This window comes from Kribbella hippodromi, assembly GCF_039531045.1.
In the GTDB taxonomy this organism is placed as follows: domain Bacteria; phylum Actinomycetota; class Actinomycetes; order Propionibacteriales; family Kribbellaceae; genus Kribbella; species Kribbella hippodromi.
In genome coordinates, this window is the sequence record NZ_BAAAPH010000007.1 from 55,970 (window position 1) to 111,589 (window position 55,620).

At 68.0% G+C, this 55,620-nt stretch carries 56 protein-coding genes, 2 tRNA genes and 1 pseudogene (2 of these 59 only partly in view); 28 read left to right on the plus strand and 31 right to left on the minus strand.

From position 1 onward, the window contains the following. From ABD260_RS12600 to rpmH, 5 genes and pseudogenes are all read right to left on the minus strand, one after another. Positions 1 to 511, minus strand: partial view of a Jag family protein gene (locus tag ABD260_RS12600; protein ID WP_425553333.1) — the 5' portion only. It extends 8 nt beyond the left edge of the window; 511 of the gene's 519 nt are visible here — the first part of the coding sequence; the start codon lies at positions 509 to 511; the stop codon falls past the left edge of the window. A gap of 312 nt (positions 512 to 823) precedes the next feature. Then, positions 824 to 1,807, minus strand: a pseudogene (gene yidC, locus ABD260_RS12605) (membrane protein insertase YidC); the annotation flags it as partial. A 9-nt stretch (positions 1,808 to 1,816) separates the two neighbouring features. Further along, entirely contained in the window at positions 1,817 to 2,122 is a 306-nt protein-coding gene (gene yidD, locus ABD260_RS12610; protein ID WP_425553334.1) for a membrane protein insertion efficiency factor YidD, read from the minus strand. Positions 2,123 to 2,127: 5 nt separating this feature from the next. After that, positions 2,128 to 2,478: a ribonuclease P protein component gene (rnpA, locus tag ABD260_RS12615; RefSeq protein WP_344233636.1), complete on the minus strand. Its 351-nt coding sequence runs from the start codon at positions 2,476 to 2,478 to the stop codon at positions 2,128 to 2,130. A 26-nt stretch (positions 2,479 to 2,504) separates the two neighbouring features. Further along, positions 2,505 to 2,642, minus strand: a complete 138-nt coding sequence (gene rpmH / locus ABD260_RS12620) for a 50S ribosomal protein L34 (protein ID WP_130386492.1) — start codon at positions 2,640 to 2,642, stop codon at positions 2,505 to 2,507. Positions 2,643 to 4,702: 2,060 nt separating this feature from the next. Here rpmH and dnaA point away from each other — a divergent pair. From dnaA to ABD260_RS12650, 6 genes are all read left to right on the plus strand, one after another. Beyond that, positions 4,703 to 7,348: a chromosomal replication initiator protein DnaA gene (gene dnaA / locus ABD260_RS37555; RefSeq protein ID WP_425553337.1), complete on the plus strand. Its 2,646-nt coding sequence runs from the start codon at positions 4,703 to 4,705 to the stop codon at positions 7,346 to 7,348. Positions 7,349 to 7,833: 485 nt separating this feature from the next. Beyond that, a complete protein-coding gene (gene dnaN / locus ABD260_RS12630; protein WP_344233638.1) occupies positions 7,834 to 8,979 on the plus strand; it encodes a DNA polymerase III subunit beta in 1,146 nt (381 codons plus the stop codon). 26 nt (positions 8,980 to 9,005) lie between these two features. Then, the gene (gene gnd / locus ABD260_RS12635; protein WP_344233639.1) at positions 9,006 to 9,923 is read left to right on the plus strand and encodes a phosphogluconate dehydrogenase (NAD(+)-dependent, decarboxylating); all 918 of its coding nucleotides are present in this window, start codon (positions 9,006 to 9,008) and stop codon (positions 9,921 to 9,923) included. Position 9,924: 1 nt separating this feature from the next. Continuing rightward, entirely contained in the window at positions 9,925 to 11,064 is a 1,140-nt protein-coding gene (recF, locus tag ABD260_RS12640; RefSeq protein WP_344233640.1) for a DNA replication/repair protein RecF, read from the plus strand. Continuing rightward, entirely contained in the window at positions 11,057 to 11,632 is a 576-nt protein-coding gene (locus tag ABD260_RS12645) for a DciA family protein (RefSeq protein ID WP_344233641.1), read from the plus strand. The genes recF and ABD260_RS12645 overlap by 8 nt, the downstream gene beginning before the upstream one ends. 53 nt (positions 11,633 to 11,685) lie before the next feature. Beyond that, positions 11,686 to 13,020: a hypothetical protein gene (locus tag ABD260_RS12650; protein WP_344233642.1), complete on the plus strand. Its 1,335-nt coding sequence runs from the start codon at positions 11,686 to 11,688 to the stop codon at positions 13,018 to 13,020. Between the two features lie 54 nt (positions 13,021 to 13,074). Here ABD260_RS12650 and ABD260_RS12655 read toward each other — a convergent pair whose 3' ends face one another. Genes ABD260_RS12655 through ABD260_RS12665 form a run of 3 tightly spaced genes read right to left on the minus strand, consistent with a single transcriptional unit; the run spans position 13,075 to position 14,863 of the window. Further along, a complete protein-coding gene (locus ABD260_RS12655) occupies positions 13,075 to 13,632 on the minus strand; it encodes a hypothetical protein (protein ID WP_344233643.1) in 558 nt (185 codons plus the stop codon). After that, entirely contained in the window at positions 13,629 to 14,234 is a 606-nt protein-coding gene (locus tag ABD260_RS12660; RefSeq protein WP_344233644.1) for a hypothetical protein, read from the minus strand. The genes ABD260_RS12655 and ABD260_RS12660 overlap by 4 nt, the downstream gene beginning before the upstream one ends. Continuing rightward, positions 14,231 to 14,863, minus strand: a complete 633-nt coding sequence (locus tag ABD260_RS12665; RefSeq protein ID WP_344233645.1) for a hypothetical protein — start codon at positions 14,861 to 14,863, stop codon at positions 14,231 to 14,233. Before ABD260_RS12665 ends, ABD260_RS12660 begins: the two co-directional genes overlap by 4 nt. A 462-nt stretch (positions 14,864 to 15,325) precedes the next feature. Between ABD260_RS12665 and gyrB the strand changes: the two genes are divergently transcribed. The 7 genes from gyrB to ABD260_RS12700 all read left to right on the plus strand — a co-directional run bounded on the left by gyrB (position 15,326) and on the right by ABD260_RS12700 (position 22,714). After that, positions 15,326 to 17,302, plus strand: a complete 1,977-nt coding sequence (gene gyrB / locus ABD260_RS12670; RefSeq protein WP_344233893.1) for a DNA topoisomerase (ATP-hydrolyzing) subunit B — start codon at positions 15,326 to 15,328, stop codon at positions 17,300 to 17,302. A 60-nt stretch (positions 17,303 to 17,362) separates the two neighbouring features. Beyond that, on the plus strand, positions 17,363 to 20,014 hold the full coding sequence (gene gyrA / locus ABD260_RS12675) for a DNA gyrase subunit A (RefSeq protein WP_344233646.1): 2,652 nt from the start codon (positions 17,363 to 17,365) through the stop codon (positions 20,012 to 20,014). Continuing rightward, positions 20,014 to 21,039 (plus strand): DUF3566 domain-containing protein, encoded by a 1,026-nt coding sequence (locus ABD260_RS12680; protein ID WP_344233647.1) that lies wholly within the window; start codon positions 20,014 to 20,016, stop codon positions 21,037 to 21,039. Before gyrA ends, ABD260_RS12680 begins: the two co-directional genes overlap by 1 nt. 120 nt (positions 21,040 to 21,159) lie before the next feature. Then, positions 21,160 to 21,233: transfer RNA gene (locus ABD260_RS12685), tRNA-Ile, on the plus strand. Positions 21,234 to 21,272: 39 nt separating this feature from the next. Then, on the plus strand, positions 21,273 to 21,404 hold the full coding sequence (locus ABD260_RS12690) for a DLW-39 family protein (RefSeq protein WP_408954195.1): 132 nt from the start codon (positions 21,273 to 21,275) through the stop codon (positions 21,402 to 21,404). 7 nt (positions 21,405 to 21,411) lie between these two features. Then, positions 21,412 to 21,487 (plus strand) — tRNA-Ala (locus ABD260_RS12695). A gap of 588 nt (positions 21,488 to 22,075) precedes the next feature. Beyond that, on the plus strand, positions 22,076 to 22,714 hold the full coding sequence (locus ABD260_RS12700; RefSeq protein WP_344233649.1) for a ribonuclease FAU-1 family protein: 639 nt from the start codon (positions 22,076 to 22,078) through the stop codon (positions 22,712 to 22,714). A gap of 26 nt (positions 22,715 to 22,740) precedes the next feature. On the opposite strand, the gene ABD260_RS12705 is transcribed toward ABD260_RS12700, so the two are convergent. Then, on the minus strand, positions 22,741 to 23,052 hold the full coding sequence (locus tag ABD260_RS12705) for an EthD family reductase (RefSeq protein ID WP_344233650.1): 312 nt from the start codon (positions 23,050 to 23,052) through the stop codon (positions 22,741 to 22,743). Between the two features lie 90 nt (positions 23,053 to 23,142). On the opposite strand from ABD260_RS12705, the gene ABD260_RS12710 reads away from it, so the two are divergent. Further along, positions 23,143 to 23,496 carry a winged helix-turn-helix transcriptional regulator gene (locus tag ABD260_RS12710; protein WP_344233651.1) on the plus strand — a complete coding sequence of 118 codons (354 nt, stop codon included), beginning with the start codon at positions 23,143 to 23,145 and terminating at the stop codon, positions 23,494 to 23,496. An 89-nt stretch (positions 23,497 to 23,585) separates the two neighbouring features. On the opposite strand, the gene ABD260_RS12715 is transcribed toward ABD260_RS12710, so the two are convergent. The 4 genes from ABD260_RS12715 to ABD260_RS12730 all read right to left on the minus strand — a co-directional run bounded on the left by ABD260_RS12715 (position 23,586) and on the right by ABD260_RS12730 (position 25,562). After that, entirely contained in the window at positions 23,586 to 24,248 is a 663-nt protein-coding gene (locus tag ABD260_RS12715; RefSeq protein WP_344233652.1) for a dihydrofolate reductase family protein, read from the minus strand. Between the two features lie 49 nt (positions 24,249 to 24,297). Further along, positions 24,298 to 24,444, minus strand: coding sequence for a hypothetical protein (locus ABD260_RS12720; RefSeq protein WP_344233653.1), 147 nt, complete (start codon positions 24,442 to 24,444; stop codon positions 24,298 to 24,300). Between the two features lie 48 nt (positions 24,445 to 24,492). Continuing rightward, the gene (locus ABD260_RS12725; RefSeq protein ID WP_344233654.1) at positions 24,493 to 25,017 is read right to left on the minus strand and encodes a DinB family protein; all 525 of its coding nucleotides are present in this window, start codon (positions 25,015 to 25,017) and stop codon (positions 24,493 to 24,495) included. A gap of 68 nt (positions 25,018 to 25,085) precedes the next feature. After that, positions 25,086 to 25,562, minus strand: a complete 477-nt coding sequence (locus ABD260_RS12730) for an NUDIX hydrolase (RefSeq protein ID WP_344233656.1) — start codon at positions 25,560 to 25,562, stop codon at positions 25,086 to 25,088. 144 nt (positions 25,563 to 25,706) lie between these two features. Here ABD260_RS12730 and ABD260_RS12735 point away from each other — a divergent pair, with 144 nt between their 5' ends. The 3 genes from ABD260_RS12735 to ABD260_RS12745 all read left to right on the plus strand — a co-directional run bounded on the left by ABD260_RS12735 (position 25,707) and on the right by ABD260_RS12745 (position 28,413). Further along, positions 25,707 to 26,357, plus strand: a complete 651-nt coding sequence (locus tag ABD260_RS12735) for a cutinase family protein (protein ID WP_344233657.1) — start codon at positions 25,707 to 25,709, stop codon at positions 26,355 to 26,357. A gap of 18 nt (positions 26,358 to 26,375) precedes the next feature. Further along, the gene (locus ABD260_RS12740) at positions 26,376 to 26,879 is read left to right on the plus strand and encodes a DinB family protein (protein ID WP_344233658.1); all 504 of its coding nucleotides are present in this window, start codon (positions 26,376 to 26,378) and stop codon (positions 26,877 to 26,879) included. 700 nt (positions 26,880 to 27,579) lie between these two features. Then, complete coding sequence (locus ABD260_RS12745; RefSeq protein ID WP_344233659.1) at positions 27,580 to 28,413, plus strand: LLM class flavin-dependent oxidoreductase; 834 nt, start codon at positions 27,580 to 27,582, stop codon at positions 28,411 to 28,413. 221 nt (positions 28,414 to 28,634) lie between these two features. On the opposite strand, the gene ABD260_RS12750 is transcribed toward ABD260_RS12745, so the two are convergent. Then, a complete protein-coding gene (locus ABD260_RS12750) occupies positions 28,635 to 29,087 on the minus strand; it encodes a hypothetical protein (protein ID WP_344233660.1) in 453 nt (150 codons plus the stop codon). A gap of 96 nt (positions 29,088 to 29,183) precedes the next feature. Between ABD260_RS12750 and ABD260_RS12755 the strand changes: the two genes are divergently transcribed. Both ABD260_RS12755 and ABD260_RS12760 read left to right on the plus strand, forming a co-directional pair. Next, entirely contained in the window at positions 29,184 to 30,071 is an 888-nt protein-coding gene (locus ABD260_RS12755) for a TetR/AcrR family transcriptional regulator (protein WP_344233661.1), read from the plus strand. Positions 30,072 to 30,096: 25 nt separating this feature from the next. Beyond that, complete coding sequence (locus tag ABD260_RS12760; protein WP_344233662.1) at positions 30,097 to 30,804, plus strand: FMN-binding negative transcriptional regulator; 708 nt, start codon at positions 30,097 to 30,099, stop codon at positions 30,802 to 30,804. On the opposite strand, the gene ABD260_RS12765 is transcribed toward ABD260_RS12760, so the two are convergent. From ABD260_RS12765 to ABD260_RS12790, 6 genes are all read right to left on the minus strand, one after another. Beyond that, positions 30,772 to 31,542: an ABC transporter ATP-binding protein gene (locus ABD260_RS12765; RefSeq protein WP_344233663.1), complete on the minus strand. Its 771-nt coding sequence runs from the start codon at positions 31,540 to 31,542 to the stop codon at positions 30,772 to 30,774. The two genes, ABD260_RS12760 and ABD260_RS12765, sit on opposite strands and share 33 nt — an antisense overlap. After that, entirely contained in the window at positions 31,526 to 32,509 is a 984-nt protein-coding gene (locus ABD260_RS12770) for an ABC transporter ATP-binding protein (protein ID WP_344233664.1), read from the minus strand. Before ABD260_RS12770 ends, ABD260_RS12765 begins: the two co-directional genes overlap by 17 nt. A gap of 68 nt (positions 32,510 to 32,577) precedes the next feature. Continuing rightward, complete coding sequence (locus ABD260_RS12775) at positions 32,578 to 34,089, minus strand: ABC transporter substrate-binding protein (protein WP_344233665.1); 1,512 nt, start codon at positions 34,087 to 34,089, stop codon at positions 32,578 to 32,580. 34 nt (positions 34,090 to 34,123) lie between these two features. Further along, positions 34,124 to 34,990, minus strand: coding sequence for an ABC transporter permease (locus ABD260_RS12780; protein WP_344233666.1), 867 nt, complete (start codon positions 34,988 to 34,990; stop codon positions 34,124 to 34,126). After that, entirely contained in the window at positions 34,990 to 35,916 is a 927-nt protein-coding gene (locus ABD260_RS12785; protein WP_344233667.1) for an ABC transporter permease, read from the minus strand. The genes ABD260_RS12780 and ABD260_RS12785 overlap by 1 nt, the downstream gene beginning before the upstream one ends. Continuing rightward, entirely contained in the window at positions 35,913 to 36,998 is a 1,086-nt protein-coding gene (locus tag ABD260_RS12790) for a LacI family DNA-binding transcriptional regulator (RefSeq protein ID WP_344233668.1), read from the minus strand. Before ABD260_RS12790 ends, ABD260_RS12785 begins: the two co-directional genes overlap by 4 nt. Before the next feature lie 273 nt (positions 36,999 to 37,271). On the opposite strand from ABD260_RS12790, the gene ABD260_RS12795 reads away from it, so the two are divergent. Next, complete coding sequence (locus tag ABD260_RS12795; RefSeq protein WP_344233669.1) at positions 37,272 to 39,893, plus strand: hypothetical protein; 2,622 nt, start codon at positions 37,272 to 37,274, stop codon at positions 39,891 to 39,893. On the opposite strand, the gene ABD260_RS12800 is transcribed toward ABD260_RS12795, so the two are convergent. From ABD260_RS12800 to ABD260_RS12810, 3 genes are read right to left on the minus strand one after another with little or no spacing between them, the layout of a single operon-like run. After that, positions 39,885 to 40,505 (minus strand): response regulator, encoded by a 621-nt coding sequence (locus ABD260_RS12800; RefSeq protein WP_344233670.1) that lies wholly within the window; start codon positions 40,503 to 40,505, stop codon positions 39,885 to 39,887. The genes ABD260_RS12795 and ABD260_RS12800 overlap by 9 nt on opposite strands. After that, entirely contained in the window at positions 40,502 to 41,722 is a 1,221-nt protein-coding gene (locus ABD260_RS12805; RefSeq protein WP_344233671.1) for a sensor histidine kinase, read from the minus strand. Before ABD260_RS12805 ends, ABD260_RS12800 begins: the two co-directional genes overlap by 4 nt. Continuing rightward, entirely contained in the window at positions 41,723 to 42,136 is a 414-nt protein-coding gene (locus ABD260_RS12810) for a hypothetical protein (protein WP_344233672.1), read from the minus strand. A gap of 317 nt (positions 42,137 to 42,453) precedes the next feature. Between ABD260_RS12810 and ABD260_RS12815 the strand changes: the two genes are divergently transcribed. Further along, positions 42,454 to 43,122, plus strand: coding sequence for a VanZ family protein (locus ABD260_RS12815; protein WP_344233673.1), 669 nt, complete (start codon positions 42,454 to 42,456; stop codon positions 43,120 to 43,122). Between the two features lie 62 nt (positions 43,123 to 43,184). Here the strand turns inward: ABD260_RS12815 and ABD260_RS12820 are convergent, their stop codons facing one another. After that, positions 43,185 to 43,790 carry a pentapeptide repeat-containing protein gene (locus ABD260_RS12820; RefSeq protein WP_344233674.1) on the minus strand — a complete coding sequence of 202 codons (606 nt, stop codon included), beginning with the start codon at positions 43,788 to 43,790 and terminating at the stop codon, positions 43,185 to 43,187. 124 nt (positions 43,791 to 43,914) lie between these two features. On the opposite strand from ABD260_RS12820, the gene ABD260_RS12825 reads away from it, so the two are divergent. Both ABD260_RS12825 and ABD260_RS12830 read left to right on the plus strand, forming a co-directional pair. After that, on the plus strand, positions 43,915 to 44,805 hold the full coding sequence (locus ABD260_RS12825; protein ID WP_344233675.1) for an NAD-dependent epimerase/dehydratase family protein: 891 nt from the start codon (positions 43,915 to 43,917) through the stop codon (positions 44,803 to 44,805). A gap of 69 nt (positions 44,806 to 44,874) precedes the next feature. Continuing rightward, a complete protein-coding gene (locus ABD260_RS12830; protein ID WP_344233676.1) occupies positions 44,875 to 45,627 on the plus strand; it encodes a protein phosphatase 2C domain-containing protein in 753 nt (250 codons plus the stop codon). Here ABD260_RS12830 and ABD260_RS12835 read toward each other — a convergent pair. The 3 genes from ABD260_RS12835 to ABD260_RS12845 all read right to left on the minus strand — a co-directional run bounded on the left by ABD260_RS12835 (position 45,615) and on the right by ABD260_RS12845 (position 48,779). Beyond that, entirely contained in the window at positions 45,615 to 46,547 is a 933-nt protein-coding gene (locus ABD260_RS12835) for a DUF4328 domain-containing protein (RefSeq protein WP_344233677.1), read from the minus strand. The genes ABD260_RS12830 and ABD260_RS12835 overlap by 13 nt on opposite strands. A gap of 73 nt (positions 46,548 to 46,620) precedes the next feature. Further along, positions 46,621 to 48,144: a glycerol-3-phosphate dehydrogenase/oxidase gene (locus tag ABD260_RS12840; RefSeq protein ID WP_344233678.1), complete on the minus strand. Its 1,524-nt coding sequence runs from the start codon at positions 48,142 to 48,144 to the stop codon at positions 46,621 to 46,623. Continuing rightward, the gene (locus ABD260_RS12845; RefSeq protein ID WP_344233679.1) at positions 48,141 to 48,779 is read right to left on the minus strand and encodes a TetR/AcrR family transcriptional regulator; all 639 of its coding nucleotides are present in this window, start codon (positions 48,777 to 48,779) and stop codon (positions 48,141 to 48,143) included. Before ABD260_RS12845 ends, ABD260_RS12840 begins: the two co-directional genes overlap by 4 nt. Positions 48,780 to 48,898: 119 nt before the next feature. On the opposite strand from ABD260_RS12845, the gene ABD260_RS12850 reads away from it, so the two are divergent. From ABD260_RS12850 to ABD260_RS12860, 3 genes are read left to right on the plus strand one after another with little or no spacing between them, the layout of a single operon-like run. Beyond that, positions 48,899 to 50,476, plus strand: coding sequence for an FAD-binding oxidoreductase (locus tag ABD260_RS12850; RefSeq protein ID WP_344233680.1), 1,578 nt, complete (start codon positions 48,899 to 48,901; stop codon positions 50,474 to 50,476). Positions 50,477 to 50,524: 48 nt separating this feature from the next. Continuing rightward, positions 50,525 to 51,244, plus strand: coding sequence for an SDR family NAD(P)-dependent oxidoreductase (locus ABD260_RS12855; protein ID WP_344233681.1), 720 nt, complete (start codon positions 50,525 to 50,527; stop codon positions 51,242 to 51,244). Then, positions 51,241 to 52,245: an S-adenosylmethionine:tRNA ribosyltransferase-isomerase gene (locus ABD260_RS12860; RefSeq protein WP_344233682.1), complete on the plus strand. Its 1,005-nt coding sequence runs from the start codon at positions 51,241 to 51,243 to the stop codon at positions 52,243 to 52,245. The genes ABD260_RS12855 and ABD260_RS12860 overlap by 4 nt, the downstream gene beginning before the upstream one ends. Here ABD260_RS12860 and ABD260_RS12865 read toward each other — a convergent pair. Next, positions 52,232 to 53,092 (minus strand): SDR family NAD(P)-dependent oxidoreductase, encoded by an 861-nt coding sequence (locus tag ABD260_RS12865; protein WP_344233683.1) that lies wholly within the window; start codon positions 53,090 to 53,092, stop codon positions 52,232 to 52,234. The two genes, ABD260_RS12860 and ABD260_RS12865, sit on opposite strands and share 14 nt — an antisense overlap. Positions 53,093 to 53,165: 73 nt before the next feature. Between ABD260_RS12865 and ABD260_RS12870 the strand changes: the two genes are divergently transcribed. Further along, complete coding sequence (locus tag ABD260_RS12870) at positions 53,166 to 53,723, plus strand: TetR/AcrR family transcriptional regulator (RefSeq protein ID WP_344233684.1); 558 nt, start codon at positions 53,166 to 53,168, stop codon at positions 53,721 to 53,723. A gap of 12 nt (positions 53,724 to 53,735) precedes the next feature. Here ABD260_RS12870 and ABD260_RS12875 read toward each other — a convergent pair whose 3' ends face one another. The 3 genes from ABD260_RS12875 to ABD260_RS12885 form a co-directional block, all read right to left on the minus strand. Beyond that, a complete protein-coding gene (locus ABD260_RS12875; protein WP_344233685.1) occupies positions 53,736 to 53,900 on the minus strand; it encodes a hypothetical protein in 165 nt (54 codons plus the stop codon). Between the two features lie 106 nt (positions 53,901 to 54,006). Continuing rightward, positions 54,007 to 54,750, minus strand: a complete 744-nt coding sequence (locus ABD260_RS12880) for a rhomboid family intramembrane serine protease (protein WP_344233686.1) — start codon at positions 54,748 to 54,750, stop codon at positions 54,007 to 54,009. 55 nt (positions 54,751 to 54,805) lie between these two features. After that, on the minus strand, positions 54,806 to 55,348 hold the full coding sequence (locus ABD260_RS12885) for a peptidylprolyl isomerase (RefSeq protein ID WP_425553336.1): 543 nt from the start codon (positions 55,346 to 55,348) through the stop codon (positions 54,806 to 54,808). A gap of 251 nt (positions 55,349 to 55,599) precedes the next feature. On the opposite strand from ABD260_RS12885, the gene ABD260_RS12890 reads away from it, so the two are divergent. Continuing rightward, positions 55,600 to 55,620 carry the 5' end (the start) of a hypothetical protein gene (locus tag ABD260_RS12890; protein WP_344233687.1) on the plus strand. 843 nt of this gene lie beyond the right edge of the window, so the window shows 21 of its 864 coding nt (coding positions 1-21); the start codon lies at positions 55,600 to 55,602; its stop codon lies off the right edge, out of view.

The window sequence follows — 55,620 nt, forward strand, 5'->3', positions numbered from 1 at the left end:
GTACCACCACGCGCCGACGGGGCTCCTCGCCCTCGGACTCGGACGTGAGCCCGGCCGCGGCGACGACGTCGTGGACGACCTTGCGCTCGAACGGCGTCATCGGGTCCAGCCGCACCGGCGTACCGGTCGCCTTCGCCTCGTCGACCGCCTTCCGGCCGACCTCTTCCAGCTCGGCCTTCCGGTTCGCCCGGTAGTTCGACACGTCCAGCATCAGCCGGGACCGCTCACCGGTCTCCCGGTACACGGCCAGCCGGGTCAGCTCCTGGAGCGCCTCCAGCACCTTGCCGTTCTCGCCGACCAAGTTGTTCAGCTCGGCACCGACGATCGAGACCGCGGCGCGGTCCCCGTCGATGTCCATGTCGATGTCACCGTCGAGATCGGCGATGTCGAGCAGCTCTTCCAAGTAGTCCGCCGCGATGTCGCTCTCCGCCTCGAGCGCCTTCAGGCGGTCGTCGGCACCGCCGTTGCTACCGGCGGACTGCTCCGCCTCGTTCTGCACGCCGTCGGTCACGGCCACTCCTTCACAATGTCGAGATCCGCCCCACGGGGACCAGGTTCGTCAAGCAAGAACAGGGAAGCGGTCAGCGCCTCAGCGCGAACCACCGGACCGCTTCTGCGCCGCCTTCTTCTGCGCGGCCGACTTCGCCGCGGGCTGGCGCTTCGCTCCGGAACCCTTCTTGCCGGCCGGCTGGCGCTTGGCGCCACCGGCCTGAGTCTTCTTGGGCGTGTCCTGACCCTGCGGCGCGTCCTGCGGAGCGCTCGCGGTGCTCTGCCCGTTGTCCGAGGCCGTCGAGCCGGAAGTGGCCGCCGAACCGCCACCACCGCGCCGGTCGCTGCGGGACTGCCGCTTCGGCTGCTGGCGCTGGGCCGGCCGGCGGTCGGTGTCGGTCATCGTGTCGGTGTCGGCGCCGGCCGTACCCGGCACGCCCTCGTCGGCGGGCTTGCCGTGGCGGACGTTGTGGTGCCGCTTCCGCTCCTGCATCGCGTCGTACGCGGGCGTACCCGGAGCCGGGTTGCGGCGGATCACGTAGAACTGCTGGCCCATCGTCCACAGGTTCGAGACGAACCAGTAGATGAGGACACCGATCGGGAAGTTGAAACCACCGATGAGGAAGAAGATCGGGAAGACGTACAGCATGATCTTCTGCATCTGCGCCGCCTGGCCGGTCAGCGCTTCCTTCGGCATGTTCTTCCGCATCAGCTGCAGCTGAGTGGTGAACATCGTCGCCGTCATCAGGATGATCAGCACGATCGCGACGACCTTGACGTTGCCGGAGCCGGCACCGCTGGCCTTCAGGAAGGTCTGCGAGATCTCCGCACCGAAGATCTTCGCGTGCTGCAGCGAGTTGACGTACGGCTTCATGATCTCGCTGTGCCACTGGCCCTTGGCCGCGTAGTCGAGCACCCGGAACAGCGCCAGGAAGATCGGCGACTGCAGCAGCAGCGGCAGGCACGAGGAGAACGGGTTGGTACCGGTCTCCTTGTACAGCTTCATCATTTCCTGACCGAGCTTCTCCCGGTCATGGCCGTACTTCTTCTGCAGCTCCTTCATCTTCGGCTGCAGCAGCTGCATGTTCCGGCTGGAGCGGATCTGCCGGACGAACAGCGGGATCAGGATAGTCCGGATCACGATCGTCAGGCCGGCGATCGACAACGCCCAGGCCCAGCCGCCGTTCGGGTCGAGCACCTGGCCGAGCAGCCAGTGCCACCCGACCAGCAGTGCCGACACGGCCCAGTACAGCGGCGTCATGACTGTGTTGAACAGGTCTACGATCCCGTCCCACACCGCGAGCCCGGGGATGGCCAGAAGAGTCACTCACACACCTCGCTGCACAGGCCCGGCGTCGGCTGACGATCCGGGCTGGTTGGCGGAGAGGGACTCTCCGCGCTGGTCGACATCTGTGGGTGGAACGGGGTCGTAGCCGCCGGGGTTCCACGGGTGGCAGCGGAGGAGTCGCCTCACCGCCAGCCAGCTACCGCGCACCGCACCGTGGCGTTCGACCGCTTCCAAGGCGTACGCCGAACAACTCGGGTAGAACCTGCACACCTGCCCGTACAGCGGGCTGATCAGCAGGCGGTACAGCTTGAGAAAACCGATGATCCCGCTCCGCACGGGATTCACGCGCATCATGATCGCTGCAACCGGCGGAGCGCACCGTCGACATCCGCCACCAGCTCGTCGTACGACGCCGAGGCGGACGACGGAAGGGCGCGGACAACGGTCAGGCTGCCGGCCGGCAGATCGGTGAGCCGCGATGCCAGCACGGCACGCAGGCGGCGGTGGACCCGGTTCCGCAGAACCGCGTTGCCCACCGCCTTGTTCACAACGAATCCGACGCGAGGGGGTGCGGCCGGGTCGCCCTGGCCGTCCGCCACCAGCAGGTGGAGAACCACCGCGCGCCGCGCCGCACGACGTCCGGACCGGACGGCGCGACGGAAGTCGTCGGACCGGCGCAGCCGGTTCGACGCGGGCAACACGAGGTGGTCACCGTCGAGGAGGTCGCTCAGGCCGCGAGGCGCTGACGACCCTTGCCACGGCGGGCGGCGATGATCGCCCGGCCCGCACGGGTGCGCATCCGAAGACGGAAGCCGTGCTTCTTGTGCCGACGACGGTTGTTCGGCTGGAACGTCCGCTTGCTCACTGGAATGACTCCGGTTACTCGAGATCACAAATTGTCGACAAGTCCACTGATTAGGACCTGCCCGGTGGTGCAGTCCTGCACACCGTCGGAGAACCAGTAAGGTCCCGCAGGGAGCGCAGCACGAAAGGGCCGGCTCAACACCGACCGATCCACGATAGGTGGCCTGCTGTGGACAGGTCAAACCAGGTATCCCCAGAGTTTTCCACAGGCTTGTGGACAGTGTAGTGGACAGCCGGTTGCCGCCGACGCCGGCCACCGGCCCCGTACGCTCTGGTTCGAATCGGGCACCGAGAGCGATTTCCAACCATGACTACGCTCCGGCGTCCACCCGACACGCCGGAGGTTGCCCCCAATTTGGTGTTCATAGCCTGTGGATGACGGCTTGAAGGTGCCTGGGCGGACTTGTTAGCGTCACTCCTTCACACCAGAGGTCCCACACCCCGCGATCGGTAACCAACCTGCTCCGGCGGTCGTTCACAACTGTGGACAACCGTGTGGACAAAGTCGGAGGCCGAGCGCGGCGGTAGCTACCGCGCTGAGCCGAACAACACTCCGACTCAACAGCCGCACGGTGTCGGGTCGAACGGTCGCGCCGGATGGGAGCTTTCCCGGACGGCGCCGGCCACCGCAGCGATGGATTCGGGGAGCAACGCGTGGTCGAGGACCATTCCGCCAATGCGGATTTCACACCCAGCCCATTCACCACCGGCCCTTTCACGACCGGCCCGGCCGAAGACCGGACGGCGCCCGCCGGCGACGGCAAACAGGACCTACGGCCCGAACCCGACGCCGGCCTCCGGCCCGAGCCGACCGCCAACTTCCGCACCGAGGTCCCGCCCGCGCCCGAACCGCGCCCGCGCACCGAGCAGCCCCGCCCGGAGCCACCGCGGACGGAGCGCTCACGGATAGATCAGGCCCAGCGGGAGCAGTCGCGGACCGACCAGGCGCGGGCAGAGCAGTCGCCGACGGACTACGCGCCGCGGGAGCAGGCGCGGATGGATCCGGGTGATTACCTGAGCCCGTCGCTGCCGATCCCGATGCCGCAGCAGCCGCCGGCGTCCGGGTACCGCCCCGCGCCGCCGCCCGGACCGTACGGCTACCGCTCCGACCTCGAGCGCGCCGCCACCGATCTCCCCGCCGTCGGAGCCACGTACTTCGGCAGCGCACCCGCCATCGGCGACATCCAACACGCCGGTACGGGCAACCAGTGGAGCGGATCCGCCGAATGGGGTACAGGCACCCGAGACACAACCGTCCCGGGACCGAACGAGGGTGATGCACCAGTGGACAACCCAGCCCCCAACCAGTGGACCCCCACCCCCGACTCGCACACCCCGGAACCGCTGTTCCCCGAGGCATCTGTCTCCAGCGGGGCGACCGCCGCAGCATCCGGCGATCAGCAGTCGAGCGACTCCCCCGACGATCAGCAACCCGTCATCCAGTCGAACGCGGACACCTCCGGCACGGATGAACCGACGACAGAGCCCGTTCCCAACCAGCAGTTCCAACTCGCGGAGCGGGACACCGCCGACCAGCGCGCCACCGGACCCGAGCAGCAGGTGTCCGGGCAGTCGGCGTTTCAGCAGCGCGGCTCTGAGGAGCAGGTGCCCACGGACGGGGTGAACCAGGAAGACCCTCGGCAGGAGCAGCCGCGGGAGGAGCTGCAGTCAGCACAGCAACTCCCCCAGGAACAGCCGGCACAAGAGCAGGTTGCTCGCGAACAGGGTTCATACGAACAGAACACGTACGCCCAGCAGGCGCACGAGCAGAACCCGCCTGAGCAGCAGGCACCTTCGCTGACGCAGGAGTCGTTCTCACCGCAGAGTCAGTCTGAAGAACAGATCCCTCAAGAGCAGTCGCAGGAGCAGCCTTCTCACGAGCGGTCGCCGGAGCAGCATTCTCAGGAGCCTGTGTCTCAGGAGGCTTCGCAGCAGCAGTCGTATCAGCAAGTTGGTGGGCAGGTACTGGGCCAACAGACTGACTCGCAGCAGGTAGCTGAGCAGGCGACTGCGCACTACGTGCCTCAGCAGGCCGCTCCTCAGCAAGCGCGGCAACCGCAGATGGCGCCGCAGCAACATCAGCTCCACCAGCCGACGCAGCAGCACGACCTGCAAGCGCAGCAAGTGCAGGGCCAGGGCCAGGATGACCAGCACGGACAGCACTTCGGGCAGCAGTACACCCAGCAACCGGGCGGGCAGCAGCACGGTGGGCAACAGCTCGGTGAGCAACAGCTCGGTGGACAGCAGTACGCGCAGCAGCACGCACAGCAGGCGGCCGGGCAGCAGGCGGTTGGGCAGCAGTCGGGTGGGGGCCAGCAGTTCGGCGGGCACCAGCAGGTGAGCGGACAGCAGTCACAGCAGGTGGGTGGGCAGCCGTCGCAGCAGGTGGGTGGGCAGCCGCAGCAAGTGGGTGGACCGCAGCAGGGTGGTGTGCAGCACCAGCAGCAGTCGGGGGGTGCGCCGGTGGGGGCCGCTACGGACCTGGGGGACGCCTGGGCGCGGGTGCTTGCTGGGTTGCCGCCGAATCAGCGGGCCTGGTTGACGAACTCGCGGCCGGTGACGTTGCACGAGAGTACGGCGATCGTCGCGGTGCCGGACGACTTCACCCGGGGGCAGTTGGAGACTCGGCTGCGGCCGGATCTTGAGCGGATTCTGACCGAGAGCTTCGGGCGGGACATCAGGATCGCGGTGACTGTCGACCCGTCGCTCGACCCGGAGATCCGGGAGCAGCAGGCGGCCTCGCAGCAGCAGTACTCACAACAGTCCGCGCAGCAACCGGGTCAGCGTCTCCAGCAGAATCCCTTGGGGCAGCAGTACGGACAGCAGCCACAGCTGCAGCAGCACGGCCAACAGCAGTCACACCAGCAGCCGGGGCAGTTCGGGCAGCCAGGCCAGCAAGGTGGGCTAGGGCAGGCGGGGCAGCGGAGTGGGCTGGGCGAGCAAGGTGGGTTTGGGCAGCCTGGGCAGTTCGGGCAGCACAGTCAGCTTGGGCAGTCGGGTCAGTTCGGGCAGCCTGGGCAGTTCGGTGAGAGCGGGCAGCCGGCGCACCAGCAGTCAGGTACGGCGGACCAGCACCAGCAGCAGGTTGAGCAATCCCAGCAGCAGGCGAATGGCTCGCACCGGGACGGCCAACTGCAGCAAGGACAGCAGCCGTTTGCTCAGCAGCACGGCCAGCAGGCAGACGGACAACCGCATGGGGCGCAGGGACCTGGCCACGGGCAGGAGCACGGGCAGCCGCAGTTCCAGGGGAACGGGCAGCAGGGAGAACTGCAGCACGGCCAGGACCAGGGACGGCAGGGGCAGCAGCACGGGCAGGGGCAAGGGGACGGGCCGCAGCAGGGGAACGGGCAAGCGCAGCAGTACAGCGGGCAACAGCCGGAGACCGGGCACCACGGACAGCAGTCAGGCGGCGGGCAGCAGGGGAACGGGCAGCAGGGTGGGGGTGGGCGGCCTCGGCCGCCGGCGGTGCGGGAGCCGTTGCGTACGGAGGGGGCGTACCAGCCCACGATCCAGTCCGCGCTGACTGATCCGGATCACGGCACGCAGTACGGGCAGCAGCAGGACGCCCAGCAGCACTACGGTCAGCCGCCGTTCGGGCAGCCGCTTGGTTCGGTCGCCCCGCGGCCGAGTGGCTCCGTACCGACGCAGCCGGCCACCGAGGCGCAGGGTGAGGCGCGGCTGAACCCGAAGTACACCTTCGAGACCTTCGTCATCGGCAGCTCCAACCGGTTCGCGCACGCGGCGGCCGTCGCGGTCGCGGAGGCGCCGGGCAAGGCGTACAACCCGCAGCTGATCTACGGCGACTCCGGTCTGGGCAAGACGCATCTGTTGCACGCGATCGGCCACTACGTCCGCAGCCTCTACACCGGGGCCCGCGTCCGGTACGTGTCGAGCGAAGAGTTCACCAACGACTTCATCAACGCGATCCGCGACGACAAGGCGTCCCAGTTCCAGCGCCGGTACCGCGATGTCGACGTACTGCTGATCGACGACATCCAGTTCCTCGAGGGCAAGATCCAGACGCAGGAAGAGTTCTTCCACACCTTCAACACGCTGCACAACGCGAACAAGCAGATCGTGATCAGCTCCGACCGCGCACCGAAGCGGCTGGAGGCGCTGGAGGACCGGCTGCGGAACCGGTTCGAGTGGGGCCTGATCACCGACATCCAGCCGCCGGACCTGGAGACCCGGATCGCGATCCTGCGGAAGAAGGCGGCGACCGAGCGGCTGACCGCGCCGCCGGAGGTGCTGGAGTTCATCGCGTCGAAGGTGCAGACCAACATCCGCGAGCTCGAGGGCGCGCTGATCAGGGTGACCGCGTTCGCCAGCCTGAACCGGCAGCCGGTCGATCTGAGCCTGGCCGAGATCGTGCTGAAGGACCTGATCCCCGAGGGCAGCAAGCCCGAGGTGACCGCGAGCATGATCATGGGCCAGACCGCCTCGTACTTCGGTCTGTCCATCGACGACCTGTGCGGGTCGAGCCGGAGCCGTGTACTGGTGACTGCCCGGCAGATCGCCATGTACCTGTGCCGCGAACTGACCGATCTGTCGCTGCCGAAGATCGGCCAGCAGTTCGGCGGCCGTGACCACACGACCGTGATGCACGCCGAGCGGAAGATCCGGCAGCTGATGTCCGAGCGGCGCTCGGTCTTCAATCAGGTCACCGAGCTGACCAACCGGATCAAGCATCAGGCCAAGCAGCAGTAGCCGGATCGAGTGCTTCCGAGAGCTGCACAGCCTGGGGACACAACTGTGGAAAACTGTGGGTATTGCCGTGGAAAGGTCAGTCGATCCTGTGGATCCGCTGTGGGGACAGATTTCTCCGTCCACCGTCGTCCGCAGACAAAGCGAGCGCCGTCCACACGCCGTCCACATGGCCATTTGCGGTCTGACCTGCGAAGACACCGCTTTTCCACACTATCCACCGGTGCGAAGAACACTATGGAATCTATAGAGGTCCCAAAGTCCACAAAACGAACGAGCGGCTCGATCTGGGGAAAACCCCGCACTCGCGCCGGCTTGAGCAACCTGTCAGGCTGTCCTCGACAGCAGTTGCAGAACAGCTGGCAGCAATACCGGTACGACGCCGACGCGACCCGCCCGAAGCGCCACGTCCGGCCCGAATGGCGCACAGCACACTTGTCCGTGGCAGGATCTGCCTGGCACCCAGCCGATACAGGAGGCACCCAGCGGTGAAGTTTCGCGTCGAGCGCGACGTACTGGCCGAGTCGGTGGCCTGGGCCGCGCGTAGTTTGCCCAGTCGTCCCAGCGTCCCGATCCTGGCCGGCCTTCTGGTCGAGGCCGCGGACGGGCAGATCACCCTGTCCGGCTTCGACTACGAAACGTCGGTCCGAGTCACCGTGCCCGCGCAGGTCGCGGACCCCGGTAAGTGCCTGATCTCCGGCCGGCTCGTCGCCGACATCTCCAAGAGCCTCCCGAACCAGCCGGTGGATGTCGCGGTGGACGGTGCGAAGGCTCAGGTCACCTGTGGCAGCTCGCGGTTCACTCTGCAGACGCTTCCCACCGAGGAATATCCGGCCCTTCCGGAGCTCCCGGCCGCGAGCGGCACGGTGAAGGCCGACGTCTTCACCCAGGCCGTCACCCAGGTCGTCACCGCGGCCGGCCGCGAGGACACGCTGCCGGTGCTGACCGGGGTCCGGGTCGAGATCGAGGGTTCGACGATCTCCCTGCTGGCCACCGACCGGTACCGGCTGGCGATCCGTGAGCTGGAGTGGAACCCGGAGTCCCCCGATGCGTCGGCGGCCGCGCTGATCCCGGCCCGGGTCCTGTCCGAGACCGCCAAGGCGATGACCGGCTCGGACGTGACCGTGTCGCTGGCCGCGCCGGGTACCGGTGATGGCATCGTCGGCTTCGAGGGGCAGGTGTCCGGCGGCAGCCGGCGCGCCACCACCCGGCTGCTGGACGGCGAGTTCCCGAAGGTCCGTGGCATCATCCCGACCGACGCGGCGATCGCGACCCGGGTCCGGATCGACACCGCGACCCTGGTCGAGGCGGTCAAGCGGGTCGCGCTGGTGGCCGAGCGGAACGCGCCGGTCCGGCTGACGTTCGAGGACGACACCGTGACGCTGGACGCCGGCAGCGGCGACGAGGCGCAGGCGTCCGAGTCGCTCGAGGCGCGGGTTTCCGGTGACCCGGTGACCGTGGGCTTCAACCCGACGTACCTGCTCGACGGCCTGGGCGCGATCGGTACTCCGGTCGCTCACCTGGCCTTCACCCAGGCGACGAAGCCGGCCGAGCTGACCGGCGTCCGGGACTTCGACGGCGACCCGATCAGCGAGTTCCGGTACGTGCTGATGCCGGTCCGCCTGAACAGCTGAAATCCAACAGAACAAGGGGATTCATGATGGAGCTCGGCCTTGTCGGTCTCGGCAAGATGGGCGGCAACATGCGCCAGCGGATCCGCGACGCGGGTCACACCGTGGTCGGTTTCGACTCGAACCAGGAGATCTCCGACGCCAAGGACCTGGCCGACATGGTCGGCAAGCTGACCGCGAGCGGGCAGCCGAAGGTGGTCTGGGTGATGGTCCCGGTGCAGGCGATCGACCCGGTCGTCACCGAGCTGGCCGAGCTGCTGTCGCCCGGTGACATCGTGATCGACGGCGGCAACAGCCGCTGGACCGACGACACCCGGCGGGCCGCGCAACTGGCCGAGAAGGACATCCGGTTCGTCGACTGCGGTGTCTCCGGCGGCGTCTGGGGCCTGGAGAACGGGTACGCGCTGATGTGCGGCGGCGACAAGGACACCGTCGACGTGGTGATGCCGATCTTCGAGGCGCTCAAGCCCGAGGGTGAGTTCGGTTTCGTGCACGCCGGCAAGGTCGGTGCCGGGCATTTCTCGAAGATGGTCCACAACGGCATCGAGTACGGCATCATGCAGGCGTACGCCGAGGGCTATGAGCTGCTCGAGGCCGCCGACATCGTCGACAACGTGCCGGAGGCGTTCCGGTCCTGGCGTGAAGGCACCGTGATCCGGTCCTGGCTGCTGGACCTGCTGGTGAACGCGCTCGAGGACGACAACCACCTGGCCAAGATCCAGGGCTATGCCGACGACTCCGGTGAGGGTCGCTGGACGGTCGAGGCGGCGATCGACAACGCCGTTCCGGTGCCGGCCATCGCGGCCGCGCTGTTCGCCCGGTTCTCGTCGCGGCAGGACGACTCGCCGGCGATGAAGGCGATCGCCGCGATGCGCAACCAGTTCGGCGGTCACGCGGTGAAGGGCGCCGAGGACCCCTCGTACGCGACGCCGCCGACCAAGCACTGAGGTGTACGTCACCGCCCTGGGTCTGATCGACTTCCGGTCCTATCAGCAGGCGGAGGTCGAGCTCGCCCCGGGCGTGACGGCTTTCGTCGGGCCGAACGGCCACGGCAAGACCAACCTGGTCGAAGCGATCCACTACACCGCCACGCTCGGTTCGCACCGGGTCGCGACCGATGCCCCGCTGGTGCGGGCCGGCGCCACCCGGGCGATCGTGCGGACCGAGATCCGCAGCCAGTACGACCGGGACGTGGTCGTCGAGCTGGAAATCAATCCTGGGAAGGCAAACCGGGCCCGGATCAACCGTTCGCCGGTGCCGCGGCCCCGGGAAGTACTCGGCCTGCTGCGGACGGTGCTGTTCGCGCCCGAGGATCTCGCCCTGGTGAAGGGTGATCCGTCCGAGCGGCGGCGCTTCCTGGACGAACTGCTGACGCTGCGATCGCCGCGGATGGCCGGCGTCCGGCAGGACTACGACCGGGTGCTGAAGCAACGGAACTCGTTGCTCCGGAGCGCTTCACAGGCACGTCGCCAGAACCGGACCGGTGCGGCCGAAGGACAGCTGCGTACGCTCGAAGTCTGGGACTCGCATCTTGCCCGGACCGGCTCCGACCTGCTGGCGACCCGGCTGGAACTGCTGGAATCCCTGCGCCCGTTGGTTTCCAGCGCGTACGATGCTGTTGCCCGCGGCAAGGGTGATGCGCGGCTCGAGTACAAGTCGTCGATCGTGCTCGAACCCGGGGTCGTCTCGCGAGAGCAACTGGCGGAGGTGCTGCTCGCGACCGTGCGGGAGAAGCGGCAGGACGAGCTGGACCGGGGCGTGTCGCTGGTCGGACCGCATCGCGACGACGTCGTACTCGGGCTCGGCGACTTGCCCGCGAAGGGGTACGCGAGTCACGGTGAGTCGTGGTCGTTCTCGCTGGCGTTGCGGCTGGCGTCGTACGAGTTGCTGCGCGCGGACGGAGGTGAACCGGTGCTGATCCTGGACGACGTGTTCGCCGAGCTCGACTCGCAGCGCCGGGACCGGCTGGCCGAGCTGGTCGCGCCGGCCGAGCAGGTGCTGGTGACCGCGGCGGTCGGCGCGGACGTGCCGGCTGAGCTCAGCGGGGTGCGCTTCGAGGTCGGGGACGGGACCGTCCGGCGTGCCTGAACCTCCGGATTCCGCTGCGAGCGACCCTAAAAGCGACCCTGAGAGCGACCCGGGGCCGGAGGCCGAACACGACAAGCAGGGTCTGGATCTGGCCAAGTCGCTGGCCGGCCGGCTCAAGCAGCAGGCGGCGAAGGGCGGCATCAAGCCGGTCAAGCGCCGCCGCCGGCCGCGGATCGACGGCGCCCAGATCAGCAGTGCCCGCCCCGACGACCGCGACCCGCAGCGGCTGACCAACACGCTCGGCCGGCTGATGCGCGACCAGGGCTGGGAGGTCGACGTCGCGGTCCACGGCGTGATGGCGCGCTGGCCGTCGATCGTCGGCCGCGAGATGGCCGAACATTGCAAACCGGAGTCGTACGAGGACACCGTGCTGACCGTCCGGACCTCATCGACCGCCTGGGCGACCCAGCTCAAGCTGCTGGCCCCCGACCTGGTCCGCCGCCTGAACAGCGAACTCGGCGAAGGCACCGTCACTCGCGTCAACGTCGAGGGCCCGCACACCCCCTCCTGGCGCAAAGGCCCCCGCACCATCCGCGGCGGCCGCGGCCCGCGGGACACCTACGGCTGACGGCTGGGCGCGGATTGCGGTAGCGACCCACCGCTCCCTTAGGATCGGGCCCGATGCGCACGCTCGTTGATGGCTTTCGCGAGATGGTCCACCTGATCCTGGACACGTTCCGGCTCTGGTGGAAGAACTTGCTGCCCATGACCACCTGGTGGGTGGCTGGGTATCTCGGCTTCTCGGTGTGCATGCAGGGTGCGATCTGGCTGGGCCGGCACTCGCACTCGAGCCTCGGTACGGGCCTGTTCGCGGTCGGCGTGCTACTGCAGATCACCGCGGCGGTCGGCATGATCCGGACCTGCGCGATGTCGCTGTACCGCTGGCGGGACGCGGCGAGCAACGAGGCCGAGGAAACCTCGGACCCGACGCAGCGCGGCCTGCTGGAGCTGCTGGCTGTCACGCTGCTGCCGCTGGTCGCGGTCTGGTCCGCCTGGGGCTTCTTCGACGATCAGGTCCAGCAACTCGCGGCCACCAACTTGGTGCAGAACGGTACGCAGTCCGGCTCCCAGTTCTTCAAGCTCGGTCCGACGAGTTGGCATCAGTACCTGCCGGCGCTTGTCATCCTGCTGGTGCTGCGCCGGGTGCTGCAGGGCGTCGACGACCGCTGGCCGAACCGGCCGGTGAAGTTCGCCCAGACCTGGGCCGAGGCCTTCTTCGTACTGCTGACGTTCGTGATCACGCCGTTCGCGATCCTCGAGGGCAAGGACTGGTTCAAGGACCGAACCTTCTGGTACTGGTCGGTGGACTGGTGGGACAGCGCGAAGGAGTTCTTCGCCGGTATCCACATCCCGATCCCGGCCGGGATCGAGTTCCTCTGGGGCTTCTTCTGGGAGTCCCTGTGGCCGCTGTTCAAGCTGGGTGTCGCCGAGCCGCTGACCTGGCTGGCGATCACCACGGTCGTCTTCGGGCACCGTGTGCTCTCCGGCGGTGCCGCGTTCCGGGGTACCCGGCTGGAGCGCAGCCTGGGGGTTCGCGCCGAGGCGGAGCCGGCGCAGCGCGGGCGCATTGTCGAGCTGACGTACAAGGCTCCGGACCTGCTGCTCGCCGGTGTACGGGAGAAGTTCTACCCGGCGATCAACGCGTTCCGGCTGCTGGTCCGGGTCGGGCCGGTGTTCCTCGGTGTGGTCTGCATGGTCTACACGTTCTGGCTGCTGGGCAGTGACTGGGCGTACGTCGGTATCCAGCGCCTGATCGGGAACCACGGTGACTACTGGGGCCTGATGAACATGGAGATCACCAGCCTGATCCGCGACATCATCTTCGAGCCGCTCCGGATAGCGCTGCTCGCGGCCGCGTTCGACCTGTGCATCTCGGTCGGTACGCAGCGCCGTACCGAAGCCGCTGCCGCCGCGGAGGCGAAGGAAACCGAAGCCAAGCAGCCGGTCACCGCCTGACGATCACCGCGGCACCAACCGGCGCGGCCTAGGCGGTCAGCGTGGTCAAGGCGGTCAGGGCGTGAGCATCGCGCGGCGGCGCTCGTCGAAGTCCTCGAAGACGATCCCGGTCAGATGCGGGACAGCCGTCTTCGGGACCACGTACACCTGCGCGACCTTGGCCGGCTTGTTCATCGTGAACGGGTGGTCGTCGTCACTGCAGTACGTCGGCAGCGGATAGCCGTACGCCTGCTGGTCTTCCCAGCTGTTGCCGCGGTCGTCCCGCAGCGTGCTGCCGCAGCTGAACCCGCGCTCCTTGAGGAACAACCCGTCCCGCGGCGTGGCCGTCAGGTTGGCGACCACCACGACCGCACCCGCCGGAGCCCCGAGGCTGATCGGCTTCCCCTCGTCGTCGACCAGGGTGGTGTACGCCTTGAGCGACTCGAGCTTCCACTCGACATGCCCGATCGTCACCGGCCCTTGACTGACCACCTGGTCGATCCGGCCCTGCTTGTAGATCTGTTCCTCGTCGGCGATGTACGGCCGCAGCATCACGACGACACCGACAGCCAGCAGCGACACCAGCAGTGAGATCTGCACGGTCAGCCGGGACGTCCGGCCGGAGAAATTCATGACGCCACCCGGGTGACCGACTTCTCCACGACGTACTCCGGCGCGGCGGTGTCGACCATCTTCTGCGCGATCGCCTCGGTCGGGATGCCGAGATCGACCTGGATGTTGGAGTTGTAGACGTTGAAGATCATCAGCGAGCGCAGTTTCAGCGTCAGGCCCTTCATGTCCGCCGGGTTCACCTCGAAGACGAGCGTGCCGGACTTCGCGAACCCGGCGTCCGGGAAGTCCATCCCGCTGCTGCTCACCCCCTGCACCGGCTCGTACACACTGCCTCCGTCGGCGATCAGCGTCGGGGTGATGCCGTCCGGTTTCTTCGCGCCGCGGACCGCGTCCCACTCGATCGCCAGGTAGATGCCGTTCGTCTCCAGCGGCTTGTCGTCGTCACTGGCGGTGCTGTCGATCACCGAGCGGGCGAACTTGATCCGGGTCACCTTCATCGTCGATCCGCTGCCGGCGTAGTCGAGCGCCTGCCCGATCGTGCCGCCGACCACCTTGATGTTCTGCTCGTCGTACACCTGGTCGGGCGTTGCCAGCCGGGTCAGGCCGCCGACCAGCACGAAGACGACGCCGACCAGGATCGTCGCGGGGCGGTAGAGCTTCATTTGCTGCCCTCGTCGGTCTTCTCGGTCGGAGTGAAGCGAACCACCGCGACCGGTGTCTCGTTCTGCCAGAACTTGGTGTCGTTCGCGCCGAACACGCCGCTGGTCGCTTCGTACGACTCGGCCTGGACGCCGATCTCGACCTCGTCGGCCTTGAAGTCCGGTGCCACCTTGAACTCCGTGTAGCAGTCCTCCGGCGGCAGTCCGTACACGAGCACCCAGTTGATCTCGCCGCGGCAGGTGACCCCGGACGAGTCGACCAGGTCCTCGCCGTGGCCCGGAACGAAGATCAGCAGGTTGCTGCGTGGGTTCTGGCTCTTGTGTTCCTCGGAGTCGATGTTCTTCGCCTTGAACGAGACCCGGATCCTGGACTCGGCGTCGCTGTACTCGGTCTTCGGCTTGCGCAGGATGACGGCGCCGGTGAAGTCGTACTCGTACCGGCCCGCGGTGACGCTGGCCGGGGCGGTCAGGGTCGGGACCGAGCGGCCCTTCCGTTCCTTCCAGCCGCCGGTCGCCAGGATCACGAGCGCCGCGACCACGACGAGGGCGATCACCACCAGCCAGATCCGCCGATGCCGGTGAATCACCCGGTCGGCGATCATCGCGTCGATGATCTCGTCGAGACTTTCCACGGCAGCGATCCTAAGGGGCGGTGGGTGCGCGGCCGGAACCCCGCGGCCCCGGCCGCCGGCCGGCCCGGATCCGGCGCCCTGGCAGCGGTCTGGACCGGTCGGTGGCCGAGTGGCCGAATCCGGGACATTCGAAAGCCGGCTGAGAGCCACTCAGTGCCCGTGAGCGCTTTCCGGCACCCCTCCCGCGAGAGGGGACATGGCGATGAGGGAGAAAAGACGCCCTGAGGTGAGTTTCAGGCGGCTGGTGGCAGGTTCTGCTTCGCTCGACGGGTACACTGGTGGACGCACCGCCGCCATCACCGTAGACGGCGGCTCTACTGTGCCGCGATGCCTCGCGAACGCGGGGTCCGAGGAGGACAACCACCGGTGACCGACGAGCCGATCGAGATCGACGCCAACCAGTCCGCCGACCCCATCGGCCGCAGTGATACCGACGCACCCGATGCCAGTGAGCTCCCCGAGATGCTCGACGCGATCCCGTCGAACGTGGTCGAGCGGGAGTACGACGCGAGCGCGATCCAGGTCCTGGAAGGGCTGGACGCGGTCCGGAAGCGCCCCGGGATGTACATCGGGTCCACCGGTGAGCGCGGTCTGCACCATCTTGTCACCGAGGTGGTCGACAACGCGGTCGACGAGGCAATGGCCGGGTACGGCGACCGGATCGTGGTGACGCTGCTCGGCGACGGCGGCGTCCGGGTCGAGGACAACGGCCGCGGCATCCCGGTCGGCATCGTCGAGTCCGAGGGCAAGCCGGCCGTCACGGTCGTGCTGACCGTGCTGCACGCCGGCGGCAAGTTCGGCGGCGGTGGCTACAAGGTGTCCGGCGGTCTGCACGGCGTCGGCGTCTCGGTTGTGAACGCGCTGTCCACCCGGCTCCAGGTCGACGTGAAGACCGGCGGCAAGCTGTACACACAGTCCTTCACCATGGGCAACCCGGACGAGGACCTGGCCGAGATCGGCACCTCGGACTCGAACGGTACGACGATCACCTTCTGGGCCAGCCCGGATGTCTTCGAGACGACCACCTACTCGTACGAGACGCTGGCCACCCGCTTCCGCGAGTACGCCTTCCTGAACAAGGGCCTCGAGCTGGTGATCCGGGACGAGCGCCCCGATCACATCGACGAGGACGGCAAGCCCCTGGAGCAGTCCTTCCGGTACGCGGACGGGCTGGTCGACTACGTGAAGTACCTGACCGGTATTCGCGAGACCGTGCACCGGGACGTGATCTCGTTCGAGGCGGCCACCGCCGACGACACCATGAGCCTCGAGGTCGCGCTGCAGTGGAGCGGATCGTTCCAGGAGTCGGTGCACACCTTCGCGAACGCGATCAACACGCACGAGGGCGGCACCCACGAAGAGGGCTTCCGGGCCGCGCTGACCTCGCTGGTGAACTCGTTCGGCGAGGACCAGGGGATGATCAAGAAGAAGGAGGACAGGCTCACCGGTGACGACATCCGGGAGGGTCTGACCGCGATCATCTCGGTCAAGCTGGCCGAGCCGCAGTTCGAGGGCCAGACCAAGACCAAGCTCGGCAACACCGAGGTCAAGGGTTTCGTCCAGCGGGTCGTGAACGACAAGCTCGGCGCCTGGTTCGAGCAGAACCCGGCCGAGGGCCGCGAGATCATCCGCAAGGCGAGCGCCGCGGCGAGCGCCCGGATCGCGGCCCGCAAGGCCCGCGACCTGGCCCGGAACCGCAAGGGCCTGCTCGGCGGCGGCGGACTGCCCGGCAAGCTGGCCGACTGCCAGTCGACCAACCCCGAGGAGTGCGAGGTCTACATCGTCGAGGGTGACTCGGCCGGTGGCTCCGCGAAGGGCGGCCGGGATCCGAAGTTCCAGGCCATCCTGCCGATCCGGGGCAAGATCCTGAACGTCGAGAAGGCCCGGATCGACAAGGTCCTGCAGAACAACGAGGTCCAGGCGATCATCTCCGCGCTCGGCACCGGTATCCACGAGGACTTCGACGAAGAGAAGCTCCGGTACCACAAGATCGTGATCATGGCCGACGCCGACGTCGACGGCCAGCACATCCGTACGCTGCTGCTGACGCTGCTGTTCCGGTTCATGCGGCCGCTGATCGAGCGTGGCCATGTGTACGCCGCGCAGCCGCCGCTGTACAAGATCCGCTGGAGCAACCAGCCGGACGAGCTGGCGTACACCGACCGCGAGCGGGACGGCCTGCTCGAGGCCGGCGCCGAAGCGGGCAAGAAGCTGCCCAAGGAGAACCCGATCCAGCGCTACAAGGGTCTGGGCGAGATGAACGCGAACGAGCTGTGGGAAACCACGATGGACCCGGCCAACCGGGTGCTGCTGCAGATCACCCTCGACGACGCGGTCCGCGCCGACGAGACGTTCCAGACGCTGATGGGCGACGACATCGAGGCACGGCGCAGCTTCATCCAGCGCAATGCCAAGGACGTCCGCTTCCTTGATATTTAGCGCCGTCTCGACATCCGATCTCGCTGCTCATCCGACGTACTCATCTGAACGGGACTTTTCATGACCGAGACGCCTACTGGCCACGACCGCGTCGAACCCCTCGACCTGCAGACCGAGATGCAGCAGTCGTACCTGGACTACGCGATGGCCGTCATCGTGGGCCGCGCGCTGCCCGAGGTCCGCGACGGCCTGAAGCCGGTGCACCGGCGCATCCTGTACGCGATGTACGACGGCGGCTACCGGCCGGACCGTGGTTTCAACAAGTGTTCCCGCGTCGTCGGTGACGTGATGGGTCAGTACCACCCGCACGGCGACTCGGCGATCTACGACACCCTGGTCCGGCTGGCGCAGCCGTGGGTGATGCGGGCGCCGCTGATCCAGGGCCAGGGCAACTTCGGTTCGCCGGGTAACGACCCGGCCGCCGCGATGCGGTACACCGAGTGCCGGATGGCGCCGCTGGCGATGGAGATGGTCCGCGACATCGACCAGGACACCGTCGACTTCCGGCCGAACTACGACGGCAAGTCGCAGGAGCCGGTGATCCTGCCGTCCCGCTTCCCGAACCTGCTGGTCAACGGCTCGTCCGGGATCGCGGTCGGGATGGCCACCCAGATCCCGCCGCACAACCTGCGCGAGGTCGCGGCCGCGGTGGACTGGGCGCTGGAGCACCCGGACGCCACCCCGGAGGAGCTGCTCGACGCCTGCCTGCAGCACATCAAGGGCCCGGACTTCCCGAACGGCGCGCTGATCGTCGGCTACAAGGGCATCGACGACGCGTACCGGACCGGGCGTGGTTCGGTCACCATGCGCGCCGTGGTGGACATCGAGGAGGACGCCAAGGGGCGGACCAGCCTGGTGGTCACCGAGCTGCCGTACATGGTGAACCCGGACAACCTGGCGCAGAAGATCGCCGAGCTGGTGAACACCGGCAAGGTGAACGGCATCGCGGACATCCGTGACGACAGCTCGTCGCGGACCGGTCAGCGGCTGGTGATCGTGCTCAAGCGGGACGCACAGCCGCGGGTCGTACTGAACAACCTCTACAAGCACACGCAGCTGCAGGACACGTTCGGCTGCAACATGCTGGCGCTGGTCGACGGCGTACCGCGGACGCTCAGCGTGAACCTGTTCATCAGCCACTGGATCGACCACCAGATCGAGGTCATCCAGCGGCGGACCCGGTTCCGGCTGCGCGAGGCGGAGAAGAACGCCCACATCTACCGCGGCTACGTGAAGGCGCTGGACGCCCTCGACGAGGTGATCGCGCTGATCCGGCGCAGCCCCGACGTGGACGAGGCACGCACCGGCCTGATCCAGCTGCTCGAGATCGACGAGATCCAGGCGCAGGCGATCCTGGACATGCAGCTGCGCCGGCTGGCCGCCCTGGAGCGGCAGAAGATCATCGAGCGGTTGCAGGAGCTCGAGGCGATCATCGCCGACCTCGAGGACATCCTGGCCAGCCCGGAGCGGCAGCGGACCATCGTCAAGGACGAGCTCGCGGAGATCGTCGAGAAGTACGGCAACGAGCGCCGGACCGAGATCATCGCGGCCGACGGCGACCTGTCCGTGCAGGACCTGGTCCCGGACGAGGACGTGGTCGTCACGATCACCCGCGGCGGGTACGCGAAGCGCACCAAGACCGACCTGTACCGGACTCAGAACCGCGGCGGCAAGGGGGTCCGCGGCGCGGCGCTGCGGGCCGAGGACGAGATCAGCCACTTCTTCGCCACCACGAACCACCACTGGATGCTGTTCTTCACCACCAAGGGCCGGGTCTACCGGGCCAAGGTGTGGCAGCTGCCGGAGTCGGCCCGGGACGCGAAGGGCTCGCACGTGGCCGGCCTGCTGTCGTTCCAGCCGGACGAGGAAATCGCGCAGGTGCTCACGCTGCGTGACTACGAGCAGGCCGACTACCTGGTGCTCGCGACCAAGCGCGGCCTGGTCAAGAAGACCGCGCTGCGTGACTACGACTCGGCCCGGCAGAGCGGCATCATCGCGGTCAACTTCCGCGAGGAGGACGACGAGCTGATCGGTGCCGACCTGGCCACCGCCGAGGACGACCTGCTGCTGGTCTCCCGCAAGGGGCAGTCGATCCGCTTCACCGCGAACGACGACCAGCTGCGGCCGATGGGCCGGGCCACCTCGGGTGTCACCGGGATGAAGTTCCGGGCCGGCGACGAGCTGCTGTCGATGTCGGTGATCCGGGCCGGTTCGGAGGAGGACGTGCAGTTCGTCTTCACCGTGACCGACGCCGGGTACGCGAAGCGGTCGAAGGTGTCGGAGTACCGCCAGCAGGGCCGTGGCGGGCTCGGCATCAAGGCGGTCAAGCTGAACGACGAGCGTGGCTCGCTGGTCGGCGCGATCATCGTCGTGGACGAGGACCAGGTGCTGGCGATCAAGGCCAGCGGCCAGGTGGTCCGCAGCCGGGTCGACAGCGTGCCGGTCAAGGGCCGGGACACGATGGGCGTCCGGTTCGCCGGGGTCGGCGAGTCCGACGCGGTGGTCGCGATCGCCCGGAACACCGATCTGACCGTCGCACTCGACGAATCGGAAGCGGCCGAGGAGGGTACTGTCGAAGGCGGTGCCCAGAATGTGGACGGATCGACAACCGAATCCACCTCTGAGAGCGTCCAGAAGGATGAAGAACGTTCGACGGACGTGGACGGCCCGGCTACCGTCGAAAGCGACGACGCCGGCCAGGAGGGTGACTGATGACCAACCGCGCGAGGCCGACATGGCCTGAAGGTGCGGCCGACGGCTCCAAGTCCCAGCGCACCGCGCCGGGCGGGAAGCAGTCTGCCGCCCCGGCCAACCCGGCTTCCAACGGTCGTTCCAACGGGGCTCCGGGTGGCGCCGCGGGCGCTGCCGCGGGTGCCGCTCCGGGCGGTAACGGGCAGCAGCGGGGCGGGTCGAACGGGCAACAGCGCCCGTCGGCCGAGTACCGGCCGCAGGTCCGCCCGGGTACGCAGGGTGGCGCGCCTGGCCGTCCTGGTGCCGCCAAGCCTGGTGCTGGCGCTGGTACTCCTGCGCCCGGTCCGGGTGCTCCGGGTGCTGGTGCCGCGGGTGCCGGTGCCGCGGGTGTGGGCGGCGGTGCTGGTGCGGCTGGTCGGCCGGAGCCTTGGGCGGCCGGGGGTGCGGCTGGATCGAACGGTGTTTCCGGCTCGAACAGTGCCGCGTCGAACGGTGCCGCGTACGGCGGGAACGAGGCGAAGACCGAGTCCATCGGTGACCGGGTCACCGCGGCGCGCCAGGCCGTACTCGACAAGGCGGCCGCGGTGAAGGCGGCGAAGCCGGACAAGGCCGAGCGGGAAGAGGCCAAGCAGGCGCGTCTGGCCGAGAAGGACGCCAAGGCGTCGACCCGGCCGCAGACCCGCAAGGCCCGGCTCCGGATGTCCCGGATCGACCCGTGGTCGGTGATGAAGACGGCGTTCCTGCTGTCGATCGCGTTCGGCATCGTGACCTGGGTCGCGGTGTTCATCGTCTGGTCGGCGATCGGCGCGGCCGGCGTCTTCGACAACATCAACAGCACCGTGCAGGAAGTCCTGGGTACGCCGGCCGGCGAACCGTTCCGGGTGGAGAACTACATCAACACCGGCAAGGTGATGGGTTTCACCACCCTGCTCGCCTGCGCCGACGTACTGATCATCACCGCGCTCGCAACGCTCGGATCCTTCCTCTACAACATCGCCGCCACGCTCCTCGGCGGCCTCGAAGTCACGCTCGCCTCGGAGGACTGACCCGGGACTGACCCGGCGTCCGGCACCCCCGGCCGGGCCCGTCAAGGGCCTGGCCGGAACCGGTTTGGGAGTAGGGCACTTGGTGCGGTAATCTCTCCCGGGTTCGACACCGCAGTACGCGGGCCTATAGCTCAGACGGTTAGAGCGCTGCCCTGATAAGGCAGAGGTCACTGGTTCAAGTCCAGTTAGGCCCACCCACACGTGGTACCGAAGTCCGATCCAAGGAGTCTCCAGTGCTGAGAAAGATCCTGCTGGTACTGCTGGCCGGCATCGGCGGCTACTTCGCCTACAAGAAGACCCAGCAGTCCCGCGCCGACAAGGACCTCTGGTCCGAAGCCGTAGACTCAGTAACCCCAGGTCACTGACCACCCCGGGGGCGTAGCTCAACTGGCAGAGCACTGCCTTTGCAAGGCAGGGGTTAGGGGTTCAAGTCCCCTCGTCTCCACCACCCTCACCCGAGCGTGAATCCACGCTCCGAACACCTTCGGCATCGGCCCCTTCTGAGGCTCCGTGCCCTCCGCGTGCCCTAACACGTGGTCGCAGGTCTCGGCCGAGCCTCTAGAAGAGGTACGTTCGGTTTGTCCGCCGCCGCTCTATGCGAGCCATCGCTCCAACTGCTCAATCCTCGAACCGTGAGCGTCTTGCTGCTGCATCGGACGCCTAACCGATTGCCCCGGATCGCGAGCGTGACACCAACGGCGGCGAGCGCAGCCGCACCAAGGCGTTCCACATCAGCTGTCGCATCGAGCCACCACTCGACGCCGAACCCGATCAGCACAACGCCAGGCAGCATGCTCGCGCTCCGGGTGATCGGCAGCGGACGAAGCTCCACAGCTGCCATGGTGCCATTCGACCTCCCTTCCGTTGGCACCCTCGCTAGCGCACGGCTCCGCTGGCGCCGTACATCGCGCCGCTCCACCGCGTGTCAACAAGGGTGGATATCCACCCATGTTGTGGGTTCTCCACTCTCGTATCAGTGGAGAACCCTCGACAGCAGTGGATAACCCCTCGAGTGTCGGGGCATTACTCTGGCTCGGTGGGCTTTGCTGTTGGGCGGTCTATTGCGCGGCGGGATGTGCATCTCAACGGGATGATTGCGGCGGTGCAGACCGTGCGGGTCGTACGTGACGACGCGGAGGCGCTGTTCACCTGGACCGCGGCCGGGTCGGACTGCATGCTGCGCGGGACCCGGGACGGCGCGTTGATCCGGAAGATGTCGCTGGCGGAGCGCGACCGTACGCCGTCCATGCTCTGGCCGCGGAAGTGGGAAGGCCGGCACGTGCTGATCCGCACCGAACCCGCGGCGGATCATTCGGTGTGGTGGTTCTTCGACCTGGAGATGCGGTTCGAGGGCTGGTACGTGAATCTGGAGTCCCCGGTACACCGCTGGTCCGCCGGGATCGACATCCTCGATCACGCGCTCGACATCCTGGTCGCGCCCGATCGCAGCTGGTCGCTCAAAGACGAGGACGAGCTGGCCGAGCGTATCGATCACCCGGCGTACTGGACGGCAGCCGAGGCGGACCGTATCCGCGACGCCGGCGAGCGCATCATCGGCGACATCGAGGCCGGCCGATTCCCGTTCGACGGCCGGTACACGGATTTCCGCCCCGATCCGTCGTGGGAACCGGCCGACCTGCCCCCGTACTGGGACACCGAGGTCGCGTCCCACTGATCTGCGGATCCAGTAGTGGATCAGGCTCAGGTGGTGCCGTTCTGCATCGGGTAGTCGATGACCACCACGCCACCGGTGGCGTAGTTGGCGACATCGGCCGCCGTCTCCCGGCCTGCTGGGGATTCCCGCGCCGCGGCCAGTGCCGCGGCGTCGGCGAATTCGGCCTCGAAGACCGCGAAGTACGGTGACGGTTCCTGCGTCGCCGTCACCTCGAAGCTGTAGCGCCACTCGAGCAGTCCCGGCATGCGCGCGACCAGTGGGAGGTGCTTGCGCACGTAGTAGTCGCGGAAGTGATCGGGGTCGGTGGGCGCGGGATACAGGACCATCAGCTTGTGCATGCAAGTCTCCAAGGTGCTTCTGAAATCGAATCAACGGAGCGTACGATAGTGTGTCGGATATCGAAGCAGCAAGAGGGGACGGAACGACGGATGGCGGCACCCAGGCCAGGGCGGGCGGTCCGAGGGTCGAGCACCGGCCGGCCGCTGATGGCCGCCCTCGACCTGTTCGGCCGCCGGTGGAACCTGCGGATCGTCTGGGAGCTGAGCCAGGGGCCGGTCGGGTTCCGCGCGCTCCAGGAGCGCTGCGACAACATGTCCTCCAGCGTGCTCCGGCAACGGCTTACTGAGCTGGTCGAGGCGGCCCTCGTCGAGCAACATCCGGACACCACCTACGCCCTCACCGAGCTGGGCCACGGCGCCCACCGCGCCCTGCGCCCCCTCGCCCGCTGGTCCACAGACTGGGCCGCAACCCTCTCCCCCACCACCCCCGAAGACACCCACTAGCCCTCGCCCGCCCGAAGCCCTCCTCGACAAGCTTGTTGCAGGTTGTCCACGGGTGTGGGGAAAGGCTGTGGATAGATCGGGGTTTTCGGTTAGTGGAGTACGCGGTAGGTGATGAGGAGGTTGCCGGAGGGGGTGGTGGTGGCGGGGGTTGGTTGCAGGTGGGTGGGCGCGAGGGTGTCGAGCAGGCGTCGGCCGGTGCCGACGATGGTGGGGGCGATGACCAGTCTGAGTTCGTCGACGAGGTTGGCGGCGAGCAGGGACTGGGTGATCGAGATGCTGCCGTGGATGCCGATGTCGCCGCCTGGTTGGGTTTTCAGGGTGCGTACGAAGGTGGTCAGGTCGCCTTCGATCGGGTACGAGTTGGCCCAGCTGCCCGTGAGCGGGGTCGATGTCGCGACGTACTTGGGGGCCGCGTTCACGAAATCGGCGAACGGCTGGATGTCGCTCGTCGGCCAGAAGCCGGACCAGTCGTCGTACGTGCGGCGGCCGAGGATAACGGTGTCCTGAGTGGCGATCAGGTCGGCGCCGCTGGCATCCGTTTCGTCGTCCCAGCTGGTGAGGAACTTGTCCGGCGCCTCGGCCACACCGTCGAGCGAGAGAAAGTACGCGGCAACGACCTTGCGGGCCGGGGCAGTGCCGGCGGTACTGGAGTCGGCCTGGTGCGATGGCGATGATCCGGCGGTGCTGCTGGAGTCGGCCTGGTTCGACATGATGGAGATCTCCTCGGCGGGATGTGATCGGGTACTCACCATCACGTCGAACGTACGCCCCGCCCCTCGACACCACCCACCAAGAAACCTGTCACCCCGCCAGCCGGGCATCACCGAACACGACAGTGAAGACCCCGCGGTATTCGGCGTCGTACGGCAGGCAGATCGAGAAGTGCTTGCAGGGAAAGCCCGTGGGCGTACCCAGCTTGCCGTCGCCGTGATCAGCTTCCGCATCCACGCCCAACATCCTCGCACCACCAGAACCGAGGTTCAGGGGTTCTGTGGGTTATTCGCCGGTGGTGCCGTCGAGGGATTCTCGGAGGAGGTCGGCGTGGCCGAGGTGGCGGGCGTACTCCTCGATGACGTGTTCGAGGATGAAGCGGACGTTGGTGCGGCCGAATTCGGGGTTCGGTTCGATTCGGGCGGTGTTGTGGGCGGCTTGGGCGAAGAGGTCGCGGGAGGTCTGGCAGGCGGCCAGGTAGTCGGAGTAGACCTCGGTGGCAGGCGTTGGATCGGATTCGTCGAACCACTCGTCGCCCTCGGGCGTCACGGTCATCCGGTACGGAAAGAAGGTGGGTGACGTAGCGGCCAGCCGGCGCTGGAGCCAGTAGCGCTCGACGCCCTGCAGGTGGCGCATGAGCGAGAGCAGGGTCAGGTTCGACGACGGAATCGGGCGCTGCCGCAGCTGGGCGTCGGTGAGGCCCTCGCATTTCAACAGGAACGTGGCGCGGTGGTAGTCGAGGTTGGACCCGATGATGTCGAGCCAGCTGCCGGTACGGACGCGCTTGGGCCGGACGATGTTTTCGATCATGCTGTCTCGATGCTCGGCCACCGCGCGGATCGACAGGCACAGCCGGTTTCCACCAAGAAGATTTCCGCCTAGTACTCGATCAAGCCACCAGCCGGTACCGGCGCGACATGCCCACTACGCGGCCGGGTCAGCGCGAGGGCGATCCCGACATCCACCAAACCCGCGCGCCGGAGCGTCGGCACTTCCGCGAGCGGTGTCCACACCGGCTCCTCGGTGTCGCCGTTCGGCTCCGGCCGGGCGGTGCCTCCGGTGATCCGCGTCGAGTAGAAGATCCCGAGGTTCTGATGATCGCCTTCGCCCGCTGACCGCCGTACGCCGGCCGGAACGATCCGCGAGTCGACTCCAAGTAGTACGTCGACCGCGCATTCGTACCCGGTCTCCTCCAAAACCTCGCGGGAGACCGCGTCGTACGGGTCCTCGCCGGGCTCGACGCCTCCGCCGGGCAGCGTCCACCAACTGCCATCCCCCCACGGCGACATGTACCGCACCAGCAGCACCCGCTCCTCCACGACACACACCGCGTACGCAGCCACTCGCCGACTCATCCCCGGACCCTAGCCCCGGATTGGACGGTTGCGGTCATCGGTTGGCCTGTTGTTTGGGCTTGACGGGGATGTGATCGGGCGTGGGTAGCGTCGGCGATCGTGTGGTCGGGAGACTGCAGAGGGTTACTACTCGGGAGGAAAATGATGCGGAAACTTGCGGCGCTGCTCGCTGGGCTCATGGTCGCGGCGGGTGGCGTGTACGCGTTGGCGGGACCCGCGCAGGCGGACGACTGTGGTGGGACCTACACGATCGTCGTCGGCGGTACCGGGGACAACGACTCGAACGCGCCGTACTGGAGCGGCAACATCAGCCAGCGGGTCGGGTACCCGGCGCAGCCGATCGGGGTGAACGCGCGGCAGGGAGTCAACGAGCTGAACCGGCTGATCCGCGATCATCGCAACGCCTGCCCGGGGCAGCACGTGAAGGCAGTCGGGTTCTCGCTCGGTGCCGCCGTTGTCCACACCTGGGTGACGGAGAACTGGCAGACGTTCGACAACGTCAACGCGGTGCTGATCGCGGACCCGAAGCGCGCCGCCGGCCCGGGTAACGCCGGTGCGGCCGCGCACCCGCTGGTCGCTCCGGTGGTGGGTGCTCCGCTGGCCGGCGCCGACAACTTCTTCGGCAACGTGCCGGTGCTGACGCTGTGCACCAACGACATCATCTGCGACATCAACGCGAGCTCCGGCCTCCCCGGTTACCTGTGGGAAGGCAAGCACGGCAACTACAACTTCAACGTGGACGTGTACACCGACGACGCCCGCGGCCAGTGGTTCAACGGGGTCTACATCCCCTGACCCGTAGGCTTGCTCCTCGTGGATGCTGATCGAGTGCAGCCGAAGAGTCCGTCCGAGGTCTTGCTGGGCGACGATCGGGCCCAGCTCGACGCGTTCGTCGAGGACTATCGCGGCACGATCGAGGCGACGCTCGACGGCCTCACCGAGGAGCAGGCCCGCCGGCGGCTGGTGCCGTCGGCGACGACGTTGCTCGGGTTGCTGAAGCACGTCACCTGGATGCAGCGTGTGTGGTTCGAGGAGTGCGTCGGCGGGAAGTCGCGCCGGGAGCTCGGGCTGGTCCAGGGTCCGGATGCGTCCTTCAAGCTCGGCGCCGGCGACACGATTGCCTCGGTCACGGCCGCGTACCGCGAGGCCTGCGCCACGGCCCGGGCCGCGGTCGCGGACCTTCCGCTCGACGCCGTGGTGACCGGCCACCGCGGTGGTCCCCGCACGCTGCATTGGGTGTACCTGCAGGTGCTTCGAGAGCTTGCCCATCACAGCGGACACGCCGACATCCTGCGCGAACAGATCCTCGCCGACTGACCTCCGCGAAACAGAACGCCCTCCGGTCAACAAGCAGCTCCGGCGCCACCTGCCTAATCAACGCCAACGCTCCGAACACGGTTCGCTCCGCCGAACTGTGCCTCGCGCAACGAGCCTCGCTCCGCGGAACTGCCCCCCGCGAAACAAGGTTCGCTCCGCGGAACTGTGCTCCGCGAAATAGGGCGCACTTCGCGAAGCGGGGTGGGTGGGCTTGGTGCAGCGAGCTGTGCTCTGTGGAGGCGGGCCTGCGGGTGGAAGTGTGGTGGGGTGGGACGCGGCGGCGCTGCGTGGGCACCAGTTCACCGGCCGACTGCGCTTGACGGAACAGGGTGTCCCGCGGAGCGGAGCCGTCTGCGCTCCGCGGAAACAGACTGCGCTCGGCGGAAGCAGACTGCGCTCGGCGGAGGAAGAGACTGCGTTCCGCGGAAGAGATTGCGCTTGGCGGGAACAGATTGTGCTCGGCGGAAGCAGACTGCGCTCGGCGGAGGAAGAGACTGCGTTCCGCGGAAGCAGATTGTGCTCGGGGGAGGAAGAGATTGCGCTCGGCGGAAGAGACTGCGCTTGGCGGGAACAGATTGTGCTTGGCGGAGGCTGGTTGCGCTCCGCGGAGCAGACTGGCCTTGGCGGGACAGGTTGCGCTTGGCGGAAGTGGGTTGGGGTTTGCGGAATAGGGTGGTTGGGATTGGGGGTTGGGTCCGGTATGAGTCTTGAGATCGGAGTCATCCTGCCGACCTCGTCGCCCCAGCCGGGGCAGGCGATTCTTGGTGACGTACGTGAGAGTGCCCGGTACGCCGAGGGGCTTGGACTGGATTCGGTCTGGTCGACGGATCATCTGATCGCCAGCGCACCGATGCTCGACAGTTCAGTCGTACTCGCGACGGCCGCTGCCGTGACGGAGCGGATCACCGTTGGGTACAACGTGCTCTTGCTGGCTCTGCGTCCGGTCGCCTGGGCGGCGAAGCAGATCAACACGCTGCAACTCGTGTCGAACAACCGGCTGGTCGTCGGCGTGGGCACCGGCAACCCCGCGCACGGTGACATCGGCTGGCGCGCGGCCGGAGTGGAGTTCAGCGATCGCGGCCGGTTGACCGACGAGGCGTTGGCCGTACTGCCGAATCTGATCGCCGGGAAGCCGGCCGTGCTGCCGGAGCCGATCGCCGGGAAGCTGGGGGTGGAGCGACGCCTGTCCAGCGGGGAAGCTGACGCGCAACTCGAGGTGACCCTGTCCCCCGGCTCGCCGGTGCCGCCGATCTTCATCGCCGGGACGGGGGCGCGGGCGCACCGCCGGGCCGCGCGGTACGGCGACGGCTGGGCGACGATCGCGATGACGCCGGACGAGGTCCGCGCGAACCTGGCGAGCATCAACGAGCTCGCCGACGGAAAGACGCTCAAGGCAACAGTCATCGCCCCGCAGCTGGACGGGAACGCAGCCGAGCAACTGGCCGCGTACGAGGAGGCAGGCGCCGAGCGCATCATCCTCCCACCCACCGGCAACTGGCGCCACGACTACGAAACCGCCGCCACCCTCCGCTGACTCACCCTTCACCCACCCCACCGCTGAATCCGTCGTGCTCGGCGCGGAATCCGTCGTGCTTCGCTGAACCGCCGCCGCACCACCGCGCGTGACCTCGCCTTTGGGAAGCCGCCACGTACTTTCGGCGCCGAGTTTTACCTGGTGGCTTCTCAGAGCGCGGGTAGCGGAGGCGGGGCGACGGGCGGGTAGTGCGGCCGTCGTGTTGGAGGCGGGTCGTGGAGTTAGGCGGGGTGGGTCGGTGCTTGGCGGTTGATGTGGTTGGGGGAGTTGTTCTTCCAGAGGTAGAAGACGGCGGCCAGGCCGGCTAGGCACGGTGCGGCCTGGATTGTTGTGATGAAGAGCGGGTGCGGCTGCGTGAAGTCGTACAGCAGGACTGCACTCCCGGCGAGGAACGTGGCGGTCGCGGCGCCTGGTGCCCAGCGCTTGCCGCGCTTGCCGGCCCACGCGAGCACCAGCCAGGCGATCACGCCGATCACGCTGATCGTGAACAGGTACGTCAGGATGCTGGATTTCGCCACGTCCACCTGATCGGGGCGCCCGGCGTACGCCGCGAGCAGCCCGTGCCGCAGCCGATCACCGGTCGCGCCGTCGACGATCGGTGCCACCGCGCCGGCGACGGTCAGCCCCGCGCCCACGTACATCGCCACCACCGCTTTCCGGACTGAACCACTCATGGCAGATCTCCCTCACGAGCTAGAATCGTACTTGGTACTTGAAACATTATGTCCCAAAGAGGTTCAAGATCAATGCAGCCTGGTAGAACGGTCCCCATGACGGATGGTGGCGAGGCCCCGGCGGAAGTCGGCGGGGGTGTGCCCAGGTCAGGTCGAGCGGGCCTGCCGGGTGGGCCGGCGCGGCGGCGGCAGCGGATTTCCGATCAGGAGACCGCGCAGCGGATGCTCGACACCGCGGTCGCGATGGTCAACTCGACCGGGCTGACCGTGAGTTTGGAGCACCTCAGCGTCGAGGACGTGATTCGCGACTCCGGCGTCTCCCGGAGCGCGGCGTACCGGCGGTGGCCGTACAAGGATCTGTTCGTCGGCGATCTGCTCCGCGCCCTGGCGAAGGCCGTGGTTCCGGCGACGGTCGGAGCCGAGGGCGGCGCGGATGTCGTCCGCAGGGTCCTCGAAGAGCATCGCCAAGAACTGCACGATGCCGAAGGTCGGGCCCGGGTGTGGAGTGAGCTGCTGCGGCTCGGCGCCTGGCACGACTTCGACGCGATCCACCGATCGGTCGAGTGGCGTACGTACCTCGCCCTGCACGCCACCTTCGAGAGTCTTGCCGACGGTGAATTGCGGGACGAGATCCAGACCGCGCTCGAAGAATCGGAGCGTGGTTTCGTCGATCGCATCGCCGCCGCGTACCGAAGGGTGGCTGACCTGCTCGGCTACCGGCTCCGGCCGGGCTCCGAGGTCGGCTTCACGGCGGTCGCCCGGCTGGCCAACGCGACCATGCGCGGGATGGTGATCACCGCGCTGTCCACACCGGACACCGCCACCGTCCGGTACCGCGCCGATCCGCTCGGCACCGGCCGCCTCGCCGACTGGTCCCTGCCCGGGCTCGCGATCGCCGCGGTCGTGGCCGGTCAGTTCGAGGTCGACCCGACGGTCACCTGGAACCCCGAGCGAGTGCGCGACCTCCTGTCGGCAGCCGGCTGAAATGGACTGCCGAAGACAGACCTGAATGGATCTGCCGCAACCGAGCGATACCAGGCAGATTGTTGCTGATCGCAACAAGACGAGGATGTGGACGATGTACGTACCCGCGCACTTCGCCGCCGATGACGACGCGGTGCAGGAACTGCTGGCGAGTCACGGCGCGGCGGATCTGATCACGATGACGCCGGACGGCTTGCTGGCAACGATGTTGCCATTCATCCACGATCCGGAACGCAACGTCCTGCTCGGCCATCTCGCCCGCAACAACGAGCAATGGAAGCAGCCCGTGGTCGGTGACGCACTGGTGATCATGCGTGGACCGGACGCGTACATCTCCCCGGCCTGGTACGCATCCAAACGGGAACACGGCCGCGTGGTTCCGACCTGGAACTACATCACCGCACACGTGTACGGAACGCTGACCGTGCACGACGATCCCGCCTGGGTGGAGGACGTGGTACGCCGACTGTCCGATCGGCACGAGACCGGCCGGGAAGAACCGTGGTCGGTGGATGATGCGCCGGCCAAGTACATCAGCGGGCAACTCCGCGCGATCGTCGGCGTCGAACTCACGATCAAGCGGATCGAGGCCAAGTTCAAACTCAGCCAGAACCGGCCGGAGGCGGACATCGACGGCGTGATCGAAGGCCTGCACACGGCCGGCCAGGACGCGACCGCCGACGCGGTCGCGCAGGCACGACTAACTGTTGAGCTCAAGCGCCGCGGCGAGTAACGCCTGGGTGTACTCGTGCCGCGGCGCGCTCAGCACCTCCGTCGCCGGACCTTCTTCGACGAGGACGCCGCGGCGCATCACTGCGATCCGGTCCGCGATCTGATGCACCACACCCAGGTCGTGCGAGATGAACAGCATCGACAGGTGGTGCCGCCGGCGCAGATCATCGAGCAGTCGGAGGATCTGCGCCTGCACCGAAACATCCAGCGCGGACACAGCCTCATCGCAAACCAGCAGCCGAGGCTTGACCGCGAGCGCCCGCGCCAGGCTGACCCGCTGGCATTGCCCGCCGGACAACTGCCCAGCACGCTGAGCCGCGACGGATTCGTCCAGCCCGACATCGGCAAGGAGCTGATGCAGCGCGCCGATGCGATCCGTGCTGGGCGCCGCGGCCGGGTGGGTCCGCCACGCCTCGCCGATGATCGAGGCAACGGTCATGCGCGGATTGAGCGACGATCGCGGGTCCTGAAAGACCATCTGGATCGCGCGCTGCAGTTCGCCGGGGCGACGCGTACCAGGTGGAAGTGGCGTGCCGTCGTACCGGATGTCCCCAGCCTGTGGACGAACCAGCCCGACGATCGAGCGCGCGACGGTAGTCTTGCCAGACCCCGACTCCCCCACCAGGCCGACGGTTTCGTTGGCGCCGACCGTGACGCTGACCCCGTCGACCGCCACGAACGGCTTCCGCCGCGGGCCGAACGTGACCCGAAGATCGTTGACCTCAAGCAGGGCGCTCATCGAGTACCTCCTCGGCGAAGTGACAGGCGGTCCAGCGGTCCGGCCCGATGGAGCGCAGCACAGGTTGCTCCTCGCGACACCGATCCCGCGCCAGCGGGCACCGTGGATGGAATGCACAGCCCGCTGGACGCGCGGCGGGCGTGGCCGGCGTACCGGGTAGTGGATGTGCGAGCGCGGACTTGGTACGTACAGCCGGAACGCTCTGGACCAGCGCACGGGTGTACGGGTGGGCCGGCGTACGCAGGATCGCTGCTGTCGAACCACGTTCGGCGACCCGGCCGGCGTACATCACCACGACCTGGTGCGCGACATGCGCCATCACCCGGAGATCGTGACTGACCAGCAGCATCGACAACCCCGACTCCTCCTGGATCGTCCGGAGCAACCGCAGGATGCGCGCCTGAACCGTCACATCGAGCGCGGTCGTCGGTTCATCGGCGAGCAGCAGCGACGGCGAACCGGCCAGCGCCATCGCGATCACCGCGCGCTGCCGCATCCCGCCGGAGAATTCATGTGGATAACTCGCCAGTTTCGACGCGGGTTCGGGGATGCCGGCCCGGTCCAGCAACTCGATGACGCGGGTACGAACCGCGGCCCGGGACTGCCCCGAACGCCGCAGGATCTCGCCGACCTGACGCCCGATCGTCTGCGTCGGATTCAGCGCGGCCAACGGGTCCTGGAAGATCATCGCGATCTCGTCCCCGCGCAGCTCCCGCCGGCGCGAAGAAGTTGCCGTGAGCAACTCTTCGCCCCGCCAGCGCAGCGATCCCTGGACCGCCGCGCCGTCCGGCAACAGACCGATCAACGCGTTCGCGGTCATCGTCTTGCCGGAGCCGGACTCCCCGATCAGCCCCACGGTTGTGGCCGCCGGGATCGCAAAGGACACCTCGTCGACGATCCGGACCGCCGTGGAGCGTCCGGGCAGGTCGATGCTGAGCCCGGACACTTCCAGCAACAGTTCATCCACAGGTGCAGGGTTCCGGGACGCGGAGTTGTCCACAGGTTCCTGCACAGGTGTGGGTTGTTTGGCCGGGCTCAAGAGTTGACCTGCAGGTGTGCGAAGTCGGGCAGCCCGTTCGGGTCCGGGGTGAAGCCGCTCAGCCGCTTGTTCCACGCGTACGCGTACTTGACCGCCATCGGATACATGCCCACCGCGTCGTCCCAGATGATCTTCTCCGCCGCGCCGTACAGCTTGACCCGCTCCTGTTCGTCGGTGCTGCCCGCGGCCTGCGAGATCAGTTTGTCCAAGGCCGGATTGCAGTACCCGTTGCGCTTGGCGGCACACGGATACAGCCGGCCGACCGTGTTCACGGCGTCGAGCATCGGGTTGGAGAGCTGCTGGAAGTTGATGTCCCAGTTCAGCGCGAGCAGGTCCTTGGTGAAGACCGCCTGCTCCTTCTGCAGCAGGTCCACCTGGACGCCGATCTTCTGCAGATCGGAAACAACGGCCTGGTTGAACTGCTTGAATTCGTCATTCGCGAATTGCAACCGCAGCTTCGTACCGAAGTCGAAGCCGGCCGCGGTGAGCGCCGCCTTCGCCGCGGCCGGGTCGTACGTCACGGGCGTCTGCGCCACGTACCCAAGGGTCTGCTTCGACACCACCGAGTCGGACAGCGAACCGGTCTGTGGATAAAGCTTCTGGATGATCGTCGCGAAGTCGACGGCTTGCCACAGCGCCCGGCGTACGGCGGCGTCCTTCAGCGCGGGCGTCGACGAGTTGAACCACATCGTGTACACGGCCGAGCTCTGGATGACCTGTACGTTCAGCGTCGAGTCTTTCTGTACTTCGGGAAGCTGGTCGTCCGGGATGCCCCAGACCACATCGGCCTCACCGGTACGCAACGCGGTCAACCGTGCGGCCAGCTCGGGCATCTTCTTGATCGTCACCTTGGTGACCTTCGGAGCGCCCGCGTAGTACTGCGGGTTCGGTACCAGGACGATCTCGTTCGGGCTGAACTTGTCCAGTTTGAACGGGCCGGTACCGACCGGCTTGTCGAAGAACGCGGTGTCGTTCGCGCCGACGCCCGCGGGCAGTACGAAGAACACTGTCAGTTTGCGCGGGATCGCGGCATCCGGTTTCGACGCGGTGAGTACGACGGTGCCGTCCGCGGGCGAGGTCATCGTGTACCCGGGGAAGTTCGCCGCGTTCGTGCCCTTCAAATCCGTGAACCGTTTGAACGAGTCGACCACGTCGGCGGCCTTCAATTCCCTGCCGTCGCTGAACTTCACGCCTTTGCGCAGGGTGAACGTCCAGGTCTTGGCGGCCGGATCGGACTTCCAGGACGTCGCCAGGTCGCCCTCGACCGAACCGTCCGCCTTGGTCCGCACCAGCCGGCTGAAGATCTGCTGCTCGACCATCTGCGGTCCGGTGCCACCGCCCTGCGGTCCACCGGGGTCGATGCTGTCGACGGGGTAGGTGCCGGCGATCACTACCTCGCCACCACCGGAACCCGAGCCGCCGCCCTTGGTGGCGCCGGAACATGCGGTCAGGGCCAGGGTGGCGCCGACCGCAAGGGTCAGCGCGGCCCGACGGGTCAGAGGGATCATGGTGTTCTCCTGCCTTTCGCGGGAGGACGGCGCGTCACTTCAGGTGTCCGCGTCCGTAACGGGCGGTGAGCTGGTCACCGAGGATTCCGATGTTGACGATCAGCAGCGACAGGGCGATCCCCGGCAGCGCCGAGATCCACCAGGCACCGGCCAGGTATTGCTTGCCATTGGCAATGGTTTGTCCCCAGGACACCGCCGACGGCGGCAGCCCGATACCGAGAAAACTGAGGCCGGCCTCGGCGAGCACGACGAGGGCGAACTCGAGGGTGGCGAGCGCCACCACCGGACCGATCGTGAACGGCACCACGTGCCGGAGCAGGATCGCCGGGCGCCGGACTCCGAGCACCCGGGCGGCGTCCACCCAGGCCCGTTCGCGCAGCGACAGCGCGACACTGCGAGTGACCCGGGCGAACGAGATCCAGGCGGTCGCGGCCAGCGCGATCACCACCACCGGTACGCTCCGCTCGAACGCGCCGGCGATCACGATCGTCAGCAGGATGGCCGGGAACGCCATCAGGATGTCGATGCCGCGGGCCAGGAACGTGTCCAGCCAGCCGCGGAAGTACCCGGCGACCGTACCGATGGTGACACCAACGATGCAGGACACCACGACGGTGGCGAGGCCGATCAGGATCGATGTCCGTGCGCCGTACACGACCTGGGCCAGCACATCGCGGCCGAGACCGTCTGTCCCCAGCCAGGCGGTGCCGCCTGTGGACAAGTGCGCGCCGGGCTTGAGAAGCCGGTCGTCCAGCGACGTACGGATCGGGTTGTAGTCGATCACCAGCGGACCGATGCCCGCGACCAGGACATAGATCGAAAGGACGACGTACGGAATCCGGCCGAACCAGGAACCGATCCGGCGAACTGCGAGTGGTCGAGTCACAGCGAGCGTGGCCATCAGCTGCCCTCCAGGCGGATCCGCGGGTCGAGCTGGGAGTAGACGAGGTCGGCGGCCAGGTTGAACAGCATCACGACGCCGGCGATCACGAACGTGGCCGCCTGCACCACCTCGTAGTCGCGGTTCGTCACCGAATCGACGACCAGCGAACCGAGCCCCGGCCAGGCGAACACGTTCTCGACAATCACCGCGCCGCCCATCAGGCCGCCCATGTGGAGACCGACGATGGTCACCACCGGAAGCAGCGAGTTGCGCAGCGCATGGCCGAGCAGTACCTGACGATCGGTGAGCCCTTTGGACTTGGCGGTCTGGATGTACGGTTCGCGCAGCGTCTCGACCACGCTGGTCCGGGTCAGCCGCGCGACGATCGCGGTGAACGGCAACGCCATGGTGATCGCGGGCAGGATCAGGTGTTGTGGCGTACCCGATCCCGCGCTTGGCAGCAGCCGCAGTGCGAGTGCGAAGACCAGGATCAGCATGATGCCGATCCAGAACGTCGGGAACGACTGCAGCGCGATCGCGGCGGCCGACACCACTCGATCAACCACGCTGCCCGGTCGGCCACCGGCCAAAAGTCCGAGGATCAGACCGAGTACGACAGCGATCAGGGTGGACGCCAGCATCAGTTCCGCAGTCACGGGCAGCCGTTCGAGTACTTCGGCCATCGCTGGATGCCCCAGCCGGTACGAGTCGCCGAAGTCGAGGCGTACGACATGCGCCAGGTAGTCGACGTACTGCACGGCCAGCGGACGTTCCAGGCCGAGTGACGCGCTCAGCTCCTTGATTTGATCCTGGGTGGCATCGGGACCGAGCAGGATCGAGACCGGATCACCCGGCGCGACCCGGACGATCAGGAAGATCAGCGACGCCGCGCCCCACATCACCAGGACACCGATCAGCAGTCGCTTGACCACAACGCGGATCATGAGAACTCCTTGGGAGGTCCAACGGTTACACCGGCCGCGAAACCGCACGTGACGCTCTCGCTGAGCGCACCTGAACCCGGCGCACCTGAACCCGGCGCACCCGAGCCCGGCGCACCTGTGCCGGGCGCCTCGAGCAGCCGGACGAGTAGTGCCATCGCGCGCTGACCCATCTGCTCGCGCGGAACGATCAGCCCGGTCCAGTGCGTACCGTCATGCCGCGCACCGGTCGAGTCGCCGAGGACCACGACACTCAGGTCATCCGGTACGGACAGCCCGCGCCGCGCCGCGCAGGACAACAGCTCTTCCGCGAGCAACTGCTGCTCCGCGAGTACTGCGGTGACTCCGGCGCGCTGAAGTTCCTCGAACAACCCGTCCACTTCGGCAACCGTGTCCAGCGTCCAGACCGGACCGGTGAGGTGCCGGGAGGGCGTCGCCCGGCGGAACCCGCGCTCACGATCCCGGCTGGGTTGTGCGCCGCCATTGCCGATCCGCGCGTACGCGACTCGGTGGTGGCCGAGCTGGAACAGTCGTTCGGTGAGCTGACGTGTGGCACCGGCATAGTCGGCGGCTACGTACGAGACAGGTGGGCCGGCTACTTCACGGTGACCCACGTACACGAACGGGTAGCCGGAGTCGCGGAGCTGCTCGATCTCCTCGACGTTGGGGTCGCGGCCGAGCAGCAGCGCGCCGTCCGCGTGCCAGAGCCGGGTCGAGCCGTCGCGGAAGATCTGCCGCTCGCCGCCGGCGCTGGTGAACAGCAGCAGGTCGTAGCCGAGGTCCGCCGCCTCCTGCTCCATGCCGAGCAGGAACGGGAAGTAGAAGTCGACGCCGCTGGTCGGGAACACCGGCTCGAACGTGTAGACGCCGATGATCTTGTTCCGCCCGCCGGCCAGCGAACGGGCCGACGCGTTCGCGACGTACCCCCACTCGCGCATCACGGTCAGCACCCGCTCCCGGGTCGCCGGGCTGATCCGGACGCCGGCGTCGCGCTCGTTGAGCACCAGCGAGACGGTCGCCTGACTGACCCCGGCGAGCCTGGCGATATCAGCCTGCGTGGGTCTCTTGGCCGGGCCGCGCTGCATCCGGTCACCTTCCTGCTAATACGCCTTACTACTGCGGTTCCGGAAGTTTCGCCAGCGTTTCGTGCAGGTGTCAAGAGGTCGCCTCGATTAGCTGGGTATTAGCAGCTAATCCCCATTAGCATTGGGGTTCACGGCGGGTCCGCCGATCCGGCTCGATCCGCGTTGACGACACGCCGGGCCGAGATCAAACTGTTGTTTCAGCCGGGCCGAGGGTGATCCGGTGCCCGGGTACGCTGCGTGACCGGATGCGGAGTTCGAGCCGAGTGAGGTGACGTGGCACTGGAGGAGGAGGTCCTCACGCAAGCGCGTGAGGAGCTGGTGCGTGTCGTCCGGGCGATGATGCGGTTCATGGACCGGGTGGCCCAGAGCAAGGGCCAGCCCAGGGACCAGGCGTTTCGCGATCAGATCGACCGCAACGTGGCGAACGGCGACTCCCAGGCCCCGAGCCTTACCGCCGAGATCGATCGCGGCGGCACCGACTCCGAGATTGCCACCCGGGTGAACGCGAGCCAGGCCCGCGGCTGGGAATCGCGAACCACGCGGACCTTCAGTCAGCTGCCGAAGCGGGATCCCATGTTCGCGGATCCGGAGGTGCGCAACGCGACGGTCGCCTACTTGCGCAGCCAGCCCGCGGTCCGAGCTGTCGCCGATGCTCGAACCCAAGCCCGGCAACTGGCCCGCAACGCCGAAGACCTCGTCCGCCAAGCCCAGGCCCAAGCCGCACCCCAGGCAACAACCCCACCCCAAACAATCACCCCACCCCAGCCAACACCTCAGCCTTTTCAGCCGTTCAACCCAGCGGCGTCCCCGGCAAACCAGCCGCCCCAGCCAACCCCGCCCCAGCCAACCCCGCCCCAGGCGCCCCCGCTCGCGCAGCCGGCAACCCCGTTCAACCCGGCGCCTACCGCAACGGTCCAGGCAGCGCCGGTGGTGGGCCCGAGCGGCCCGGGCAACTCGGCGCCGATCACCTCCGTGGCGCCGAGCGTCGGCGGTCCGGCGGTGGCCGCCGCGTACCGCGACCTGATGCAGGAAGCCGACCGCCTCAGGCGCGGCGTGACCACCCCGACGCAGCCCACTCCGCAAACACCTCAGGAGGCCCAAGCGGTGGCTCAGCGGGTGCAGGAAGTGGTCGCGCAGACCCAGGCGGCGATGCAGCAGGCCCAAGCAAGGGCCGGCCTACCCCCACTCCGCACACCACCCCAGCCAGGCGTAGCCCAGCCCGCCCCCACCCGCCCCGCCACGCAACCACGAGCACCCCAACCAGCAGCACAACCACCACGAGCACCGCAACCAGGACAGCCGGTCCAAGCGCAACCAGGACAGCCACAGCAACCAGGACAGCCGCAACCAGGACAGCCGCAGCAAGGCGCGCAGCAGCCCGGGCAAGCGCAGCCGGGACAGCCGCAGGCTGGGCCTCAGCAGCCGGGGGCGGGGCAGGTACCTGGGGGATCGACGGCGCCGGCCGTGGAAGGTCCGCCTGGGCAATCGACCGGGACCAGTCGTACGTGGACTGTGCAGGGGTCCGATCCGGTGAAGCTGGATGCCCGGTTGCTGGGCGCGGGCGGGAACGTGGTTGTTCGGACCGTACCGGGCCTCGAGGAGGCGCGGATCACCGTCAGTACCAGGGACACGACCGGCCGGGCGGCAGACGCCGTCCGGGGCGCGGACGTGAGCACGGGGCCGGACGGCCGGATCACGGCCAACGTGGCGCAGGAAGGTGGCTCCAGCGGAGGCGTGATCATCAGCGGGGGGCACCACTACGGAGACGTTGTCATGGGCAACGGGTCGACGGTAACGGTGAGCAACTACCGCAGTAGTGATCCTGAACAGCAGGCTTACAACGACAGCCTGCCCGTCGGCGTCGGCGGCATGACGAACATGACCTTTGGCGACAACAATCAAGTGATCGTTGGCAACAACAATTCTCGCATCGGCTTCAACTACTACGGTGGCAATTCCGCAGAGAGCCCTTCGCCGATCACGATCTACGCGGAGGTGCCGGAAGGCAGTTCGGTGGAGTGCCTGACCGACAACGCGAACCTCGAGACGTCCGGCAAGCTGAACGTCGTCAATGCGGAGATCGGCAACGGCAGCGTGAATGTCAAGCAAGCCGAGCACGTTGGGGCGGAAGTGGGAAACGGCTCGGTCACGGTCGGCAGCGCCACGGACGTCAAAGCGGAGGTCGGCAACGGCAAGGTCACGGTCGACAGCGCCCAAGACGTCAAGGCGGAGGTTGGCAACGGCAAGGTCGGGGTTGAGAATGCCGAGACCGTTCGGGCGGAGGTCGGCAACGGCAGTATCCGGGTTGGGGAAGCCGGGACCGTTCGGGCGGACGTCGGCAACGGCAAGATCGGGGTCGATCGCGCGGGCAGCGTCGTGGCGACCGGCGGCAACGGCAAGGTCAGCGTGGGGACTGCCGGCGAGGTTCAGGCGACGACCGGCACTGCCTCCGTCAACATCCAGAACGCGGACAAGGTCACGGTGCGTTCAGGGGAGGGAGTCACCCGCACCACGAGCTCGGCGCGGGGAGATATCACGGTCGGAACCACCAAGGACGCGGACCTGAACGCGAGGCTGGGCGATGTCCAGATCAAGGATCTCAACGGTAACGCGGACGTCCGCGCGCCGAATGGGTCGATCGACGTGCATGCGAACTCCGGTGGCAAGGTCACCGCGGGTTCGGCCATGGGCAGCGTTAACGTGACCGCGAGCCAGACAGCTACCTCGCAAGGGTTGAAGGTGGATGCCGCAGGGCCTCCTGGGCGGGTGCGGATTCCGGAGGGGACGAACACACAGGCGGCCGCGGGCTCTTCCGGTGGGGAGCGGAACTTCACGGATCGGGATCGGTCCGGGCCGGATCGGTCTGGGCCGTCGCGGCCTGGGCGGTCAGAGTAGGCCGAGTTTGAAGGCTTTGGCGACGGCTGAGGCTCGGTCGGGGGCGGTGAGTTTGGCGTAGATGTTGAGTAGGTGGGTCTTGACCGTTGCCTCGCTGATGAAGAGGTGGGTGGCGATCTCGCGGTTGGTGTTGCCGGCCGCGACAGCCTGGAGGACTTCGAGTTCGCGCGGGCTGAGGAGGGCGGGCGTGGGTGGCGTACGGACGTGGTTCAGCAACGTGTTCGCCACCGACGGCGCGAGGACCGACTTGCCTTCGGCGGCAGCGCGTACGGCGCGGAGGAGTTCGTCGCGTGGGGCGTCCTTGAGCAGGTACCCGATGGCGCCTGCTTCGATCGCTGGTACGACGTAGCCGTCGGTGTCGTAGGTGGTGAGGACGAGGACGCGCGAGGTGATGCCGCGTTCGGCGAGTTCGGTGATCGCGGTGAGGCCGTTCATGCCGGGCATCTGCAGGTCCATCAGGATCACGTCGGGGCGGAGCGTTTCGGCCATCCGGAGTGCCTCGGCGCCGTCGCCGGCCTGGCCGACCACCTCGAAGCCGGGCTCGGCCGCGAACATCCCGGTCAGCCCGTCGCGCACGATCGGATGATCGTCGGCAATCAGCAACCTGATCATGACTGTGCTCCTGAGGTGGGGATGGTTGCCGAGATCGCGGTACCGGCGCCGGGCTCGGACTCGATTTCCAGCGTGCCGCTCAGCGCCTCGACCCGCTGCCGCATCGCGATCAACCCGAATCCCCCAGCCTCCGACGCCGGCCTGCGCCGGTCCGGATCGAACCCGGCCCCGTCATCCCGTACGTCCAGCGCGACCTGCCGCTCCATGTACGACAACGTCACTCCCACCCGGGAAGCTTGCGCGTACTTGGCCACGTTCGCGAGTGCCTCCTGCGCGGCCCGGAGCAACGTCGCCTCTTCATCGGGCGTCAGCACCCGCGGCGTACCGGTGATGGTGAGCTGCCCGTCGATCCCGTGCACAGCAGACCAGCGGCGTACGACATCCGCGATCGCCTCGTCCAGGCCGGCCGACTGCAGCGGCTGTGGACGCAGCGCATGGACCGACCGCCGCGCCTCGGTCAGACTGTCCCGGGCGAGACCGACGGCGGTCGTCACATGCCGGCGCCAGTCGGCGGAATGCTCGGCGGCCTGCAGCTGGGTGACGATCCCGGTCAGCCCCTGCGCGATGGTGTCGTGGATCTCGCGGGCCATCCGCTGCCGTTCGTCGATCACGCCGGCCTCCCGGGCTTGGGTCAGGAGCTGCTCGTGCAGCACCGCGTTCTCGGCCAGAGTCGCCTCGAGCCGCTGGTTCGTCTCGGTCAGTGCGTCGACCGCGTCCTGCCGTTGCTGACTGAGTACCTCGCCACGCCGGCCGAGCCAGGCCGCGAGGCACATCCCGGCCACATTCACGCCGATCACCGCGGCGCAGCCGAGGACACCGAAGACATCCGTCTTCGGGATGTCGTACGCCTGGGCTGTCCCGGCGATGACCGCGACCGCCCCGACCCCGAGTAGCTCGAACGGCCACGGCAGCAGGATGAAGGTGTAGAAGTACCCGGCCGGGGTGAGGAAGCCGAACCACGGGTCCCGAACCACGAGGACGGCCAGCAGCACCACGTACCCGACGATGAAGATCGCCATCGCGCGGGGGTCGGTCCGGCGCGCCGGCCGGAGCGTGAACAGTCCGAGCGTCCACAGCCCGGTCAGCGCGCACAGCCCGAGATCGACGGCCAGCGACCCGGGCCGGTCGCGCTTGATCAGGATCGTGACGGCGGCAAGCAGCGCCAGCAGTACGTACGGCACCACCGTCAGCCGAACCGGCCACACCCGCTCAGTCATTCAGCTAGTGAACACCGAGCGGAGGTGCTTCCCGTTCACGAGGACGGCGACGCCGAGCAGCAGCAGTCCACAGACGGCCTGCTCGCTCTTCATCCACAGCGGGAACGTGCCCGGCAGCGCGATGATCACCACGATCGCGATCAGCATCGCAGTCGAGACGATCCGGAGCCGCCGGAAGCTCTGGCGAGAGCCGCGGGCGGCGCTCCGGGCGAACAGGAAGGTCGCAGCCGCGCTGGCCACCACAATGCTGCCCCGGATCCAGACGGCGGAGTTGACCGCTGCTGTGTCGTTGCGCATCGCGACGATCGCGATCAGGGTCAGCACGCTGATCGCCAGGTAGCCGGTCAGCAGCAGCCGCACGTTCCGCAAGGCGGCGGCGCTGCGCGGGTGCCCGACGTTCGCGAGGGTCTTCATGGTGGTCTCCTGTCGAGGTTCCGATCTGTTGCGACTACTGTCCCGCCGCGACCCGGTCCGCCACATCGGCCGTCCGGGCCTGATCCGGCTCCACCGATCGGTTGATCGGAGCATCCCCCGGAACACATGATCGTTGCCCTGAGCACCTTCCTTCCGTGTCAGTTTGTACACGGAGTGTCACGGACTGTCACGAGCGGCTTGCGGCTGCGTGCAGATGTCCGGACAGCCCTGGCGGCGGTGGGAGCGGTCGGCAGATTGTCGTTCTGGAAGTCGAGAAGGGTTCGAGGCAGCCGTCGACCACGGGAGGGTCCGGACGCGTGCTCGAGACTTATCGCGGTATCCCACACCTACTGGACAGCTGGCTCGTGCTCACCGGCATGACGCTGCCGATCGCCATCTCGTCGGTGCGCCGGCCCGGCGACCTGATCCCCCGGCTGGCCGCGTTCTGCCTGCCGGCCACCTTCGTCCTGATCCTCGCCGCGACGCTCAGCCCGACCGGCCTGCACCTCGGCGTGGTCGGGCAGTGCGGCGCGCGGATGGCCGGCTCCGGCGGGCTGACCTCGATCCAGGCGCCGCTCAACGTACTGCTGTTCGTCCCGTTCACCGGGATGCTGACGCTGGCGGGCAGCCGCCGGGCCGAGGCGGTCGCGGCCGGGATCGGGCTGTCGGCGTCGATCGAGGCGATCCAGGCGCTGCTCCCGTCGCTGGGGCGGACCTGTCAGCTCCATGACGTGATGACGAACTCGCTCGGCGCCTTCTGCGGCGTCGGCCTCGCGGCTGGGGTGCAGACGATCGCCCACAGCCTGCTGGTCGTCGTCCGCGGGCGCCGGCTCGTCACGGCGCCGTCTGCGGTCGAGCACGCGGCACTGCTCGTCGTACGGTCCAGGCGACGCCCCGCCCGGCACCGGCGGGGCACTTTGGTGGCACCGAACCGCCGTAACGCCGCCGTGAGATATCACAGAACGAATACACAGTTATCCGGATAGTTATCCACAGGCTGTGGATAGGCCCGTGGATGACCGCCTGACTACCTGGGGATATCCACAGCTCACGGTCTGACGTCGAGTCCGAGCGAGGCGGCGACAACCATCGCTTGGGTAACGTCGATCCGGGCGTCCCGCAGCGTCACGGTCAGCGGATCGAGGGTGGACAGGTCGGAGCCGCGCAAGTCGGCGCCGGTGAAGTCGGCCCGCTGCAGGGTCGCGCCGGACAGGTCGAGATCGCGCAGCCCGGCCTTGGCCGCGCGGATGCCGGTCAGGTCCGCCTCGCGGAACTTCACCCCGGTGAACTCGGTGCCCTTCAGGTCCGCCCGCGGCAGCGCGGTGAAGGACCAGTCGCCGCCGGTCACCTTGAGCAGGTTGTAGCTGCAGTCGTCGAAGAAGCTGCCGACCAGCTTGCACCGGGTGAACGTCGTGTCGAACAGCGAGCAGCGGACGAACGTGCAGTTCACGAACGCGGCGTCGGTGTGGGTGGACGCGTTGAACTTGACCCCGCGGAAGGTGCATTCCTCGAACACGCCGCCCTGGTTCTGGATCTCGGTCAGGTCGGTGTCGACGAAAAGTACCCGCCGGTACGTCTGTCCGGACGGGTCCGCGTCGTCCCAGTCCCGGATCGTCGACTCGGTCGGCGCGGCCGTACGCCCTCGGTCAGCCATGGCACTCCCTCGCTCGGTGAGTCCCTACCCTGCCACCCGGCGCCGACACACCACCGAGACAGTTGTGATCGGCACGAGGGCGAACGGTAGGCCCACCGACAACTACGGACCGCACGATGGAGGAGTGACCGGAACTGAGCGGGTGATGGTGTTCGGAGCGGGCGGGTTCCTCGGCGCCCGGATCTGCGCGCTGCTCGCCGACCGCGGGATCGAGTACCGCGGCCTGAGCCGGACCCGGAGCGAGCCGCTCCGGCGCTGCGACCTGACCTCGATGCACCCGTACGCGCTGGACACCCAGATCGGGATGTACAAGCCGACCGTGATCGTGAACGCGGTCGGTGCCACCCTCGGTGAGCCGGCCGACCTGGTCGGAGCGAACGTGATCGCGGTCGCGGCGCTGCTCAACTCGGTCCGGGACAACGCCGGGCACGCCCGGTTCGTCCAGCTCGGGTCGGCGGCCGAATACGGCGGCGGGCAGCACGGCACCAGCCTGGACGAACAGGCTCCGCCCAGGCCGCTCGGGCCGTACGGGATCACCAAGCTGGCTGGGTCGGAGCTCGTGCTGCGGGCGCAGCGAGCCGGTTGGGACGCGGTCGTGCTCCGGATCTTCGACGTGATCGGGCCGGGTGCGCCGGAGAGCACGCTGACCGGCCGGGTGATCCGGGATCTGCGGTCGCGGCAGCTGATCGAGGTCGGGTCGCTGGATGTCTGGCGGGATTTCGTCGACGTGCGGGATGTCGCCGAGGCGGTGCTCGCGGTCGCGCTCGCGGACGGCAAGCTGCCGCCGGTGCTGAACGTCGGCACCGGCCGCGCGACGCTGGCCCGCGACGTCGCCGGTCAGCTGTTCGAACGGAGCGGTCAGCCGGCCCGGATCGTCGACGACACCGACCAGCAGACTGCACTGGGCGCGGCGTGGCAGCAGGCCGACATCACGCTGATCGGCGAAACCCTCGGCTGGTCGCCGAAAGTCGCTCTGGATCAGTCCCTCGCCGACAGCTGGTCGGAGCCGGTCTAGCCGCCTGGCCCGTGGCCCGGCCCGGTGCAGACCGGTTCGGTGGAGACTGGTCCAGGAGAGACTGGCCCGGTGGAGATTTGCTCGATCAGTCAGGCCGCGCCGGACCGGCGACCGCCCGCGGTGAACGAGGATCTGGTCCTGACCGGGCCGGATTTCGCCGTTGTCCTCGACGGAGCCACCGCTCCGGCCGGAGTCGAGTCCGGCTGCAAGCACTCGGTGGCCTGGCTCGTGATGCGACTGGCCGAACGCCTCGCCACACCGCTGCTCACCCACTCGTCCGCGTCGTTGCCCGAGATCCTCGCCGACGTGATTGCCGCGGTCCGGTCCGGCCACGCGGACACCTGCGATGTCGCCAACCCGGACAGCCCGTCGTCAACGGTCGCGATGGTGCGGTTGCATCCGGATCACGTCGAGCACTTGGTCCTGGCCGATTCGCCAATCGTCGTACGCTCGCCGGCCGGGCAGGTGACCGTACACAGTGACGACCGGATCGAGCAGTTGCCGGAACGGACGCTGGCCGCCGTACGCCGCTTGCGGAATCAGCCAGGTGGGTTCTGGGTCGCGAGCACCGAGCCCCAGGCGGCGTACGAGGCGGTGACTGGCAACACCGACCGCGCCGCCGTCGACGCGATCGCGCTCCTCACCGACGGCGCTTCGCGCTTCAGCGAACGGTACGGGCACAGCTGGGACGAGCTCCTCGACGTACTCGGCGCCGAGGGCCCGCGCCGATTGATCGAGCGCGTACGCGAGCACGACGCGGTGTCGACAGCGAAGGGGAAGCGGTACGACGACGCGAGCGTGGTCTTCCTTCAAGGCCCGTAGGACGGGAACCCAGGTCCGGGAGGCTGAGCCCGGGGCGCGTACCGCGGTGGTTCCGGCGGACGTGCCGGCCACTGCATCGGTGGTGGCGCGGTCGCCCGGCTGTGCTGCCACTGGGTGATCCGGAGCATCATCAACGCTGCCGCCACGCCGGCCACGATCAGCAGCACGGCCGCGACCGAGAACCCGATGTCGACCGCGAGCGCCACCCGCACCATGAAGTCCTGCATGTCGTAAATGTCGACATAGGGATTGTTCGGGTCGCTGTTGTCCGCCGCCTGCACCAAGCGGATGAACCACACGATGAAACTGATCGCCGCGAACGAGCCGCCACCGACCACGATCACCCAGAAACCGGTCCAGGTCGCCCACCAGCCCGACACCAGCAGCCGCATCCGCCCGGAGCGGCCGGCGCCAGGCTGCTCGGGCGGCTCGCTCGCGGTGGTGATGTCCTGGACGATCTGCAGCGGATACCAGAACTGGACGATCGGGCAGAACCACGACCCGACGATCCACCCGGCCGCGCGCCGGTGCGGTCCGCGGATCGGATCAGCGGGTACGGCCGGCCGTGGCGCGAACGGTGAGGACAGGAAGTCGGCGTTCTCGCGGGCCTGCCACAGCCAGATCATGAAGGCGATCCCGGTCCCGATCAGCAGGTAACTCACCAGGTTCAGGAACGGGCCGGCGCCCGCGATCGCCTCGACGTTGCTGTTGATCTCGTCCTCGGTGAGCAGCCCGTACACAAGGCGCTTCACCTCGTCGTACGACAACCACATCAGCACCGACTGGACCACCGCCGCGACCGCGGTCAGCCCCATCAGCACGATGCTGACGATCGCCACCGGCTTGAGCGGCCGGTACCGCGGTATCACCGGCAGCGGCTGGTACGGCCCCGGCTGGTGCGGCACCGGATAAGGCTGCATCACCGTTCCACCTCCCCGCCGCCAAACCTAACCCGAACGGGGGCCTGCGTGGTTCCGGTTGTCCACAACTGGTTCAGACCGCTGCGAACGCCTCGCGGACGGCGGGCAGCGCCAGCTCCCGGTCCGCGGCGGACAGCCCGATCCGCGTCCGCCGGTCCAGTACGTCGTCCTCGGTCAGCGCGCCTTCATGCCGAATCGCGAACCGCAGCTCGGCGTACGTCGTCCGCAGCCCAGGCGCAATCGGTTCCAGCAGCTCCGGCGGCCCGGCGATCACCTGCGGCGCCTCGATGCCGTACCGCTGTACGAACCGCGCCGGCGCCCGGACCGCGGCCAGCCGGACCCGGTCAGCCGCGCCGACGAGCGGAATCCGATGCGTCTGGCACTGCCGCCGCACCTCCACCGACGACTGGTCCAGCGCCGCGTCCAGCGCGTCCGCGGCCATCCGCCGGTACGTGGTGAGCTTCCCGCCGACGATCGTCACCACCCCGTCCGGACTGGGGATCACCGCGTGCCGCCGGGAAATGTCCGCGGTCCCGTGGTGATGACCGGTGTCGAGGAGCGGCCGCAACCCGGCGTACGTACCGAGCAGATCGGCCCGGGTGATCGGCTGCTGCACCGCCGCGCTGATCGTGTTCAGCAGGAAGTCGATCTCCGCGTCGGTCGCCCGCGGTACGTCGCTGACCGGGCCGGGCGCGTCCTCATCGGTGAGTCCGACGTACACGCGGTCGTCCGGCGCCGGAATCGCCATCACCACGCGGCGCAGCTCACCCGGGACGGGCACGGTGAGGACGGCGGACAGCCCGCCGAACACCGACTGCGGCAGCACCAGATGCGTCCCGCGGCTCGGCCGGAGTTTGATGCCGGCGGCAACTTGATCGGCCCAGATCCCGGTCGCGTTGATCACGATCCCCGCGTCCACGTCGCGTCGGTCGCCGGTCAGCTGGTCGACCAGGACCGCGCCGCGCCCGGTCACGTCGGTGGCCGCGACGTGGGTCAGGATGCGAGCACCGTACTGCGCCGCGGTCCGGGCGATCGCCACGACCAGGCGCGCATCGTCGTACAGCTGACCGTCCCAGGTCAGGAAGCCGCCGCGCATCCCCTCCGGGCGCAGCGTCGGCGCGTACCGCAGGATCTCCGCGGAGCTGACCCGGCGGGAGTGCGGGAGGTAGTCGTCGCTGGTCCGCGCGAACGTCCGCAGGATGTCCCCGCCGAGGAACGCGGACCGGAGCAACGCCGCCTGCGCGAACTTTGCCTGCGGCAACCACGGCGCGATCTGCGGGACCGGGTGGACGAGGTGCGGGGCGGTCGTCTTCATCAGGATGCCGCGCTCGACGGCGCTCTCGTACGCGATCCCGACGTGGCCGGAAGCCAGGTACCGCAGGCCGCCGTGGACGAGCTTCGAGCTCCACCGGCTGGTCCCGAAGGCCAGATCGTGCTTCTCTACCAGGGCGACGGTCAGGCCGCGCGCGGCCGCGTCCAGGGCGACGCCGGCGCCGGTGACGCCGCCACCGATCACCAGCACGTCCACCGTTTTCAGTGAGTCCAGCTCACGGGTACGGCGGACCGCGTTCAGACTCGCGTCGCCCACGGTCATCATGGCGTCAGGTACCTGGTGAGCATGATCCGCAGCTCCTCGTCCAGCTTGGTGTACTCGTCCTTCTCCGCCATCACCGGACCGGACACGGCCGAGGCCAGCGAGACCAGGATGATCTGCCGGGCCAGCCACACCGGATCGCCCGCCCGGATCGACTCGTCCGCCTGACCCTGGCGGATGCCCTCCTCGACCAGCGCCAGGTGCGCGACCGTGCTGCTGCCGCGGCGCTCCAGCAGATACGGCGTGAGGAACTCCGGGTCGAGCTCGATGATCTTCCGCATCAGCGGGTGCACGCGGGTCTTCGCGACCACCTCGACCACGCCCTCGACCAGCCGGGCCCGGCCGTCCACGGCGTCCGGCTGGAACGCCGACACCAGCGCGATCGTCCACTCCCGGGTCATCAGCGCGGCCACCACCGCCTGCACGTTCGGCCAGCGCCGGTACAGGGTGGCGCGGGACACCTCGGCGTGCCGGGCGATGTCGGCCATCGTCATCCGGCGCATCCCGATCGCGAGCAGCAACTCGTACGCCGCGTCCAGGATGCGCTCTTCGCCGATCGCGTTCGCCGGGGCCGGGCGGGGGGCGGGCTCCGGCTCCCCGGTGGTGCCGGGCTGGGTGGTGCTGTTACGCTGAGACATCACATGTCAGAGTGTATCAGCGACTCTGGTATCCCGGAACTGTCCGTGGAAGGTGGAGGCCAGGGGGTTCCACCTCCCACGGACGCTACCTCGCGACACCCCCGGAAGGGGAGGCAGAGATGACCGAATCCGACCTTCCGGTGGTGCAACTCACGCCCGGCCGCTGGGGCGACCCCGCACACCCGGTCGCCCTCCCGGCAGCCGCCGTCGACGCGCTCAAACATCTGGGCGTGCAGCGGCCCTCAACCGATGTGCGGACCAGTGAGGAGACCCAGGGTGCGCAGGACCGGCCCGGGTTGACCGAGGCGCAGGTCGGCTTCCTCGCTTCGGTCGTCGGGGCTGAGTACCTCGCGTCCGATCTGGAGTCCCGCTGGGCGCACACCCGCGGCTACTCGACCACCGACCTGCTCCGGTTCCGCGCCGGCGACACCTCCGGCATGCCCGACGCGGTCGTCTACCCGGCATCGCACGACGAGGTCGCCGCCCTGCTGGCCGGTTGCGCCGACCACGACCTCGCCCTCGTTCCGTACTCCGGTGGCACTTCGGTGGTCGGCGGGCTGGCGCCGTCGCGGCGGTTCGTGACCGTGGACCTGCGCCGGCTGGACCAGTTGGTCGAGCTGGACGAGATCTCCCGCACCGCGAGGCTTCAAGCCGGCGTCCGCGGTCCGGCGGCCGAGGCGATGCTGGCCGAGCGCGGGTACACGCTCGGCCACTTCCCGCAGTCCTACGAAGGCGCGTCGATCGGCGGGTACGCGGCGGCGCGTTCGAGCGGTCAGTCCTCGGCGGGGTACGGCCGCTTCGACCAGATGGTGGTCGGGCTGACGCTCGCCACGCCGCGCGGCACGGTCGAGCTCGGCCGCGCGCCGATGTCCGCCGCCGGGCCTGATCTGCGGCAGCTGGTGCTCGGGTCGGAAGGTGCGTTCGGGATCATCACGTCGGTGGTGGTCCGGATTCGCCCGCGCCCGGTTGAACGGCACTTCGAGGGCTGGCGGTTCGAGAGCTTCGACGCCGGGCTGACCGCTGTCCGGAGGCTCGCGCAGGACGGACCGCTGCCGACCGTGCTCCGGTTGTCCGACGAGGTCGAGACGGCGGTGAACCTGGCGGATCCCGATGTACTCGGCGGTGGCGCAGGCGGCGTACTCGCGATCATCGGCTTCGACGGCCCGTACAACCGGGCGACCGCGGACGTACTGACCGCGGCCGGCGGTACGAACCTCGGCGAAGGCCCCGGTGAAACCTGGCGCATCGGCCGGTACCGCGCTCCGTACCTCCGCGATCCGCTTCTGGACGAGGGCGCGCTGGTCGAGACGCTCGAGACCGCGGCGTTCTGGTCCCGCATCCCCGCGTTGAAGACGGCCGTCACCGAAGCGATCGTCGGCGCCCTGAGCGCGACCCCACCGCTGGTGCTCTGCCACATTTCCCACGTGTACGAGACGGGCGCCTCGCTCTACTTCACCGTCATCTGCGCCCAGTCCGACGACCCGATCGCGCAATGGCGCTCGGCGAAATCAGCCGCGAACCAGGCCATCGCAACCGCCGGCGGCACCATCTCCCACCACCACGGCATCGGCACCGACCACCGCGACGCCTACGTCACCGAAATCGGCCCCTTGGCCGTCGAAGCCCTCCAAGCAGTCAAAACCACCCTCGACCCCGACAACATCCTGAACCCCGGCATCCTGCTTCCCGAACGCTGACACCAGGACCCTTGACTTCAAGTTTGGTTGAGGTACGAACGTTGCCGCATGAGTCCTGAACTGTCTGACCGTCCTGTTGCTCTTGTCACCGGTGCTTCCGCTGGGCTTGGTCTTGCGCTTGCGCATGGGCTGGCCGATCGGGGCTGGGCGTTGGTGATCGACGCCCGCGGTGCCGAGGCCCTGAAAGCTGCCGCCGACGCGCTGGCGGACCGTACCGACGTCGTGCCGCTGGCCGGTGACGTGACCGACCCGGATCACCGCGCCGACCTGGTGGACGTGATCACCGAGCTCGGCCGGCTCGACCTGATCGTGAACAACGCCAGCTACCTCGGTCCGAGCCCGTTGCAGCCCCTCGGCACCGCTGACCTCGACGAACTACGCCGTGTGTACGAGGTCGACGTACTTGCACCGATCGCACTCACCCAAGCACTGCTCCCCGCCCTGACCGCGGCATCCGGCGTCGTGATCAACATCAGCTCCGACGCGGCAGTGGAGGCGTACGAGACCTGGGGTGGTTACGGCTCCGCCAAGGCCGCACTCGATCACGTGACCCGAGTACTGGCCGCCGAGCATCCCGCACTGGCTGTGTACGCAGTCGATCCGGGTGATTTGCGGACAGCAATGCACCAGGCCGCCTTCCCTGGTGAGGACATCTCCGACCGGCCGGAGCCCGCGACCGTAGTACACGCGTTCCTGCAGTTGCTGGACAGCCGCCCGGAGAGCGGTCGGTACCGGGCGGCCGAGTTCACGCCGGCGGTGACGTCGTGAAAGTGCATCCACACACCAGATTCGTACTGCCGGATGCACTGAGCGCCGGAGAACCGCCGGAAGCCCGTGGGCTGTCGCGGGATCAGGTCAAGCTGCTGGTCGCGGAGGGGTCGACCGTCACGCACACCCGCTTCGATCGGCTGGGTGATCACCTGCGCGCCGGTGACCTGTTGCTGGTGAATACGTCGGGCACACTGGCCGCCGCGGTGGACGGACCGTCGTACACGGTGCACTTCTCCACAGCACTTGACGACGGCACCTGGGTAGTCGAACTACGCGACGACGACGCACCGATGCTGCGGGGCGTGGTCGGAGACCAAGTGCCTTTGCCTGAAGGCGTACTGACACTGCTGGCCCCGTACTCACCTGGCAACCGTTTGTGGATCGCCCGACCGCCGGTGGCTGACGTACTCGGTTACCTCCAGCGGTACGGCCGCCCGATCACGTACAACTATGTCGGCAAGCGCTGGCCGCTGGCGTCGTACCAAACCGTCTTTGCCCGCGAGCCCGGTAGTGCGGAGATGCCAAGCGCTGCACGTCCTTTCAGCTTCGAGCTGGTGAGTCAGCTGGCGGCACAGGGCGTACTGATCGCGCCCATCACCTTGCATTGCGGTGTTTCCTCGCTGGAAAGTCATGAGACGCCACAACCCGAGCGGTACGACGTACCTGTACACACTGCTCGTTTGGTGAACTGGGTGAAGGCCAACGGCGGCAGGGTGATCGCAGTGGGCACCACCGCCGTACGCGCGATCGAATCGGCTGTCGCACCGGACGGCTCTGTCTCGCCATCACATGGCTGGACCGACCTGGTACTCCGCCCGGAGAACCCACCGCAGGTCGTGGACGGCCTGATCACCGGCTGGCATGCGCCGGAGGCGTCCCACCTTCTTCTCCTCGAGTCAGTCGCCGGCACCGACCTAGTGCAACGCGCGTACAACGCCGCGCTGAACGAGCACTACCTCTGGCACGAGTTCGGCGACAGCTGCCTCATGCTGCGCTGACCACCTGGTTGCACAACTCCCAAACGGCGGAGCGATTGCGGTCGTCCAGGACCGCAGCCGGCCAGGCTGCCTCGGCGGCATTGGTGTCGAAGTACTTGCCCGTGACACCTTCCAGCTCCGGAGCCGACGCGAGGTGGATGCTCGACCGCGCCGCCTTCGCGGTGTACTTGAAGAGCAGTGGACCAAGCACCTGGATCACCGGGATCAGCGGCCGAAACGCCCAGGGCGCAGCGCGCATCGGCAGTGCCCGACTGCCCGGCGTGGACGCATGGCCGGGGTACGCGACGTTGACGGTGATGCCCTCCGTGGTCCGGGCGAACTCGTAGCTCATCGCCATCAGCGCCGTCTTGCAGTGGTTGTACTGACTGAACGTCCAGCCGAGAAAACGACGCTCTGCCTGCAGATTGCCCGGGTCGATCGGCCCGTCCGGGATGCCGCCGGTCAGGTTGACGACCCGGCCCGAGGCGGCCCGGAGCTCGGGCAGCAACAAGGTGGTCAGCAGGTACGGCGTGAGCACGTTTGCCGCGAAGGTGAGTTCGACGCCTTCCACGGTCAGCTGACGGCGCGGTGGTACGTAGCCGAAGTTGTTCACCAGCACGTCCAGCGTTTCGTGGCGCTGGGCAACCAGCTCGGCGAGCTCCCGGACTCCGTCCTGCCGGGTCAGGTCCGCGGTGATCGACTCCGCCGTGCCGGTGCCCTGCTGCCGCAGCAGCTCAGCCGCCGCGGCAGCCCGCCTGGCGTCGCGGCCGACCAGGATCACGCGCGCGCCCTGGGCGGCGAGCCCGCGGGCGGTTTCCCAGCCGATCCCGCCGGTGCTTCCGGTGATCAGCACGGTCCGGTTTCGCATCTTGCCTCCTGATGTCATAACTGGCACTTAGTGCCAGAATAGACATGGAGGCGCAATGAGTACACTCGGGGGCATGACAGGACTCCGGGCCCGCACCCGGGATGCGGTCCGCGGGCAGCTGGCCGACGTAGCGATCGGGCTGTTCCTCGAGCGCGGCTACGACGCGACCACGGTGGACGACATCGCGGCGGCGGCCGGGGTGTCCAGGCGGAGCTTCTTCCGGTACTTCGGGACGAAGGACGACGTCGTGTTCCACCAGGCCGACGAAGCGGCCGAGCGGATCGCCGGTGCGCTCGCGACCGCGACCGGCAGCGACTGGGACTGCCTGCGTCAGGTGCTGACCGCGTGGCAGGACGAGATCTACGCGTCCGGGCCGGTGCTCGAGCTGGTCGAGTCGTCGCCGGCGCTGCGGGCGCGGATGGTGGAGAAGCGCGACGAGCTACGCCGCCTGGTCAGCGCGGCGTTGCTGGCTCGACCGGGCGCCGAGCTGGACGCGTACACAGCGGATCTGCTGACCGCGGCGGCCGGTGCCGTACTGGATGCGGCCGCCCAGGAATGGCTGCGCAACGGCGGCGACCGGACGGCCTTGATCGCTCGCGGATTCGACCAACTGGCTCCGCGCGGCCGCTGAACTCCGGAGAGCTCAGGAGGCCTTGGCCGGGGGTGGCTTCTGCCGGGAGATCCGGTTGACCGAGTGGTCGGCGGCCGCGAGCACGGTGATCGCGCTCGGGGTCTCCGGGGCCGGCGGGCGGATCGCGTGCTGTTCGTTGCCGGGCCGGGCCCGTTTGTCCACTGCGCGTGGGCTCATCTGGATGTCCTAACCAAGTCGGTCCCCCGTCGGGACGTCACCTGATTAGACGAGTACCCGCGCCGGGTTGTCACCGGGTTTTATCCAACTGAGCGGGAATTGTGGCCTAGGCCTTTTGTTTGTCGCGGCGGTTGTGCTTGGCCAGCTGGAGGTAGATCCAGGCGATCGCGGCGCCGACGACGAAGCCGCCGAGGTGGCCTTCCCAGGACACGTTCGGGATCACGAAGGACAGGAACGCGGTGACGCCGACGTACATGATGATCCAGGTGATGTCCTGGCCGCGGGCGCGGTGGATCACCAGCAGCGCGCCGACCAGGCCGAGCACCGCGCCGGACGCGCCAAGGGTCGCACCGCCGGGACTGGACAGGATCCAGACCGCGATGCTGCCGCCGAGCGCGGACAGCAGGTAGAGGACCGTGAACCGGAGCCGGCCGAGCATCTGCTCCAGCGGCGGACCGAGCTGCCAGAGCATGAACAGGTTCGAGAAGATGTGGAAGATCTGCAGGTGCGTGAACGCGGACGTGAGCAACCGCCACGGCTCATGCTCGGCGAGCACCGGGACCATCACCAGATCGTTCACGACCTGGGGGCTGCCGGTGCGGACCGCGATGAACACCAGCACGTTGAGCGCCAGCAGCGCGTACGTCACCACCGGCTGGTTGCCGCGCTGGATTCCGCCGAGCGAGGTCCGGGTCCGGGGCACCGAGCGGACGCCCTCGGTGAAACAGCTCGGGCACTGGAAGCCGACGGCGGCGCTGTTCATGCAGGACGGGCAGATCGGCCGGTCGCAGCGCTGGCAGCGCACCCCGGCGGGCCGATCCGGGTGCCGGTAGCAGACGGTGTCGGTCACGCGGGTGCGTTCCTCCCCTGGGAGAGCGGGGCCGGAGGCCGGCCCCGCCGAGAGCTCAGGCGTTCTTGCGCTCGATGACTACCTTGTTGATGACGATCGGCTCGAGCGGCCGGTCGCCGGGCGCGGTCTTGCTGGTGGCGATCGCGTCCACGACCTTCTTCGAGTCGTCGTCGGCGACCTCACCGAAGATGGTGTGCTTGCGGTTCAGGTGCGAGGTCGGTACGACCGTGACGAAGAACTGCGAGCCGTTGGTGCCGTGACCGTACTGGATGCCGGCGTTCGCCATCGCCAGCAGGTACGGGCGGTCGAACTGCAGCTCCGGGTGGATCTCGTCGTCGAACTGGTACCCGGGCGTGCCGGTCCCGGTGCCGAGCGGGCAGCCGCCCTGGATCATGAAGCCGTCGATCACCCGGTGGAAGGTCAGGCCGTCGTAGAACGGCCTGGTGGTGGGCTGACCGGTCTCCGGGTCGGTCCACTCCTTGCTGCCCTCGGCCAGGCCGACGAAGTTGTCGACCGTCTTCGGCGCCTGGTTGGGGAACAACTTGATGACGACGTCACCCTTGTTCGTCTGCAGGGTCGCGTACAGCTCTTCGGCCACGGGAGTCACTCCTAGTCGGAAAATGCGGCTTACATGCTCGATCCTGTCATGCGGCTCCAAGAACCGTGGCATCGGCGGGCAGGTGCGGGACAGGTGTGGGATCCGTCCGGTGGGGGCACGGGGTTATCGACTCGTGACGTCGTACGATGCAGATGCAGCCGGATTTGTCCAGAGCAGTGACCAGAACGAGCCCATGTCGCCGATGGGCGGGAGAGCTGTCCGCCGGGGCGGGTGGCACCGAGGAGGGAACCGTGGGTTTGAGGAAGTCCAAG

What these genes read in the sequence shown, in the direction of transcription:
- dnaA (WP_425553337.1), top strand. Translation starts at nt 4,703, where the DNA reads ATGGCGCCGCAGCAACATCAGCTCCACCAGCCGACGCAGCAGCACGAC.
- gnd (WP_344233639.1), top strand. Translation starts at nt 9,006, where the DNA reads ATGGAGCTCGGCCTTGTCGGTCTCGGCAAGATGGGCGGCAACATGCGC.
- ABD260_RS12650 (WP_344233642.1), top strand. Translation starts at nt 11,686, where the DNA reads ATGCGCACGCTCGTTGATGGCTTTCGCGAGATGGTCCACCTGATCCTG.
- ABD260_RS12655 (WP_344233643.1), bottom strand. Translation starts at nt 13,632, where the DNA reads ATGAATTTCTCCGGCCGGACGTCCCGGCTGACCGTGCAGATCTCACTG.
- ABD260_RS12660 (WP_344233644.1), bottom strand. Translation starts at nt 14,234, where the DNA reads ATGAAGCTCTACCGCCCCGCGACGATCCTGGTCGGCGTCGTCTTCGTG.
- gyrB (WP_344233893.1), top strand. Translation starts at nt 15,326, where the DNA reads ATGCTCGACGCGATCCCGTCGAACGTGGTCGAGCGGGAGTACGACGCG.
- gyrA (WP_344233646.1), top strand. Translation starts at nt 17,363, where the DNA reads ATGACCGAGACGCCTACTGGCCACGACCGCGTCGAACCCCTCGACCTG.
- ABD260_RS12680 (WP_344233647.1), top strand. Translation starts at nt 20,014, where the DNA reads ATGACCAACCGCGCGAGGCCGACATGGCCTGAAGGTGCGGCCGACGGC.
- ABD260_RS12705 (WP_344233650.1), bottom strand. Translation starts at nt 23,052, where the DNA reads ATGCACAAGCTGATGGTCCTGTATCCCGCGCCCACCGACCCCGATCAC.
- ABD260_RS12710 (WP_344233651.1), top strand. Translation starts at nt 23,143, where the DNA reads ATGGCGGCACCCAGGCCAGGGCGGGCGGTCCGAGGGTCGAGCACCGGC.
- ABD260_RS12715 (WP_344233652.1), bottom strand. Translation starts at nt 24,248, where the DNA reads ATGGTGAGTACCCGATCACATCCCGCCGAGGAGATCTCCATCATGTCG.
- ABD260_RS12725 (WP_344233654.1), bottom strand. Translation starts at nt 25,017, where the DNA reads ATGATCGAAAACATCGTCCGGCCCAAGCGCGTCCGTACCGGCAGCTGG.
- ABD260_RS12730 (WP_344233656.1), bottom strand. Translation starts at nt 25,562, where the DNA reads ATGAGTCGGCGAGTGGCTGCGTACGCGGTGTGTGTCGTGGAGGAGCGG.
- ABD260_RS12735 (WP_344233657.1), top strand. Translation starts at nt 25,707, where the DNA reads ATGCGGAAACTTGCGGCGCTGCTCGCTGGGCTCATGGTCGCGGCGGGT.
- ABD260_RS12745 (WP_344233659.1), top strand. Translation starts at nt 27,580, where the DNA reads ATGAGTCTTGAGATCGGAGTCATCCTGCCGACCTCGTCGCCCCAGCCG.
- ABD260_RS12750 (WP_344233660.1), bottom strand. Translation starts at nt 29,087, where the DNA reads ATGAGTGGTTCAGTCCGGAAAGCGGTGGTGGCGATGTACGTGGGCGCG.
- ABD260_RS12755 (WP_344233661.1), top strand. Translation starts at nt 29,184, where the DNA reads ATGACGGATGGTGGCGAGGCCCCGGCGGAAGTCGGCGGGGGTGTGCCC.
- ABD260_RS12760 (WP_344233662.1), top strand. Translation starts at nt 30,097, where the DNA reads ATGGATCTGCCGCAACCGAGCGATACCAGGCAGATTGTTGCTGATCGC.
- ABD260_RS12765 (WP_344233663.1), bottom strand. Translation starts at nt 31,542, where the DNA reads ATGAGCGCCCTGCTTGAGGTCAACGATCTTCGGGTCACGTTCGGCCCG.
- ABD260_RS12775 (WP_344233665.1), bottom strand. Translation starts at nt 34,089, where the DNA reads ATGATCCCTCTGACCCGTCGGGCCGCGCTGACCCTTGCGGTCGGCGCC.
- ABD260_RS12780 (WP_344233666.1), bottom strand. Translation starts at nt 34,990, where the DNA reads ATGGCCACGCTCGCTGTGACTCGACCACTCGCAGTTCGCCGGATCGGT.
- ABD260_RS12785 (WP_344233667.1), bottom strand. Translation starts at nt 35,916, where the DNA reads ATGATCCGCGTTGTGGTCAAGCGACTGCTGATCGGTGTCCTGGTGATG.
- ABD260_RS12790 (WP_344233668.1), bottom strand. Translation starts at nt 36,998, where the DNA reads ATGCAGCGCGGCCCGGCCAAGAGACCCACGCAGGCTGATATCGCCAGG.
- ABD260_RS12800 (WP_344233670.1), bottom strand. Translation starts at nt 40,505, where the DNA reads ATGATCAGGTTGCTGATTGCCGACGATCATCCGATCGTGCGCGACGGG.
- ABD260_RS12805 (WP_344233671.1), bottom strand. Translation starts at nt 41,722, where the DNA reads ATGACTGAGCGGGTGTGGCCGGTTCGGCTGACGGTGGTGCCGTACGTA.
- ABD260_RS12810 (WP_344233672.1), bottom strand. Translation starts at nt 42,136, where the DNA reads ATGAAGACCCTCGCGAACGTCGGGCACCCGCGCAGCGCCGCCGCCTTG.
- ABD260_RS12820 (WP_344233674.1), bottom strand. Translation starts at nt 43,790, where the DNA reads ATGGCTGACCGAGGGCGTACGGCCGCGCCGACCGAGTCGACGATCCGG.
- ABD260_RS12835 (WP_344233677.1), bottom strand. Translation starts at nt 46,547, where the DNA reads ATGCAGCCTTATCCGGTGCCGCACCAGCCGGGGCCGTACCAGCCGCTG.
- ABD260_RS12840 (WP_344233678.1), bottom strand. Translation starts at nt 48,144, where the DNA reads ATGATGACCGTGGGCGACGCGAGTCTGAACGCGGTCCGCCGTACCCGT.
- ABD260_RS12845 (WP_344233679.1), bottom strand. Translation starts at nt 48,779, where the DNA reads ATGTCTCAGCGTAACAGCACCACCCAGCCCGGCACCACCGGGGAGCCG.
- ABD260_RS12850 (WP_344233680.1), top strand. Translation starts at nt 48,899, where the DNA reads ATGACCGAATCCGACCTTCCGGTGGTGCAACTCACGCCCGGCCGCTGG.
- ABD260_RS12855 (WP_344233681.1), top strand. Translation starts at nt 50,525, where the DNA reads ATGAGTCCTGAACTGTCTGACCGTCCTGTTGCTCTTGTCACCGGTGCT.
- ABD260_RS12865 (WP_344233683.1), bottom strand. Translation starts at nt 53,092, where the DNA reads ATGCGAAACCGGACCGTGCTGATCACCGGAAGCACCGGCGGGATCGGC.
- ABD260_RS12870 (WP_344233684.1), top strand. Translation starts at nt 53,166, where the DNA reads ATGACAGGACTCCGGGCCCGCACCCGGGATGCGGTCCGCGGGCAGCTG.
- ABD260_RS12875 (WP_344233685.1), bottom strand. Translation starts at nt 53,900, where the DNA reads ATGAGCCCACGCGCAGTGGACAAACGGGCCCGGCCCGGCAACGAACAG.